This is a genomic window from Paenibacillus auburnensis, assembly GCF_927798115.1.
In the GTDB taxonomy this organism is placed as follows: Bacteria; Bacillota; Bacilli; order Paenibacillales; family Paenibacillaceae; genus Paenibacillus_AQ; species Paenibacillus_AQ auburnensis.
In genome coordinates this window covers 355,070-412,740 of record NZ_CAKMMG010000004.1, presented here as the reverse complement: position 1 = coordinate 412,740, position 57,671 = coordinate 355,070, and the positions used below count along the sequence as shown (strand labels likewise).

Below are 57,671 nucleotides of genomic sequence, written 5' to 3'. Positions count from 1 at the left end.
GGGCTCCAGCACAGGCGTCATTTTGCCGACCTCGAGCTTCGCCAGATCGAGAATCTCATCGATCAGCTGCAGCAGATCCTTGCCGGCCGAGAAGATGGTATGCACGTATTCAAGCTGTTTTACACCAAGATTGCCTTCCTTGTTCTCAGCTAGAATCTGTGACAGGATCAGCAGGCTGTTCAGTGGTGTACGCAGTTCATGCGAGACGTTGGCGAGAAACTCCGACTTGTATTGCGCGGCCATGAAGATCTCTTCCGCCTGTGATTTGATCTCGGCTTTCTGCTGTTCGGTAAGCATCATCTGCTGCTGCAGATGACTGTTGGAGACGGCTAATTCTTCGGTTTGCGCCAGCAGCTCCTGGGTCTGTGCCTGCAGCTCTTCCTTTTGGTCCTGGAGCTCATTCGTCTGGGCCAATAGCTCGTCGGCCTGCTCCTGGATCTCCTCTTTCTGCCGTGCGGTCAGCTCCATCTGCTGCTGCAGATTATTATTGGAGGTAGCCAATTCCTCGGTCTGTGCCTGCAGCTCCTCGGTTTGCGCCAGCAGTTCATCTGTCTGCGCCTCCAGCTCCTGGGTCTGGGCCTGCAGCTCCTCGGTCTGCGCCTCAAGTTCATCCTTCTGCAGTTGAGTTTCGCTGAGCAGTTCCTCAATACGGGCAACATCGGCCAGTGTGTTGATCAGAACCCCCATGTTCTGGCCGGTCCGCTCGATGAGTTGCAGCTCCTTGTCGGCCAGTTCTTTCATCAGGGCCAGCTCAACCACGGCGACTATCTCGGTCTCATAAAGTACCGGCAGCAAAATCAGTGTAGAGGGGGCTGCTTCGCCTAGTCCGGAGTGAACCCTGACGTAATTCTCCGGCAGATTGTGCATCACGATCATTTTCCCGTCAACTGCGCATTGACCAACCAGTCCGCTGCCCAGTCCGAACGGTTCACGGTTCACGGAGGCTTCATCAAAAGCATAGCCGGCCGTGAATTGCAGCTGGTTATGCTGCACCAGGTACACAGCTCCGTAGCTTCCGCCGACAGCGGACGCCAGCCTGCCGATGAAGATGCGCGCCGCCGTCTGCAAATGCACGGAGCCCTGAAGCATCAGGGCCATTTCCGACACCTCGGTATTGATCCAGGCCTGTTCTTCAGCCTTCAGCCGCAGGCCGCGTTCTTCTTCCGTCTTGTGGTGCAGATCAATTCCAAGGGTATAAAAGGACTGTGCCAGCTGTCCCAATTCATCACTACCGGCAGCGGCCTTTCCCGGGGAATCAAGTGTGCCTTGGGCAATATCCTGCGATATTGTAAGGATTCTGCCGATACCGCGGGTTAAGCTGCGGTGAATGCCAGCCAGGAAGAAAGAGCTAAGCAAAATACCTGCTGTACCCGCCCCTAAAGACAGGTAGAGCGGAACTCCTTCCAGATTGATAATAGCTATAGTAATCATACTGCCAAGCAGCAGTATAGAAGCGAGTGCCGCTAACCAAATCTGTTGTTTTATTTTCATGCTATTCCGCCTTTATGTCGCTAGTTTTACTAATTATACTTTTAATAGAGAAGCGGTGATAGGGCAAACAAGGGTAAAAGGCCAGTTTAACCATAAATTAGTATGGTTTTCAGGCATTAACAGCGATATTCTACTGCTTTATTATTGTCAGACCGCTGGTTCTGAAAGAAAATATATGTATCTCATGAAAAATTGTCATTAAATGCTGAAATTTTTCACGAAATTATGCTTGTAAGGAGTGTACAGAGCGTGTAAGATATACAAAGGTTTTAATCCGATTATTCATATAACAACTCATATAATCTTGGGAATATGGCCCATAAGTTTCTACCGGATAACCATCGTAATTGTCCGACTATGAGTGAAATAGCGCATCTAGGGTTCCGTTTTCTATGCCGTGCAGCGGCATAGGAAGGCTGGTCCGAGCGATGCGGACACTGCGATGTGTTACACCACTTAGGGACAAAAGCCCAGAAGGACAGATTCACTTGAGAGAAACGCTCAAGTGAATCTGTCCTTTTTTTGTTTCGCTAAAGAATTGGGCAGGAAGAACCTTGAAGGAGAGAAGCTGCTGTTATGAGAGTATTAGAGGAACGTATTAGAGAAGAAGGCCTAATCCTGTCAGAGACCGTACTGAAGGTGGACTCCTTTCTGAACCATCAAGTGGATACGGAGCTTGCCCTGCAAATCGGGCAGGAGTTCAAGACGGTCTTTGGTCATCTGCCGGTTACAAAAATCTTAACCGTGGAGGCCAGCGGAATCCAGTTCGCCATGGCAGCGGGGATTGCGCTGGGAGTTCCCTTTATTTATGCCAAGAAAAAGAAGGCTGTTACCTTGTCAGAAGGGGTCTATTCCGCACCGGTTCATTCGTTTACCCGTCAGGAAGACTACGTGATCAGCATTTCACAGAAATATCTGGGGCCGGAAGACAAGGTGCTGATCGTTGATGATTTCCTCGCTACCGGGGCTGCGCTGGTCGGACTGGCTGACATCGTTGAGGAATCAGGGGCACAGCTGCTGGGTGTGGGTTGTGTGATTGAGAAGAGCTTTCAGGAGGGGCGGAGCCTGCTGGAAAAGAGAGGCATTCCGGTGCATGCACTGGCACGCATCTCTTCCATGGCTCCGGGAGAAGTCCATTTTATCGCTAATGAAGAGCAGATTAAGGAGAGTGCAGGATGTTAAGTAAGCAAAAGGTATTTGCCCTGGGATTGCAGCATGTGCTGGCGATGTATGCAGGGGCGGTCATTGTACCGCTGGTTGTAGGGGGCGCACTGAATTTGAGCGCAGCGCAGATGGCTTATCTGATCGCCGCCGATTTATTCACCTGCGGATTGGCCACTTTGCTGCAGGTCATCGGCAGCAAGCACTTCGGCAGCGGCCTTCCGGTCGTGCTGGGCTGCACATTTACTGCGGTCAGCCCGATCATTGCCATTGCCTCGGGATCTAACCTGGCAACCGCTTATGGTGCGATTATTATATCCGGTCTTTTTGTAGTGCTGGCAGCCCCGGTTTACGGGAAGCTGCTGAAGTTCTTCCCTACGGTAGTCACCGGATCTGTGGTAACGATCATCGGCCTCTCGCTTATTCCGGTAGCGATGAACAATGTGGCTGGCGGTCAGGGCAGCCCCGATTTTGGACAGCCCCGCAATCTGCTGCTGGCCTTGATCACGCTGCTGGTTATCCTTGTGGTGAACCGGATGGCTACAGGCTTCCTGCGTTCTGTTTCGGTGCTGGTAGGCCTCGCTGCCGGTACGGCAATTGGCTACTTCTTCGGTCTGGTAGATTTCTCTGCCGTTGGTACGGCCTCTTACATCAGTATCGCCCAGCCTTTCTATTTCGGCTGGCCGCAGTTTAGTGTGACGGCAATTTTCACGATGATTATCGTCAATATCGTTTCAATGGTCGAATCGACAGGTGTGTATTTCGCGGTCGGCAAGGCTACGGATCAGAAGGTGGAGGAGAAGCAGATCGTAAACGGCCTGCGCTCTGAAGGGCTGGCGATTATGCTGGGCGGGCTGTTCAACGCTTTTCCGTATACGGCGTTCTCCCAGAATGTCGGCCTGTTGTCCCTGACCCGTGTCAAGACACGCAATGTGATCTTCGCAGCAGGCGGAATTATGGTTGTGCTGGGTCTGCTGCCTAAACTGGCTGCGCTGACAACCGTTGTGCCGAATGCGGTGCTGGGCGGGGCAATGATCGTGATGTTCGGGTCCGTTGCCGCTTCCGGGATGTCTATCCTGTCCGAGGTGGATCTGCGCAAGGACGGCAATCTGCTGATTGCCGCCTGCAGCATTGCCGTTGGCTTAGGCTCTGCAGTACTGCCTTCCATGTTTGACCAGCTGCCGGAATTCGCAAGAATGCTGCTGCAAAACGGTATCGTTTCGGGATCACTGACAGCGATTATTCTGAACATCTTCTTATCCAAGACTCAGGATCATACCGTTGCTGCAGCTTCTCCAGCGCCTGCCCAAGAGATGAAATAAAATCTTCCAAATTTAATCTATAATAAGTTTGACTGCCGATTCCGAAATAAGTGGAATCGGTTTTTTTCTTTATTTACGAAAGTATTCCAATGTATAATTTTCACAGCAGCCAGAAAGGGGCAGAGAATATGAAGAAATATTGGCTAAGCATAGTGTGCAGCGTGCTGCTGGTATGCATAGTGCCGTTGTTCTCCATCCTTCAGAACCTTGTGGTGAAACAGGATATGCCGGTTTCCAGGCAAGGCATGATCGATTTGCGGAATTGGGATTTCCAGCAGGACGGGGTCGTGAAGCTGAACGGGGAATGGGAGCTTTACCGTGACAGGCTGCTGACGCCGGAGGATTTTCATTCACGGGAGTCCGGCCGGGCGGCTCCGGCAGTGTCTACGATGATCAACGTGCCGGAGAAATGGAATACCTACATATCGCCTACAGGAAAAAGTCAGGCCAAGGGATACGCTACCTACCGTCTGCAGGCGAAGGTTACCGGCGGTCAGGATGTTGTATACGGCCTGCGGACGCTTAATATCCGGTCAGCAAGCCGGATATTTATGAACGGTCAGGAGATCGGGAGCAGCGGTTTCCCCGCGGCCACTTCATCCGGGGGCAAATCTAACAATATTCCATACATGGGATTCGCCGCAGTGGACGGCGATAAGCTGGAGATTATCGTACAGGTGTCGAACTATATTTATTCCTCCGGCGGCATTGTACAGCCGATCCTTATCGGCGGGCAGTCAGCTATTCTGAAGCACCGGGAATTTGCCCTGTTTGTGGACGGGGCATCGCTGTTCGGATTTTTCGCGCTTGCCTTGTTTCTGCTGATGTTCTCTAGAGTAAGGGTGAGCCGGGGGATTACGCTGTACCTGGGATTGTTCAGCCTCTCGGCACTTGTGTATATACTGACGCACGGGGAGAAGCTGATTTCCGCTGTGCTGCCCGGTCTGCCCTACGAAATTGTGCTGAAGCTGCAGCTCGCCTCTTCCACACTTGTTTACTACTACCTGCTCAGATACGTGGCTAACTCGATCAACTACCCGATGCCTGAAGCGGTTATGAAAGCCTCCAAAGCGATCACTTCAGTGCTGCTGCTGATCGCAGTCTTCGTTCCGGCGCAGTATTTCAGTTATCTGGAGGGGATGCTTTTAACCTGGGGCGTTGTGGCTATAAGCTTTGTGCTCTACTCTATGGTTGCCGGGACAAGGCAAAATCCGAAGAATATGTTCCTGATGATGGTCAGCATAGAAAGCCTTAGTGTAGTCATCATTTACTATCTGACCAGCGTCTGGAATCTGACCTTTCATTATTACGTGCTGTCCTATGAAATTATTCTGTTCGGATTCTTCCAGGCCATTGTGATGGCCCGCCAATATGCCGCTTCTTTCCTTGAAGTGGAGCAGCTCTCCCGCAGGCTGATCACGCTGGACGGGTTGAAGGATGACTTCATGGCTGCTACCTCCCGTGAATTGCGCAGTCCCTTGCAGGGGATTGTGAACATTGCGCAGACGCTGGCAGAGGGGGCAGCAGGCCCATTAAATGCTCAGCAGAACGGACAGCTGTCGATGGTTGCCTCCACCGGTAAACGATTGTCCGCCCTGATCAATGATATGTCCGATTTCGCTAAGCTGAACCATGGGGATCTGTTTCTGCAGCGGCAGGCTGTAGATCTCCGTAGCGTAGCTTCCTCTGTTGTCGAGGTTACCCGTCATGTCACCGGCAACCCCGGCCTGAGTTTCAGATTGAATCTGCCGGAGGAGCTGCCGTTGATTGAAACGGATGAGCAGCGGCTGGCCCAGATTCTGTTCAATTTATTGGAAAATGCCGTAAATAATACCCAAACGGGTGTGATAACCGTGTCGGCAGAGGTTAAAGAAGATTATGTGGCTGTTCAAGTGGCTGATACCGGAGCGGGACATGCACCAGAGCGTTTAAGGACGCTTTTTGATGCCTATGACCCGCAAGTCACAGGAGCCCAGAAACTGTACCGTGAAAACGGTCTGGGCCTCAGTATTACCCAGAAGCTGGTGGAGCTTAACGGCGGAAAGATTGAGGTGCACTCTAGGCTGGGACAAGGGACAGTGTTCCGCTTTACCTTGCCGGTTCTAAAAGAATGGAGGGCCGTCCCGGAGCAGCATCTGGAAAAAGAAGTCTGGGAAACTGCAGCCACGGCGCAGCTGGAAGAAGATCCGCTTGGACGGATTTTAGAAGGGGAATGCTGCACAATCCTTGTTGTTGATAATGATCCTGTTAATCTGCAGGTGCTTTCTAATTCGCTCCGGCTGGAGAAGCATCAGGTAATTACGGCTGTCAGCGGCCCTGAAGCACTAATGATTATGCAGGAGCAGCCTGACCTTGACCTGGTTGTCATGGATTGGGCTATACCGGGAATGCCGGCATTGGCCTTATGCCAGGCCATTCGTGAGCGGTTCATCTTATCGGAGCTGCCGATACTCGTTCTAACCGCCGGGAACCGCCCGGAGGATATTCAGGCCGTATTGGAGGCAGGCGCCAATGATTATTTGAGCCAACCTGTAGAGCTGAGAGAATTCAGGGCGCGTGCGCAGACCCTGCTTGATATGCGCAAATCGATCCGCATGTCTGTTGAGACGGAAATCGCTTTTTTGCAGGCGCAGATTAAGCCCCATTTTCTATATAATGCGCTTAATGCTATTATCTCGGTTTGTCCGGATGATCCGGAGAAGGCAACCGATCTGCTACTGGATCTCAGCCAATATCTGCGCAGCAGCTTTGACTTTCAGAACCGCGGACAAACCATACCGATCGGGAAGGAGCTGGAGCTGGTGCGCTCTTATCTCGCTCTGGAGAAGGCAAGGTTTGACGAACGGCTGAACATTGAAATCGATGTGCCCGAGGGAATCAGGGAGCTGGTCCCGCCGCTCAGCATTCAGCCGATAGTCGAAAATGCCGTAAATCATGGACTGATGCAAAAGGAAGCCGGAGGAACGGTCACGTTGACGATCAGGCTTCTGCCGCGCCAGCTGGTGGTTGCAGTCTCTGATGACGGAATCGGTATGTCCCATGAGCGGATTGGTGAGGTGCTGTCGGAAGAACGTACCGGAGGCGGCATTGGTCTGAGAAATATTCAGCGGCGGCTGCTCAAAATATATGGAACGGGTCTAATGATTGAGAGTGTTCCCGGCACGGGAACCCGTATTTCCTTCGCCATTCCCCGAACGGATGCAGCTTTAGAATGACAAATAAGAGGTGAACCCGGCCTATGAAGGCAATATTGATAGATGATGAAAAACCTGCGCTGCAGCACCTTGAACGCCTGCTGGCCAGAGACGGGCGGCTGCAAATTACCGGCAAATACACTTCGGGGAAAATGGGGCTCCAGCATCTGCAACAGGAGAAGGCCGATATCGTCTTTCTGGATATCGGAATGCCGGAGATGAATGGCCTGGAAGCAGCCGAGCATATTATGGGAGTGGACCGCAGTATCCGGATTGTTTACATTACGGCATACACTGACTATGCCATTGATGCGTTTGAACTAAATGCGGTAGATTATTTGTTAAAACCGGTTACTGCCCAGCGGCTGAACAAAACGCTGGAGCGGCTGGTGGGCCGCGAAGAACCGGCAGAGGAAGCTTCCGTATCCCCGGCAGCCGAAGACAATCCCTATATCCGCAGCTTCAAACGGCTTGAGTTCATGGATCAGAATGACCCCGGGCGGAAAACACAGTGGAGAACAAGCAAGGCGCAGGAGGTTTTCGCGTTAATGCTTCATTACCACGGGCAATGGATCCTGAAGGATATGATCGTGGATCTGGTCTGGCCGGATTTCCAGCCGGAGAAGGCGGTTACCAATCTGCACACAACGGTGTATCATATCCGCAAGCTCCTGAAGACTTGGGGGATGGACGTGGTTGTGGAGTTTTCGCAGGAACGCTACCGCCTGGTTCTAGGGAAGGTGGCGCTGGATGTGGAGCAATTCGTACGAGGCTGGCTGGGCGGCCCTGTGGAGAGCGAACAGGAATGGGAGCGCCGGGAGGCTGTGCTGGCCTTATACCGCGGGGATTATTTAGGCGAGCATCCTTATGACTGGGCCGAGACGAAGCGCAAGGAGCTGCGGGCCAAGTATCTCCAGATGGCACTCCGTTCGGCAGAGTATGAACTGGGCTCCCAGCGTCCGCAGCAGGCACTCACACGGCTGACTGCACTGCAGGAGGTAGATCCCTATTCGGAGGATATTTGCAGGCTGGTACTGCGCAGTTATGCGGATTTGGGTGATTTTCTTGGATTCAGAAACCACTACGAAAACTACAAAACGCTGTTGCAAAGCGAACTGGGTATTCATCCCGGCAGCATTATGGATAACTGGGTGCAAAAGGTCTTTTAGTACCCTTTCCCTTCCTTCTGTTCCTGTTCAGGATGAAACGAAAAGAGGATAATTGCGTATCAGAAGCGTAATAGTTAACAGGAAGGAAGTGTAATAAGTGGATAATGGAATGGGTGTCATTTTGCTGGAAAAGATGCCGGAGGGCGACCTTCGCGTCATTGAGGAGCGCACGTGGAGCATGAATATGATTACCGCGCTGGAGCATGTCAATTACATTGTGGTCGGCAACCGGGAGTTTGAAGCGGTTGAAGGGCGGCTGAATGTGGACCAGGGGAAGCTGGAGCTTCTGCTCATCCCGATGCGGACCGAAGACTAAATGTAGGTTTCAGGAAAGGAGGCAATAAGGTTGGAGAACGATGAGCAAAAACCGAAGGGACCGGACAGGGAATCAGTCGGTTCTAAATTGTTTAATGCGGAAGGCAAACCGCTGCGTGTATTGTCCACCTCGCTGGGCATTGCGCTGCTGGCCAATGCGATGTTCATTCCGGGAGGCGTTCATGCAACCGGGAGCGGCAGCGGAGAAGAACCGCAGTTGGTCTCCTGGTCGACCGAAGAGGTCAAAGCTTATTTTGACAAAAATGTAGACTGGAACATTCCCTATCCGGAAGAGAACGCTGGAGAGACGGTCCAGGAGGGGACGGGAGTGGTTACCTCAGGCGGAACGACAGTCATCAATAACTACGGCGGCTACAACTCCGGGTTTGGCTGGGACGATCTGCTGCTCTACCACATGCTGTTCAACAGCGGTTCCTTCTATTCGTCCAGAGGCTGGTACAATGACCGGCCAACCTATTACGGCGGTACACGGACTACCTATAGACCGCCGTCTTACAACAGCGGCAGCTTTCAGAATAAGCCGGTCGCCGGATCAGTGGTTAAGCCTAGGACATCCACCTCTTCCACGGGTTCCATCACCCGAAGAGGTTCTTCCAAGGCCGGCGGGGTCGGAGGCACATCAAGCGGCCTGGGCTCTTCCAAAAGTTCAAGCTCCAGCAAGTCCGGTTCGTCATCCCGATCCGGCTCCAGCAAGAGCGGTTTTGGCGGATGACCAAGGTAGAGAGTGTCTTTCAATTACTGGATCAGTCAGCGCTGGAACGGGCGCCCCGGGTAGAACAGCTGCGTGAGCTGGGCTTTACCTGGGCTGATCTTGGGGAGGAAGAGTACTGGCTGGATGCAATTGCGGTCATGCCGGGAGAGCTCTACCGGGAGCTGGAGGAGGCTTCCGGGAAGTTATGGATGATCCTCGACAAGGCGGTACGGTACGTCCACCGCAGGCATGATCTGTATGATCTACTTGGTATCCCTCCTGTACTGTGGCAGATGCTGGATGACATGCCGCTGCCGGAACCGGGCCTGATCAGCCGTTATGCCCGGTTTGATTTTGCCGTGGCGGATGACGGCACTATTAAGCTGCTGGAGCTGAATGCGGATACACCTACAGGTTATGTGGAAGCTTCCATCGCGACACCATGGATCTGCGGGCAGGCCGGAATATCCAGCCCGAATGCTGGGATGAAGGAGCAGCTGGCCGGAGCCTGGGGTGAGGAACGCCCGGACACGGCAGCCTGTGTGGCCTACGGCTCTCATCAGGAGGATTCCGGCACGATTGAGGCGCTGGTCCGCCATAGCGGCCAGGACATTAAATGTGTGGATTGTCTGGATTTATGGATTGATAACGGAACGGTGTATGACGGGGAGAACCGGAGAATTGAGCGGATGTTCGCCCTGTACCCGAAGGAATGGATGGCGGTTGACGAAGGCGGAGATGCCCTTGCTTATGCCATAGAGACCGGGCGCCTGCAGCTGTTCAACGGCCCGCACAGCATTCTGCTGCAGTCCAAGGGATTGATTGCCGCGGTATGGGGCATGTATGAACTGGGGCTGCTGTTTACCGAAGAAGAACGCGGGGCCATTTCCAGCTACATCCTGCCGACCTACAATAAGCCGGTATTCTCCGGAAGCTTTGTATCCAAATCGGTGTTCGGACGTGAAGGCGGTTCTGTACGCCTGTATGGCGACACCGGGGAACTTGAGCTTGAGGATGAGGAAGGCTTTGACAGCAGTGTATTATTTCCAACCGTGTACCAGAAGCGGGCGCAACTGGCCCGGATTCAAACGGCGGAGGGTGAGCTTCATCTGCTGACCGGCATGTTCGTGATCAACGGGAAGCCCTGCGGGCTGCTCGGGCGGGCAGGCGGGCCAATTACAGGCAATGCCAGTCATTTTATCGCGCTAGGAGTGAGGGAGCTTGAATAGGAACCAACGGATAGAGAAGCGGATCAACGGAAGGGCGAGGATCCGGCTGAGTGCAGTGTTGGGTATGCTGCTGCTTGCGGTGCTGCTGAGTGCATGCTCCAGCAACGAAGACAGCGTATTTCATACCGGGACTCCAGCAGAAACAACGGCCAGTGTATCGCGTGTACCCTGGGATTACCGGGTAGTGGAGAGTACAGTGGGCGATTTGGTCGGTAGCGACATGACTGTATTGCCTGATAATGAGCTTCTGCCCAATGACGGCAATTATGCTACGGGCGACAAGATTTGGACGCTGCAGTTCATGGATGCCGAGATGACTACAGATGCCGATCAGAAGAATGAGGTCCGCCTGTCTGCCTGGACTACGATCAAATCGTACGGGACGCAAGAAGCGGCAGCGGAAGATCTGAAGAATCTGAAAGTATCGATTACCACCGATGTTGACCTTGTCGGGGTATATAAGACCAAGTATCAGGAGAAGACGAGAAACTTCGCCGTGCTTGAGCTGCCCTCCGGCAACCGGATCAAGCAGCCGATAGACGATAAGCGCTACACGGCACTGGAGAAAGCAAAAACAGCCTCTGTAGTGCTGGAGGAAGTGCATGATTTCGCCGATTATGATTCGGCTTATGCGAAATTTCGGGGGTGGGCAAAATGACGATAGTTATTAATCTGGTAGTAAGTGTTTTAACGATCATTCTGCTGCAAGTGCTCGGCATGGTCGTCTTTACCCTGATGACTCCATTTAAGGATATGGACGAGATTAAGAAGGGCAATGTCGCTGTAGCATTGGCGCTCGGCGGAAAATTCCTGGCTACGGCGATTATCCTGGGGGTAGCGGCCTATACGAATACGTCGATCTGGCACATGATGCTGTGGTTCGCTGTAGGGTATGTCTGCCTGATCGCGGCGTACTGGATATTTGAGCTGTTTACCCCTGGCTTCAGAATATCCGAACAGCTGCAGAAGGGTAATGTAGCCGTGGGCACCATGCTCTGTCTGGTTTTCATCGGAACCTCCTTTGCCGTCAGCAGTCTGATCATTTAAGCTTCTGGGGCTGCCCCGCACGGTGTTATCCGTGCGGGGCACCATATTAATTAGGGAAGAGGGGCGGGCGGATGCATTTTCTCCTCAGGATATCAGGAAAGCTGATGGCTCTTAAGAAGAAGACCATTGCACTTATGATTCTTTGTTTTGTTGTTCTGAGCGCCACCATTGCCTACACACTGGAGCCCGGTACCTTTAACAACTGGTTCAACGCGTTCTACTGGGTAATGACAACGATGTCTACCGTCGGCTATGGCGACTTTTTTGCCAAGACGTTTTCCGGTAAGCTGTTCACTATTTTTCTATACATCTTTGGCATCGGTCTGTTAAGCTTGGTCATCGGTAAAGTGGTTGAGGCCATGGGGGAGATACAGAGGAGGAGAGGGGCTGGAACCTTGAGCTTTCACGGGAAAAATCATGTGCTGCTGATTAACTGGAGCCGGAAAACGCAGGCGGCCGTAGATGAGATTCTATGTTATGACCCGAAGTGCCGGATTGTCATCATTGACGAAATAGGTCAGCATCCGCTGGAGCAAATGGAGCAGGTGCATTTCATCAGCGGCGATGCCTCAAGCGATGATATTCTGCTGAAGGCCGGCATCGGGGAAGCAAGAGCGGCCATTGTATTTGGCGACAACCGCATAGACGAAGCCTCGCTGATTGACGGCAAATCGCTGCTGATCGTCTCAAGCATTGAGCGGATCGCCCCGCAGGTACATACTACAGTCGAGATTATGCAGGAGAAGAATATTAAGAACTTCCGGCATGTTCATGTGAATGAGTTCGTACTTTCGCATGATGCCATCTCCAGGCTGGCCGTGAGGTCGGCTCTGCAGGAAGGGAATTCTGAGGTGATCAGCCAGCTGCTCAGCCGCCAGCATGGCGACGACATCTATGAAGTGCCGCGGAACCCAGCTTGGCGAACCTACGGGGAAGCCTTTCAGGATCTGCTCCTTCAGGGGGCTACCCTAATTTCCGACCATAGCGATATGGGCATTAACCGTAAGCTAGACCAGCCGATCCCGGCCGATGCACGATTATATATTGTCACCGATGAAGAAACTTATCGCAGAATCAAAGGATAGGCACGGAATGATCTAATTTATTCTTCATACCAATAGAGCCAATAGAGCTGCCTAAGGTTGTTTTTGACCTGAGGGTAGCTCTTTTTGTGTTACAAGTCTGTTTTTTTACAAAAAATAGTAGGAAAAACGAATCATTTTGTTGCTTTGACACAAAATAATTGGTAAAACAGTCAACTTTGTGACTAATATTACCGTAATATAGTTATCGACAAAATACGCCCTTCATGGAGAGTGATGATTTGGGTAGAGGACGCAGCACAGTTCTTGCTTGTCTGATGTCTCTTGCCTTCTTGGCCGCCTACAGCAACGGGGCGCAGCCGGTACCTTCAGCAAGTGCAGTAGTCTCGCCCAGCTCATCAGCGGGACCGGGACAGCCGTCAGAAGAGCATGTAAAAGAAAAGCAGGAACTATATACTTTCATAAATACGAAACTTACCGGCCCCTTTGGGGTGTATACCAATTTACTGGATACGGATCAGTCGGCAGAAGCCGCCACCGGTCATGAGGTATTAAGCGAGTCAGCCTCCCTGATGATGTTAAGTGCTGTCCGCAGCGGTGATGCACAGCTTTTTGCCCGGCAATGGGCGCTCGGCAAACAGACCTTCGACGTGGAAGGCGGATTCAGCTACCGGTACAGCCCGAAGCTGCAGAAACAGTACACGGTTAATGCGGCGGTGGACGACCTGCGGATGATCGGTGCCTTATTTGCTGCGGGAGAGGTTTTCGGGAATCAGCAGTATACAGAGGAAGCTGAGCAATATTCCAGGAGATTCTATTCTAGTAATGTTAAAGACGGAAAAATGTATGATCTATATGACAATTTATACCAACAAAATAACGGGTTTATTACTTTGTGTTATATTAATCTGAGTGTGTTGCGAAAATTGTCGATTGATAGCGAATCTTTAGGTATTTTGTTGGATAATATGAGCAAAATTCTTGAGCAGGGCTATCTGTCAGACTCATTTCCTTTCTATGAAACGAGATTTGATTATAAGTCCGGAGCGTACGGATCAGAACATATCAATACAGTGGAATCGCTGCTGAGCATTCTGAATTTGGCAGAGGCGGGCCGCCAGCGTCCGGAGAGCATCCGCTTCATCAAGCAGCAGGTCGAGGCAGGTACGCTGTACGGACAATATACCCGTGAAGGAAAACCCGCGAATGATGTCCGCTCCACGGCAATCTATGCGCTGACGGCGATGATCGGTGCGGTGGCCGGTGATGCTGCCCTCTATGAAGCAGGTATCGGGCGGATGAACGAGTTCAGAATTACAGATCCTGCAAGTCCGCTGTACGGCGGGTTTGGTGATCCGAATACCGGCCAGGCGTACTCTTTTGACAATCTGATGGCTTTATTAGCCTATTCCTATCAGCCCAAAAACGAACAATAACGAAGGTGAATCCGCATGATCTACAACACTGTGAAAACAACCCTGCGGCAGGGCGTCATGCTTGCCGGCTTCCGTGCATCCCCCGCCTTTATTGCGGCCTTCGGAGTACTGCTGATTACGGTGGTCGCCCTGTTTACGGCTCCTTATATCGGGATGGCTGATAACGGCGACTTTTTCCGCAATATTTACAGCAATGGACTCTATTTCAGCCAGCCGGATTATGACAGCCAGTATTTTGGCTATTTCGTGAAGCATTTTGGAATCTATCAATACTATAACGAGAATGGGGCGACCCTTGATTCTTCCCAGTCTCTGTTCATCAAGCTGGCTATAGGCCTGAATAAACTGCTGTTCAACAGCACGGTGTTCGATATCCGGTTCCAGGCGGCCGTCTATACGATTCTTTATGTAGCCGCTATTTATTTGCTGGTGGAAGCGATCACGTGCCGGATGACCCGGAAGCAGGGGATGATCGTGGCGGTGCTTGCGGTTTTCATTTTTGGCGATACGGGATACACCGCGTATTTCAATTCTTTTTACAGTGAGAGCCTTGTGCTGATCATGATGCTGTTCATCTTTGCCGCATGGCTGCTCCTGTACCGCAAGCAGTACAATGATTATTTTTTGCTGGTGCTGTTTGTAATCAGCGGGCTGATTCTGACGACCTCCAAACAACAGAATGCTCCTGTAGGTATTATTTTATCCGTGCTGGGTATCTCGCTTCTGTGGGTAAGGAGAGACCGGATTTTCCGCAGTCTTACGGTGGTCTCGCTGCTTCTGTTGCTGGCTGCCGGAATTGGAACCTATCTTAATATCTCCAAGGAATTCGTAAACATCAACCAGTATCATGCGATGACCCGCGGCGTACTGCAGGATTCTGCCAATCCGGAGACTTCGCTGGAATCCTTCGGGATCAATGGGCAGTATGCGATTCTAAAAAGCAATATTTACTATGAGCAATACGGGACGGTCGATGTGAATTCGCCGCTTCTGGAGAAGGATTTCTACAGCAAATACGGTTTTGTCTCTATTCTAAAATATTATGTCAGTAACCCTAGCCAGCTCAGCTCGATGCTCAATGTGGCTGCCCAGAGCGCTTTTTCGATCAAGCCGGCGGCTATGGGCAATTATGAGGAAGCGGCGGGTAAGGAATTCCGGGCCCAGAGCCATTTTTTTACACTCTATAGTCTGTTGAAGGGGATTCTGGCCCCCAAAACCTTCGGGTTCATCCTGCTCTGGATGGTGCTGGTTATCGGTTTATATATGCCCTCCTTTGTAAAAGCGTTGAAGGCACGGGATCCCAGAGGCATGCAGCGGATGGTGCTGATTGTGGCCAGCATGGCGATAGGATTGTCCGGGATTCTGGTTTCCGTCATCGGAGCGGGGGATGCGGACATCTCGAAGCATGAATTTTTGTTCACCCTGGCCTTTGATCTGGTCTCACTTCTGGCAGTATCCGGTGTGGTCGGGCGGAGAGTCTCGGGCAGCCGCGAACCGGCAGCGGACAGAGCCGGCAAAATTCCGAATGTGCAGGAGGGCGTCAGCGCATGAGCCGGCATAAGGATGCCGGGCTCACGCTGCTGGTGGCGCTGCTGCTGATTATAGCTGTATTCGTCCAGCCGGCTGTCCCGGCTCACGCTGCCGCCGAAGCGCAGTCCGCCGTGCAGCAGCCCAAGGTTCTGCTGCTGTATGACAGCCTGGCAGCGGGAACCCCGCGGGAAGGCAATGTGCGGGAAGTGCAGCGCCAGCTGGCCGCGTATCATGTGCAGGTCACAGTGGCCGCGCTGGACCGCTATGAGCAGGGAATGATGACAGTGTTCCCAAGCGTCATAACCGTTATCAATGCGCCTGATCTGATGCTGTCTCAGAATAAGCCGTATATGGAAGACTTAGAGCAGTACAACGGACAATATTTGCATATTGGCTATCAGCCTCCGGCCAGGCTGGAGCAGGCCTTGCAGCTGTCCACCGGACTGGCGGAGGAGGAGAGTGCAACGCTTACGGCCGGGGCGTTCCGCTCTGAGGATCTTAAGCTGCTTCAGGTGCCTTATATTACTTCCAGTAAGGCAGAGCGGGAATATGGCAGCCTGTTCTTGAAGAGCAGCGGCCGCGTGGTTCCGTATGCTGTTAGCTCCGGCAACTTCACATATATTCCTTACCTGGAGGAAGGCAATGTTAGTAGGCTGGCGGCAGCTGCTGTGCTGAAGGATTGGCTGAGGGCTGCTCCCGCAGCCGGACCTTTTCTCGTTATTAAGGAAATTTATCCGTTCTCCGATCTGGCGCTGCTGGAAGAACTGGCCGGCCGTCTGTATGAGGCGGGTATCCCCTTCACCGCCAGTGTGCGTCCGGTATTCAGCAACACGGATTTTCCAGCCATGCAGCGGTATTTGAAGGCGCTCAAGGTGGTTCAGGCGAAGAACGGAAGCATTCTGGTCAATGCTCCGGCCCTGATGCCCTCCATTAACAGCAGTGATCATACGCTCGGCGGCAAGATGAGCGGGTTCATTAATCTGCTGGCCGAGAACGGCGTAGCACCGCTCGGCATGGGTGCGGAAGCCTTCTGGACCTACGACAAGGAATATGCTGCAGCTGGCATGGGTTATTTTGACTCCGTGGTGCTGTTTCCGGACGAGAACGTTATTCATATGGAAGAGACCAACGTCTCCGCAAGCTTTGCCTCCTCGCTGTACAGCATAACGCCGGAGTTTCTGCAGAGCCTGAAGCACGAGGGGAAGGCCATGCCGCAGCTGCCGATGGATGCTGCGGTGACAGTGAATCTTCCGGAGGATGAGGCTGGACTTTCGCTATTGCTGCAGACTTTGGACGACTTATGGATTACCTTTGCCGATTATAAGCAGGCTGGCCATACGGTAGCTACGGATACGAACACTGTAAGCTCCGCGGATGGCGTTGTTAAAGTGAACGGCAGCACGCTCAATATTGACTATGTACCGGAAATTGTCAGCAGTGATTATCAATACAAAGAAGAGCAGTTCAAAAGCTTCAAGACATTGTTCAGTGTGCAAAGCAAATTTTTCATCGTAGTGATTACCGTCGCGCTTCTGCTCTTCGGGGGACTGCTCACGGTCGGCTACAGGCTGTACCGGAAGAAATACCTGAAATGAACAATTTTTACGCATAAGGAGAACAACATGACGATCTCAGACGTGCTGATGGTGATTGCGGTGATCTGTATCTGGTCGCTGCTGCTGGTAAATGTGGCCCTGATTATAGCCGGATATTTGTATTACATTCAAACGGAGAATGAGGGTGTCCCTGAGATTAAGGGCGAGTATCCGTTCGTGACCATCATGGTTCCCGCGCACAATGAGGGTGTGGTCATCAGCAAAACCGTGGAATCCCTGCTGGCGCTTGATTACCCGCATGACCGTTATGAGATCATCGTCATTAATGATAACTCTTCGGATAACAGCGCCCAGCTGCTGGGAAATATACAGGAACGGAACCCTCAGCGTAATCTGCTGGTCATCAACACCGATTCTGTCACTGGCGGCAAAGGAAAGTCCAATGCGCTCAACATCGGATTTGCCCGCAGCAGAGGCGAGCTGATTGCCATTTATGATGCCGATAATACGCCGGAGCGGACGGCACTGAAATATCTGGTTGCTGAGATTGTGTCAGATTCAAGCCTCGGCGCCGTTATCGGCAAGTTCAGAACCCGCAATCGTGATGCCAGTCTGCTCACACGGTTTATTAATATAGAGACGCTCTCGTTTCAATGGATGGCGCAGGCGGGGCGGTGGAAGCTGTTCAAGCTATGCACGATTCCCGGAACGAACTTTATTATGCGCAGATCGATTGTGGAAGCCATCGGCGGCTGGGACGTCAAAGCAATTGCCGAGGATACCGAAATCAGCTTCCGGATCTATATGATGGGCTACCGGATCAAGTTCCAGCCGAAGTCAGTCACCTGGGAGCAGGAGCCGCAGACCGTGAAGGTCTGGTTCAAGCAGCGGACCCGCTGGGCGAAGGGGAATGTCTATGTCATTGTCAAAAACCTGCCGCTGCTGTTCGACCGGACGGCGTCCAAGATCCGGTTTGATATTCTTTATTACGTGTCGATCTACTTCCTGCTGCTAATCTCGCTGATCACCTCCGATCTGCTGCTTGTGCTGCATGCGATGGGATATGTTCATACGACGATTGCCGGACTAAGCAGTTTTCTATGGCTGCTGGCCATTGTGCTGTTCGTAGTGGGGATCTTCGTCACGCTTACCACAGAGAAGGGCGAGATGAGCCTGTCGAACTTTTGGATCATTCTGCTGATGTATGTCTCGTACTGCCAGCTGTGGATGGTTGTCGCCGCCTATGGAATGTACAACTACCTCAAGGATGTCATCTTCAAACGGGAAGCGAAATGGTATAAAACCGAGCGCTATTAAAGGCCGGAGGAAGAGAAATAAGACATACAGGAGATACAGAAGATGATAAAAAAACAGATGATGATATGGGCGCTCTGCCTCTCCCTTGTCCTGATTCAGCTTCCGGCAGCCGCTGCCGCCGCTGCACCTCCCGGAGCTGGCAAACTGACGTATGAGACCTCCTTTACAGGCACCGACACTTCGCTCTCGGGCGGAGAGGTGCAGCAGCAGTATTTTTCGGTAATGGATTACTGGAATGTGAACAGTGTGAAGATCAATCTGCATTTTCAAGTCTCGCAGATTACGAAGGACCAGCAGTCAAGTATAACCCTGTCGCTAAACGGCACGCCCTTTTACTCGTTCCGTCCTTCTCCAAGCAATAACGGGGAGCAGATATTGAGTATTCCTGCGCCTAAGGCTTTTCTGAAAGAAGACAGCAACACACTCACCCTGCAGGGCGATCTCAAGACGGCCGGGGACAATAATCAGGTGTGTTATGTGGACAACTCGCCAGATAACTGGCTGCACTTTTTCAATACTTCGGGTATTGCCGTGACCTATACTTCCAAAGCACTGACCGGGGGCATCCGTGATTTCAGTGAACGGTTCTCCGGAATAGATACCGTAAAGAGCAATAAGAGTCTGATGACGGTGCCGGAGAATGCCAGCAGTGCTGAGCTGGAATCAGCCACCTATGCCCTGTCGGGATTTGCCAAAGAGAATGCCCTGACGGATAAGACGATCGGAATGCTGCCTTACCGGGAGGATTCCGTGCAAGACAAGAATGCGGTGGTGCTGGTCGCCATGTACGACCATGTGCCGGGTGAACTGAAGCAGCTGCTAAGCGGGACGGAGGATCTGGCGACACATGCGCTGATCCAGCTGGTGAACAAGGATACCCTGCCTACGCTGGTAGTAACCTCGAAGGACGAGAATCTGCTCATCAAGGCTGGGAGAATGGCTGCAAGCACCGGACTGATGAGTCAGATGAATAGTGATTTGAAGGTGATTGATGATGCCACAGAAGTGAACGAGCCGGCTTATGTCATCAGTTCGGATGTGGCGCTCACGGAGACCGGCGATAAGTTATCTGGGCCGAACCACCGGGAGCAGACGTATTTTGTCTCTTTGCCGTCCAACCGTTCGATTGCCGATTCCGGGAAAATCAGTCTCGATTTCCGCTATGCGGAGAATCTAGATTTTGCCCGTTCACTCGTTACGGTAAGCATCAATGATACGCCGATCGGCAGCAAAAAGCTGACGAAGGAGCTGGCGAATGGCGACACACTAACCTTGACGGTGCCGCAGAACCTGGGGATTTCCGGGAACTTCTCGGTGAAGGTAGCCTTTGATCTGGAAATGCAGAGTGCAGTCTGCACGCCGAATACAGAGCAGATGCCCTGGGCGTATATCGGCAAGGAATCGCTGCTGCATCTGAATACTAAGGATCGTACGGATCTGCTGTTTAACAATTACCCGTACCCGTTCCTGCGTGATGGAATCTATAACCATGTAGCCGTAGTTCTTCCGCAGGAGATGGATGACTATACGTATCAGAGTCTGGCGAATGTTTTTAATCTGCTGGGTCAATATACGAGTGGGAATACCGGAGACATTCATTATTACACGGATGAGGTCAGCGCGGACAATCTGAAGAACAACAATATCCTGGCCATCGGCTCTTATAAGAACAACAAGGTCATCCGGGACAGCAACGACAAGCTGTATTTCAGGTACAGCAAGGATGGAGCAACGCTAGTTTCCAATGAAAAAATGAGCATTGAAGAGCAGTACGGGGCAGAGATTGGAACTTTGCAGCTGGTGGATTCCCCCTACGAAAGCGGCCGCGGACTTATGGCGGTAACAGCGGTGAACTCCGGGGATTATTACCTGGCTTCCAAGCTGATTGCCAGCGAAAAGGACAAGTGGAAGGTCTATGGTGACGGTGTGGTAGCGGATAAGGACGGAAACGTCAGCGCGTACCGGTTCAAGAAAGTTACGGGGGCAGAACCAGACTCCGCACTATCGCAAATCGTGGAGCGTAGTGATGTGCTTGGTTTCGTCATTGCCGTGGTGCTTGTGGTTGCCCTCGTTCTTGTAGCGCTGCTTCTGCTACTCCGCAAACATATGAAGAAACGTGGTGATAGACATGAGACGTAACCGCAGCAGTCTGGTCTCCGATCTGGGGTTCCTTGGATTTCTTGTGCTGGTGTTCATCTGTATTGTGTTTATCGCCGGCTCGGGCAATGATTATATCCAGAATATTATCATTCTGAATATCGCGTTTATTCTGGCGCTCGTAACCTATTTCACCACGGTGACTGCCGGTCTGGCGCTGAATCTCGCCTTTATCTTCGGTTATGGCTTCTTCATCGTCTATCAGACCGTGTCGCGGGGAGAGACGATTGGCATCAGCACGTATTTCTGGCTGATCATGGTTCCGCTGATTACGGTGGTGCTGTGGATCTTCACGTCCAGCTCACGGGAGCTGGAGGCCGAGAATGAACGTCTGAAGAAGACGACGGCTAATCTCGCTACCGTTGATGAGAACACCGACCTGCGGAACAGCATTTCTTTTCAGAAGGATGCCAGCCTGTTTACGGGGATTTCCACCCGCTACGGGATTCCCCTCACACTGCTCGTCATCAAGGTGAAGTATTGGAGCGAGATCCGCCGTCTGATTCCAGAGGATCAGCTGTCTGACGCGATTTATGACGTCTCCCAGCTCAGCCAGTCCAGCATCCGCACTAATGATGCGCTGTACTTGCTGGATAAGGAGGAGGCTACCTGGGGGCTGCTGCTCTTTACGGACCGTGAGGGAGCCAAAATCGTGATCGAACGGATTAAATACAAGCTCCAGGAATTGAATGAGCATGAATTCTCCGGCAAATACAAGGTGAATCTGGGGCTGAAGATCGGAGCTGTACAGTATGAGGCCGAGACGATCGAGAATCCGCTGGATTTCATTGTGCAGACTAAAAAACAATTGGAGTATGATGTGTAAGCTGCCCTAGTGAATAGGAGCAGATTTATTAGTAAAGAATATACGCATTCCCTAAAATCGGGCTTAGGTTGACTCCCGGGAGGAGAGCGCGTATGATGAAGAGGTGTGGAAAATCGTAAGATTTACGCATTTCCCTTCGTCTAAAGCTTAGTATCAATAGACCTAGAGATGGCTTCATATGAATATAGACAATGTTTTCGGGAAGGAGGTTATCACTATGAAAGAAGGAATACACCCAAGAGTGAACCAGGTCATTTTCCTGGATGCCAGCGTGGGCTTCAAGTTCTTGAGCTCATCCACTAAGTCATCCGGCGAAACAATGGAATGGGAAGACGGCAACACGTATCCGGTGATCCGTGTGGACGCAAGCTCCGCATCGCACCCTTTCTATACAGGCAAACAGAGAGATGCAGAAACTGGCGGCCGTGTGGACAAGTTCAAACAACGGTTGGCCCAGAAGAAATAAGGGATCCAGTCAGCAGAAAAGGGATACTTGCGCAGTCATGTGATGACGGTGCAGTATCCTTTTTTTTTGTTTAAGCAATGTATTTTACGGGTAATAATAAGCAGGTGGGAAGTGGAATTATCAATTAACGGATGGAACGGCATGTAATGTGTATTCCGAAAGGTAGTTGATTCACCCATGTACTATCTGAAATGGAAACGAAACCGAGGGTGGCGACGGTTGTTTTCAGGAAAAGCCCCCTAGCAATTGGAAACTGGCATAACTAAATAAACACTTCTCACCTTTTTGAAGACTCTACAGGCTGCCTGTAGGGTCTTCGTGTGTATCCCTGGCATATTCTAGACATTTTCTGCTTCCAAAATAAGACACATTTGTTCTGAATGGTTCAATTGTGCAAAAGAGTAGGATATAATAAGGCAGGGCTATCACAAAAATAGGAGAAATATGACATGCCGTGGATGCAGGGTTATCCCTATTATTTAATTATGGGCAGTGTTCTAAGTCTCTACATGGGCGTCAACTCTTATAAGCATCACAACACACCAGGAAGACGCTATTTATGGATCTTAATGCTGCTGGTCAGCGTAATATTTGCGGCTACGGCCGGAGAGATCCTCTCCGCTTCCTTTCAGGCCAAGCTGTGGTTTAGAAACATTCAGCAGGTCCCGCTGCTGCTCAGCACCATATTTACTTATGCTGTTATCAAAGATTACGTATCGCGTTCTTCGGCGGGGCTGAACAGGCGGCTTGCAGTGATTTGTATTCCTGTAGTTTTGGATGTGCTGCTGATCTTTACAGACTCTTACCATCATCTGATGCGTAGCAGCGTGGGCATGAATACAGTGGCGGGCGTGAGCGGAATCGTAGTGCACCCGACCGTGCTGAACATGGCCTTGATTGCCTATGACCAGCTTTTTGGCGTGTATGCTGTTTTTCTGCTTGCGGTTTCCCTGCAGAGCTCATCGAAATATTATTTCAAATGGAATGTGCTGCTGCTGGCCAGTCTCTTCATTCCAGTCGCCTCTATCTTTTTACTTCCGCTGCTCAAGATAACCGTTGTCGGATTTACCGCATTTACCTATTTGCCGCCTGTATTCATAACCTATTTCTCTTTGTTTAGGGATCCAGAGCTCTCCTTATACCCCCGGGCGAAGAAGCAAATTGTCGAGAAAATGAAGGATGGCATCGTGCTGACAGACCGCTACAACAATATTATTGATGTGAACGAAGCGGGGGAGCTTATGCTCTCGGCCTTGGCAGAGCGGCAGGTCAGCTCATGGGTGGGCAAAAATATCTTCATGCTGCTGGAGCAGTACGGGGAAGTGGCGGTGTATTACTACCAGCAGATTGAAGGGCAGTTCGAAATTGAGGTTCCCGGCACGGCCGACGTCTGTTACGGGCTGTCTCTGATTGCCACCGAGAACAATTACGGGCAGGCTGTAGGCATGCTGATCGTGATCCGTGATCTCAGTGAGAAAAAGCGGTATGAGCGCGAGCTGCTGTACCAGGCGACTGTAGATGATCTCACGGGCCTCTACAACCGGAGGCACTTCATGCGTCTGGTGCAGAACTATGCCATGCAGGACGGGTCAGGAAAGGCGCTGCTGCTGTTTGACATTGATGATTTCAAGTTAATAAATGATACATACGGTCATATGGCCGGAGACCAGGCACTGGTCGATTTCTCCAAAAAGGTACTTAAGCTATACGGGAATAACGGAATCGCCGGCAGGATTGGAGGCGAGGAGTTCGCTGTATGCTTCTTTGCAGACAGCGAAGAGGCCGCGCTCAGGGAAGCGGAGACCTTTCGTGCCGAGGTGCAGAAACATATCGTCAGGCTGGAAGGCGGACTTCAGATCAGGCTTACGGTCAGCATCGGCATTGCGTTCACGGAGCGCTGTGATGCAACCTTTGAGGATTTTTACCGTGAGGCCGACGAGGCCCTGTATATATCCAAGACCGCCGGCAAAAACAGGGTTACGCTGGGACGGCGGCCGGTTCTGATGCAGGTCCGCAAATAAAAAACGAACCCGGCTGTCCACATCCCTGCGGTGTGGAAAGTGGTTCGTTTTTTTATTATTAGGACTGCGGGGTTACAACAACCACTTTCCAGGCCGTTCCGATTGCCGGCAGGCTCTTGGTCAGCATCGGGCCATAGAAGCCGATCACTTTCGCACCTTGTACGATAGCTGCGGCATCCACTGCCTCTCCGGTTTCCTTAACCAGCGCAGTATTGGCGGATAAGCGGAGTACAATCTCGCTTTGTGACGTTTCGCTAAGGCCGGTACCCTTAATGCGGATCATGCGGGTGCCGTCTTCGGAGGTGGTTACACTCTCAATAGTCCCTTCCGTACCGAGCAGCATGGCTGGCTTCTCCGTGTCCTGCACCGTTATCTGATAAACTGGTGTCTGCGGCGGAAGGCTTCTGGTTGAGAACAGGGCATGTTCTGCTTCAACGGTCATACCGATTTGCAGGTCAGCCAGTGTCAGCATGCTACCGTCAGCCATCTGGAAGAGGGTATCTTCGCCTACATTTAGTACGATGCCGGAGGTGCCTGTACCTTTTATCTGCACGGATGGATATTTCCCGTCAGTGTTGATGGCGGTGATGACGCCGCTCTCCTTCATATGTTCTGCGGCCGGGGCAATCACGATTTGCTGTCCCTCCACGGAAATGGTCTGGCGCAGCACCTTACTTACAAAAGAAGCCGGCACATACAGCTTGTTCTCCTTCGTCAGCGGTGCTGTACTGAGTGTAGTGTTCATTTTGTTGACGGCATAACGGTTCTCACCGCTCTTAACCGTTGTAAAGATATTCCCTTTGTTCAAATCAACGGCTTTGGTAGCTGTATTCCAGGTGACGGTGAAGCCCAGGGCCTCTGCGACGATGCGTAGCGGAATCAGAGGCTCTTTGGCACCAGAAGGCTGGAAGCCCTTCCCGGAAATGGCCGAGCCGTTCAGCTCAATAGTGAATGTGTTAGAGGTAGTAGTGCTGGCTGCCTGCGGCGCTGTGTCCGCATTCAATGAAGTGACCATAGGAGCGGCGGAAACGGCTCCGGTAGAAAGGGCCAGGGATAAGGTTAGGAGGACTGCGCTTGTTTTCAGGGATGGTCTCATGTGTGTAAGCTCCTTTAGGTGAGTTAGTCAGGTGTGTATCGTTTACTAAACGCCGGGGAGCTCAATTTTGTTGCAATATCTCTATGGTGTATTATTTAGCTGTGAATAATAAACCAAATAAAGGGATTTATTCCAATTTAACGTGACCGATGTCATCACTTTAGAAAAATAATTCATATAAAATAAATCTGGCAGCAACTTTTTCCAAATAAATACTTAAATGATTAAAAATATATTTTGGATTTACTATACGTCAAGAAAAATTCTATGATTCTGCTATGGGGGTTAACTTATGAAAAAAATGCTCTGCTTGACGCTGGCTTTATTAACCATGATGATAACGGCATCATCTGTATCAGCAAATTCATTGGGCAAGAATGGACTCTTATTAAAACTAAATGATGCGTATCTAATTTACTCCAAGGGAGAAATGCCTTACGTTGATGCCAACTACAGAACGCTGATTCCATTAAGGGTTATTTCTGATGCAATAAATGGAAGGATCACTTGGGACCAAAAGACAAAAGTTGTTCAGATTGAAGCTGAAAACTTCAAATTAAGTGCTGCTCTTAATGAAAAAGGAGCAACTATTAATAATAAAAAGATAAATTCTGATACATCCATGATAAATAAAAATGGTACTGTTTTGGTACCCGCTAAATGGATTGCTGAAGGCTTGGGGGTTTCTTTGATATGGGATGCTAATAGCAAAGTACTGTCGATGGACGGGGAACAATTTTTTCAAAAAGGGCCATTAGAACGGATGAATAATGAGGAGCATAAAGTAACCTCTTTTGATCCGCAAATTGTACCGATTGAAATTGGATATGGTGCTAACGAAGGCGAAGAACAGCTGAAAATCTCATTTAAAAATATTTCTAAGAATACGTATACCAATAGAGAAATCCAAGATCACCTACTAGTCTATATTTCTCCTGATAGTTTTATTGAAGAAGGGATAAATGGCATAACAAATAGCGATCGATCTGGTATTCGGTTAATTGATAAACTTGAACCTAATAAAACATATTCCTATTTCCTTCCTGTTGGAAGGCTAGATCAAAAACAATTGCAAGTCGATACGCCTCAATATGTGTTTATACGTTATTTTAAATATCAATAATTAGTTCATCTTGAAGTTTGCGAAAAAATATCGATGCTGTTAATCTTGATCTGTTTAAAAAGGATCTAAAGAATCATAACTATTATTAAACGTGAAAAAGGACTTTTAAATTTCGGCTGCAAACAGGATCTATGGAACCCCTTCTTTTTGTCGTAAATGGTATATAGGGCTTTGGATTAATTATTATCGGCAACGCTTGATATCGGAATAATATGTTATAAGAGGCCACTCGTTTCAAATGTTTGTAAGATTACAAACATCCGAAGCGAAGCGGCCTTTTTCTTGTGTTCTATGGTTTAGAATAGTTAAGTATTGGTTGACTACTAGCATTGTCCCTTTGGCAATTGCTTTATTTAGTTTGAACTTGAAGTTATGAAGTTCCATCGCTAACACTGTTATGAATTCAAGGGGTTTTTAGACAACAGTGACTGGGTGTCTTAAAACATTTTCTGTAGTCACAGCCATTGAATATACTGAAATAACTATAGTAGTATGAAAATATTTACAAACGATTCGTCAAGAACGGGGAGGAAAAATAAATGTATGATACGTATATCTTTGATTTGTACGGCACGCTGATCGATATTGAGACGGATGAAGAGCAGGCTGAGGTCTGGGAACGTCTGTCGCTGCATTTCAGTTATCATGGTCTGAATATTACAGGGGAAGAGCTGCAGAAGCGGTTCCTCGCCGAACGGGACCGGCAGCTGGAGGCTGCTGCCCGCCACTGCCAGTTTCCTGATTTCGTAATGGAAGAGGTGTTCCGGGAAGTGGCCCGTGATCTGGGCGGTGAACCCGGACAGGCCTGGCTCCATGAAACAGTTAGGTGGCTGCGGACCTTATCTATGATTCATATTTCCCTGTATGACGGTGTGGCCGAGATACTCGGCCGGTTAAGAAGCGGCGGCAAAAAGGTCTTCCTGCTCTCCAACGGCCAGAAAACCTTCATTGAGGCAGAGCTGACCATGCTGGGCATCCTGCATTTATTCGACGGGATCGCCATTTCCTCGGAGGCTGGTGTGAGCAAGCCTGATCCGTTGTTTTACCGCTATTTGACGGAAAATTACGGCGCAAATCTGAGCTCGGCGATCATGATCGGCAATGATCCGCGTACAGACATCGCCGGTGCAAATGCAGCCGGGATTGCTTCCTGCTATATTCAGACGGCCTCGTCACCCCGGGGTGTCCCGGTCAACAGCACGGTGCAGATCTGGGATGGAGACTTGCGGCAAATCCCCGGCTGGAACCTTTAGCCGTAGGGGACAGGCAGAAAGTTTGCCCGGCCCAATGCAGCGCCTTATAATATGTCCATGATCTTAATTTGGCAGGAGAGAAGGACGACTGTATGACCTTTATTCTTATCGCGGCGGTGATCCTGGCGCTGATTGCCGCTGTTTATTTCGTAATGACCTTATACCCCGCATTTGGCGCACGGGCCTCCAAGGCAGAGCGGGCGGCGATCAGCCGCTCACCTCAATACCAGCAGGGCAAATTTGTTTATCCCTTTCCGGTGGCGGATATAGAGAGCCCTCTGGGAGGCGGCCTTTCGATCCTGAAGGATTTCGTCAAAGGCAACCCGAACTCCAGGCCTAAGACACCGCTGCTGCCCCAGCCGCTGCTTACCAGTTCTATTCAGCAGAACAGGGAAACTAAGGCGACCTGGTTCGGACATTCGGCAGTATTGCTGGAGATCGAAGGAGTCACCCTGTTTCTGGATCCGATGCTGGGGCGTACGCCTTCCCCTTTTCCAGCCATCGGCGGCAAGCGCTACAGCAGGCAGCTGCCGATAGAGCTGGCTGATCTTCCGCCTATTGATGCCGTGCTGCTCTCTCATGATCATTATGACCATCTCGATTATGGAACGATCAGACAGCTGCAGCAAAAAGCCTCCATGTTCATCGTACCGCTCGGTGTCGGCGCCCACTTGAAGCGGTGGGGCATCAGCGGGGAGCGTATCCGTGAGTTTGACTGGTGGGATGAAATCACCTTTAACGGATTGACGCTCACAAGCGCACCCGCGCGGCATTTCTCGGGACGCAGCCTGCTGGACCGTAACACCACGCTGTGGTGCTCCTGGATCATCCAGGGAGCGAATGCCAAGATCTTCTTCAGCGGGGATAGCGGCTATGGGCCGCATTTTGCAGAAATCGGGCAGAAATACGGCCCGTTTGATCTGACGCTGATGGAATGCGGGCAGTATGACCTGCGCTGGTCAGATATTCATATGATGCCGGAACAGACGATCCAGGCCCAGATTGATCTGCAGGGCAAGCTGATGATCCCGATTCATTGGGGGGCCTTTACATTAGCCATGCATGACTGGACTGATCCTGTGGAGCGGGTGCTGCGTGCGGCGAAAGAGCATGGCTTGCGGCTGGCTACACCGAGAATCGGCGAGCCGGTTCATGTGGGTGCCGAGACGTATCCATCGTCACCGTGGTGGAGATGATGAAGAAAGGGTGGTGCAGGCCGGACCTATGCTACAATAGTTGTGCAGTAACGGGAGAGGAGTGAATAACAATTATGAGCGATAAAGTAAACGAGCAGGAGCTGCTGGCCGTATTGGCTGCAAAGACTAAGGTGGATCCCGAGCTGATTAAGCGGGTCCTTAAGCATGAGCAGACCTTCATCAACAATGCCAAAGCGGACAGCAAAGGCGACGTTGATATTGATAATGATGATCTGGTTGATTATGTAACAGGCCAGCGTGATGTGAAGCTGGACGAGCTGACAGTGGAAACCATTCTCGATGCGGAAATGGATTATCTTATGGATAAGGGCCTGGCCGGATATATTGATTAAGGCCTGCTGCGAAGCGGTTTATGATCTGTAAGGGAGCATAAACCGCTCCAGTCTATCTTAGTTCCCTGAAATTAATTTCTTAAATTCTTTGCTTTCGGTCTTTGTGTGTGCTACAATGAAATTAATCATAAATTTAACCCTTAATTCACATATTGTAAAAGGTTATCATTTGTGCGTATGAATCCTTTTCCAATGTGTGAATTTTTATTTGTTCGTACAATACGTAGGAATAAAAGGACATGTGTTAAATAATCTATTGGAGGTAATACAAATGCAAACAGGTACAGTTAAATGGTTCAATGCAGACAAAGGTTTCGGTTTTATCGAGGTTGAAGGTGGAAGCGACGTATTCGTACACTTCTCCGCAATCACTGGCGAAGGCTTCAAATCTTTGGACGAAGGCCAACGCGTTGAGTTCAACGTAACTCAAGGCGCTCGTGGACCACAAGCCGAAAACGTTGTAAAACTGTAGTATGAAAACTAAGCTGCCCTTAACATCAGTTGAGGGCAGCTTTTTTTATGTAGAGAGAGCCGCCTGTCCTAAGTTCCTGTAGAGGTTATACCAATCGTCAGATTTGAACTAGAGGGAGGGGTACTTATGTATTTTCGTAAAAAAGCACTGGAGGATCTTCCACAGGAGGATACTGCCATTTGGTCCTGCACCAAAGAGGGCTGCACCGGATGGATGCGTGACAATTTCGCGTTTCAATATGTACCTACCTGCTGGCAGTGCAATTCGCCGATGACCCGAAGCATGAAGATCCTGCCCATGCTCGTGAACACGAATCATGAGATGAAGGAAATGAAAAAAGGGATTTCGATCCGATAAGCAGCTTGAAGCAGACCCGCCGGTTCCCTCTGAGGAACGGGCTTTTTGCTGTGTTGGCAGATGAATGTCCTTGACAATCAGGCTGACTTCTGGAAAATAGAGTTGGAAACGCTGTCAGTGAGGGGGAGGCTATGTGTTCAGCAGATTTAGAGAAATGAATACACTGCGTAATCAAATATTCCTGGGATTTCTGGGTGTCATGCTGGTTATTATCGCAGTTTCAGGTGCGTTCGTGTATGACAGGGTTTCTTCGCTCCTTAAAGATAATGCAGAACGGCACATTCAGCAGACCGCAGTTCAGGCTAACGGCAGGCTGGATGCGCTGATCGGCCAGATAGACAGCCTGATGGAGCAGGTGGCCAACCACCCGACGGTCCAGCAGCTGCTGCTGGAGGAGCTTAACGGTAAAGAGGTGTCCTTCAACCAGCGCCAATCGCTGCTGCAGATCGTATCCAGCTATCAGGCCTACATGCCGAGTGTCGGCTCACTGGAGTTGTATACTGCCGATTACCGGCTGCTGTTCCCAATTAAAGACGGCACCCTCAGCACCCGCATCGACAACCGTTATATCGCTGAAGCCAATAAGCAGAAAGGCCGGCTGGTCTGGATCGGCGTCGATCCGAATGATGACCAGAGTCTGCTGGCCATCCGTCAGGTCAGTCTGATGGACCGCTGGTTCTCGCGGGGCGGCTACCTGATGGCCAAGATCCAGCGCAGCTACTTTCAGCTGAATGATCCGCTATCCGGCAGTGACAGCGGAGAATCGATCCTGCTGGTCAGTGATGAGGGGCATCTGCTTGGCAGCAGTGAAACGCCGGAGCCTAATCTCCTGCCGCTCCTTTGGACTGACGATCAGACCGTGAGCTTCCGGGGCAAGGAGTATGTGCAGGTCAAGCAGCGTTCGGACAAGGCAAACTGGACGCTTTTGGTGCTTACACCTGTCAGCTATGTTACTAAAGGCATCTCCGTACTCAGGACAGTGCTGCTGTTCTCCGGCGGAATTGGAACACTGCTGTTTCTGTCACTCTCGTTCCTGCTCTCTACGATGATTACCAGGCCGATCATTCATCTGATCCGGGCGATGCGCAAGACGAGGCTTGGGGTGCTGACCCCTAATCCGGAGCCGGTCTCCACGATGGAGCTCCGGGAGCTGAATAACACGTACAACGGAATGATTGCAAATATGAATGATCTGATCCGGGTAGTCTATGAAAAAGAAATGCTGCAAAGCCGTACGGAGTTGAAGGCACTGCAGGCGCAAATCAATCCCCATTTTTTGTTCAATACCCTGGAGGCGTTCAATTGGTCGCTGGAGGAGAAGGGGGAAGAAGAGCTGGCAGGGCTGGTAGTTGTCATGTCGCGGTTGTTCCGCTATATTATCGGAAGTCCGAATATGGATGAATGGGTTACCCTCGGGGAAGAGCTGGAGCAGGTGCGGCGGTATCTGCAGATCATGGAGATGCGTATGGGCGAGCGGCTGACCTGGACGATTGAACTGGAACAGCCGGAAGCTGCTGTGCCGGTACCGAAGCTGCTGATTCAGCCGATTGTCGAAAATGCCATTCTGCATGGAGTGGAGAGCCGTGTCGGCAGCGGCACTGTCAGTATCCTGATCACGCCTTCCGGGCGTTCAGGATGGACACGGGTTACAGTGTCCGATAATGGACCCGGAATGGATGCAGAGAGGTTAAGTGCACTTCGCAGTGCACTGGAGGGCGGCCCGTCTATCTCCTCTAAGGGGACAGGGGTAGGTCTTGTGAATGTCCTGCGGCGGCTTAAGCTTTATTATGGCGGGAAAGACGCAGAGCATGAAGGACTGGTTATCGGCAGTGAGCCGTCTGTAGGGACGGTTATTACTTTTGAAATACCGAATCATGGGGGGGATATGTATGAGCCTGGGCAGCAAAAAAATTCTGATCGTGGATGATGAGCCGCGGACGCGGCAGGGCATTAAGCAGACACTGGAGGTATGGGCCGGTGGCAGATACGTGGTGGAAACCGCCGATAACGGGGTTGAGGCCCGTGAGCGGCTGCTGCACGAGCAGGTGCATCTGCTGATTACTGATGTGCGGATGCCGGAGGTCAGCGGAATTGATCTGATCCGCTCATTGAAGGAGCGGCCCCGCCAGCCGGTCGTTATCGTGATTTCAGGGTATGCCGAGTTTGATTATGTGCAGCAGGCCATGCGGCTTGGGGCTTTTAATTATCTGCTGAAGCCTCTGGATAAGGCGGAGCTGCTTCAGGTGGTGGAGGCTGCCCTGAAGCAGGAGGAAGAGGTGCAGCGGCGCGAGAAGCTGGAGAAGCTCGTCGATCCGAAGCTGTTCCAGATTGATCCGGACGGAAGCGGAATGGGGGAGCCGGTAAGGGAGGCGATCGCTTATGTGGAACAGCATCTGCATGAGCAGCTGACGATGGCTGAGGTTGCCGCGCGCATTCACTTGAATGCCAGCTACTTCAGTGTCCTGTTCAAGGAACAGGCCGGGGTGCCCTTCAGTGAATATCTGTCGCGCCTGAGGATTCAGCGGGCTAAAGAGATGCTGCTGCAGTCACGGCTGTCCATCGGCGAGATTGGTGAACGTGTAGGCTATAAGACAGACAAATATTTTATCAAGGTGTTTAAGTCCCTGGAGGGCATCAGTCCGAGCCGTTACCGGAACCAGCACATAGAGGACAATCAGACGGAAATCCAATAAAAGTGGAAGTTTTGCCAATATATTTGGTCTTATAAGCCTCCAAGCAGAATGCTAGAATTTAATTGATAACGTTTACAGATGGCGCAGCCGAAAACAATGGAGGTTAGAGCAATGCCAAGGGACAAGTTGACTATAGGCCTGATTTGGTGTCTCCTGCTTGCGCTCGTGCTTGCTGGCTGCGGCGGTAAGAGCAATAACGGAAGTAAGGATACAGTCAATGGCGCTCCTGAACCAAAAGTTACGCTCACTATGATGCACTTATGGCCGGCGGCCAGCTCGGCACAGCAGAATAAGCTGGTAGAGCAGATTATAGATGAATACGAGAACGAGCATCCGAACATTACCGTTAAACAGGAAGTGCTCGAGAATGAACAGTATAAGAATAAGCTCAAGGTGCTCTCCGCTTCCAACGAGCTTCCGGATGTAGGAATTACTTGGGCTGCAGGCTTCATGGAGCCTTATGTCAAAGGCGGATTGTTCGCCCCGCTGGATGATATTCTGAGCGGTGACCAGCTGAAGGATAAATTTGTTGCCGGTACGACGGAAGCCTACATGGTGGGCGGCAAAACCTATGCGCTGCCCATCGAGCTGAACATCTCGCCGATCTACTACAACAAGGATATTTTTGCAAAATATAATTTACAGGTTCCGACCACCTATGAACAATTGAAGCAGGTTATACAAACACTGGCCGATAACGGTGTAGCTCCGATTGCGCTTGGGAACAAGGACCGCTGGACCGGATCCCTGTGGTACATGTATCTGGCTGACCGGATTGCCGGCAGCGATACCCTCAAGAAGGCCACCAATGGCACAGGCTCCTTCGAAGATCCTGGCCTGATCCGGGCGGCTGCCGAAGTGCAGACGCTGGTCGATATGGACGCCTTTAACAAAGGCTTTAACGGCTTGTCCAACGATGAAGGCAAGTCCGAATTTGTAGACGAAAAGGCGGCCCTATACCTGACGGGAACCTGGGAGCTGCCGAATTTCACGACCAACCCGGATATTCCGCAGGAGTTCAAGGACAAGGTCGGCTTCTTCAAATTCCCGACTGTTGCTGGCGGCAAAGGTAATATTAACAGCTGGGTTGGCGGCCCCGGTGTCGGGCTGTTCGTTTCCGAAGCGTCCAAGGTGAAGGAAGAAGCCAAAGCATTCGTGGAATACTTCGTATCGAAGTGGGGCGAGGATTCCGTGACTACTGCCGGTGTGATACCGGCAACCAAGGTGGATACGGCGAACAGCAGTCTGCCCCAGCTCTATGTGGATCTGCTCAATGAACTGAATAATGCCAGCAGCATTACTTTGTTCGCCGATGTGCAAATGAAGCCGGGTGCCGCCCAGGTTCATCTGGATATGATCCAGGCGCTGTTTGCCAAGGCGATAACGCCCGAAGAATTCGCTACGAAGCATAAGGAAGCTGCTGAGAAGGGCATTTGAAGGTGGACATCCCGGTGTATAGACAATGTTATAGAGTAAAAAGCGGTCCGTCAGGTCTATAGACCTGACGGACCGCTTTTTGGTTTTGGTGTACAAGTTTAATGCGCTGCGGCAGCAGAAGAATTCACCGGCTGCGCCTCGGTGTCGTGCTGGATCAGACCATGCTTCTCCCAGGCTCTGCTCTTCCAGCGGAAATACATAATAACAGCCCTCACCCATTCGTCAAAGGCGGTGGCGATCCATACGCCGGCAAGGCCAAGGTGAAGCTGGAATACTAGTACATAGCCGAGCGGCAGGCTCATGCATACCATCGAGATCAGGCCCATGTATACCGGGAACTTGGCATCGCCCGAGGCCCGCAGGGAGTTGATAATTACAAGATTGCAGGTGCGGCCCGTTTCCAGGAAGAAGCTGAGCAGAATCACCTGCGCACCCATCATAATAATCGACTCATTATCGGTAAACAGTCCGAACAGGGGGACGCGGAACAGTATGACAACAGCATCCATAATTATGGTGACGAGCAGTGCCCACTTCACACTTGTAAATACTCGCGAGTAGGCTTCCTGCGGCCGTTTGGCACCGACAAGATGGCCGACAATAATGGAAGTTCCCATCGACACCGCTACGCTGAACAGGAAAATATAGCTGGAGATATTCAGGGCATATTGGCGGGTAGCCATGGCTTCAGCACCAAGGTAAGTAATGTACAGAGTAAATACAAGCTGGCAGGACTGGTAGGTAATCGATTCAAAAGCGGACGGAATGCCGATTTTGAGAATTTGCAGCACATACTTTTTGGACAGGCGGGTGTAATACGCCCATTTGACTTTTACGTCCATAATCCGGTAGAGCAGCAGGAAGAATAGCACTAGGCAGATAAGCCGGCTTGTTACTGTGGAGATTGCAGCTCCTTGCACACCGAGTGCAGGCAAGCCGAAATGTCCGAAGATCAGGAGGTAGTTGCCGACCACATGGATCACATTCATCAGCAGGGAGACCATCATCGTCTGCTTGGTGAAGCCGTGTGTACGGATAGTGGTCGCCAGGGCATTAAGCAGTGCCTGCACGAAGATCCCGCCCCCGACGATATTCATATACACTTTGGCATGCACAAGGATATCACCTGTTACATTTAGGGCAGCCAGCAGATTGCCGCCGAACAGCAGCAGGATTGTGCTGAGGACAAGTCCTACCGCAAGATTCAGCGTGATGGCATTCCCGGTCACATTGGCCGCTTCCTGGGGCTTCCGGGAGCCGAGATACTGGGAGACGACGATAGCCGCGCCATTGCCGATTACACTGAGGACAAGTATAGCCATAGCAATAATCTGATTTGCTGCCCCGACACCGGAAACGGCATCGTCTGATACCGAGCTGATCATGAACGTATCCACGCTGCCCATCAGCATGAACAGGAATAATTCCAGGAATATCGGCCAGGTCAGCTTCATCAGATTGAACTCTTGCGCTTTCGTTTCTTTCATCTATGCACCTCTTTGAATGATTGCTGGTCATTAAGCTTTATTTCGAATCCAGTGTATGTTAGCACAGCTTTTATGAAATTGCAGTATTTTTACGAAAATAGTGAAAAATTTATGCGTTTTTCTTTCAGAGCTGCCACTGTTCGTAGCCCTATAGAGTCCAATAGTATCCTCCGGGTAACTACAATACGGGAAAGTGCCTACTTCCTTTTTGGGATACATGAACTTACACTTAGTGCAGCACTTACAAAAATATATTGAAAAGGAGCATTTATATATGAAATTGCAGTTAGCGCTCGATCTTGTCGATATCGCCGGAGCCAAGGAAATTGTCTCGGAGGTGGCAGAATTTATTGATGTGGTGGAAATCGGTACGCCGATTGTCATTAATGAAGGATTGCATGCAGTTAAAGCGATTAAGGACGCTTTTCCTACACTGACTGTGCTTGCGGATCTGAAAATCATGGATGCAGGCGGGTATGAAGTCATGAAGGCGGCTGAAGCGGGAGCGGACATCGTGACTGTACTTGGCGTTTCGGATGACTCCACTATTAAAGGCGCTGTTGAGGAAGCGAAAAAAAGCGGACGTGAAATTCTGGTCGACCTGATCAATGTGAAGGATATTGCCGGCCGGGCTGCTGAGGTAGACGCTCTTGGTGTAGATTATGTCTGTGTTCACTCCGGTTATGACCATCAGGCTGAGGGCAAAAATTCCTTTGCTGATTTGCAGGCGATTAAGGGTGTCGTCAAACAGGCGAAGACGGCGATTGCCGGCGGCATCAAGCTGAGCACACTGCCGGAAGTCATTGCAGCCGGTCCTGATCTTGTCATTGTCGGCGGGGGCATTACTGGTGAAAGCGATCAAAGGTCAGCGGCAGCCGAAATGAAGCGTCTCGTCAGCCAGGCCTAATCCTCTTATGGATACAGTGAGCTACGCGCAGGAGATCGTGAAGGAGCTGGAGCGTTCGGCTGGGCAGCTGGATGCCGACGCGGCAGAGGCGTTCGCCGGGCTGCTGCAGCGTTCCGGTAAGATTTTTGTGGCTGGCGCAGGCCGCTCCGGGCTGATGGGCCGGGCGTTCGCCATGCGGCTGATGCATGCTGGCCGGGCGGCTTATGTGGTCGGTGAAACTGTGACCCCGGGTATTGAGGCCGGAGATGTACTGGTCCTCGGCTCCGGCTCCGGGGAAACGAAAAGCCTGATCGCCATGGCAGAGAAAGCCCGGGCGCTCGGCGCTGCGGTTGTCCTGGTAACGATAGCGCCGGAATCTGCTCTCGGCAGTCTGGCCAATTACACGGTGAAGCTGCCGGGTGTTGCCAAGGAGGCCGGCGGGGAGCGGGCCACCATCCAGCCCATGGCGTCCCTGTTCGAACAGACACTGCTGCTGTTCTATGATGCAGTCATTCTGCGGCTGATGGAATGGACCGGCCAGACAACCAGCCAGATGCTCGGCAAGCATGCTAATCTGGAATAACATAACGAAACAGCCTGTCCGGGTTTCCGGGCAGGCTGTTTTACGATGCGGGGAATGGCTCAAGTGAGGGTAATTTTACAAGTGTATGGCTCCCCGCACCAGGTACGATTGGGGGTGATGGCTATCAACCGGCTTAACGCCTATCGCTTAAGCAAATCCTCACGGATGGGAGTAAAGGCATCCAGCAGTGCTGAATCAGCCTCAAGAGCCGTGACCCCGTGTTTGGCATTGGGCGGAATGGCAATGCTCTCGCCAGCCGATACGGCATACTCCTTGCCGTCGATGCGGAATACGAAGCTTCCGCGCAGGCAATAGCTCATCTGCTCATGCGGGTGGCTGTGCTCATAACCCTCGGCACCTTCCTCGAAATGAACCTCCATCATCATCAGGCTCGCTGCCGCGTTCAGAATGCAGCGTTTGACCCCAGGCTCTGCAGGTTCCCATACTCCAAGATTACTCATATGCTATTTCCTCCTTGTATTAACTGCATTTGTTAGCTGTGCTGCTATTCGGGTGTCCCAGCATTCCGGTCGAAAAGTAACTGTACTTGGTGCGGTAGCGGGATTTTCTCCATCTAATTATTTCCGTACTTGGTGAAGAGTAGTGTTAGCGGGATTTCCTCCGTCTAAATGCTCCCGATGTGCTTGAAATGAGCGTTTTCTTGGAAATTAGCGGGACGTTTTCCCGCTATATCTGGGTGTCAGGCGAAAACTGGTGAATTAGCGGGAACTTTTCCCGCTCCAGTTCATTTGATGCTCCCAGGTTTTCATACCGGGAATCGGATAACCGGCGCTGCCATCGCTTAGAGATCTGTCTCAAACACGCTTATAACGGCACGGCAATTTGAATGGTTCCAGGTTCAAGGTTCAGGATACCGGAAGCTGCATTCCCGCGAATGACTGGTTCAGATTCCACATTCCCGCGAATCTCGGATCCCGGCTCCGTAGTCCCGGCTTTCCTTGCTCGGTCTTCAGTGAAGTCGGCCATAGCCGTCTCTGCTGTGCCCAGCAGCCGGAGCGGGGTGCCGCCGGGGATGCGGACACGGCGGGCCTGTCCGGAGCCGTTGAGGGCGGCGACACACCAGGAACCGTCCGCGCGGCAAAGCTTATACAGGCGGACGCCATCACCGGCGTCTTCGCACTCCAGCTGCTCCAGCAGGAGCGCAGGCGCCCCTGCTGCCCGCGGATGCAGCAGCACCACGTAGTCTTCTCCGGCGTGGGCATGCACGCGGAAATGCTGCTGCGCAGCCAGCGGGTAAGCCCCGCCTGCCGCACCCTTTCCGGTCGTGATGACCGGAAGGGCGGGTTCGGCGATATGGATGCCCAGCCGCATGCCGCCTAAGCAGGCAGCATCAATGGTCTGCGCCGCGACTTCGGCTTCGGTACTCAGCGTATGCAGATTCCAGACGCTGTCAGCCCCGTCCCCGATCCGGTCCCAGACCAGGTAAGCGTCAAATCCTGCTTTGATATACAGGAAATGCCGCTCATATTCCCCGGCGCGGACATCCGGAATAAGGCTTCTGGCATAATCAAGCTCCTCTGAGAAGCGGACTTCCCGGCAGACGCTTTGCAGCGGTCCGTCGGCGAAGCCCCCGGCTTCATCTTTGAACTGGACGGTATTATGTGCCGCCCCTGACACATACCAGTGCCGGTCCCCGTTGTAATAGCCGCCGGTTCCGGCGTCCAGCGTCAGGGGAACCCCGTCTGCCCAGATGGAGAAATGGCCTTCATCATGATGGGCGTGATAGGTCAGCGGTGAAGCCTCGAAAATAGCGTAGTTCTGCAGGTTCTCAGCCCCGCTGCGGAAGATGACATAGCCGATGCCGGGATAATGCGCAGAGCGGAGAGCGGGCTGCCGCTCCGGAAGCTCCGGCTGCGGATACAGCAGCGGGACCAGCGGCAGCGGAAATGCTCCGGTATCCTGGACCGGCGCGCCGCCGTTTCTCCAGGTCCAGATCATTTCTCCCGCCAGCTGCGGATCTTCCCCGGCATAGAACAGAGCCGCGTAGCCGAGCAGGCGGAACCATTGCTCCTGCACATTGGCATCACCGACGGCCGGGGTGAGCAGAACAGATGCGCCGGCCGGGCCGCTTTGAATCCGGTCCTTCGCGGTCACGATTCCCATCAGGAAACGGTACATCGCCTTGACCTTGGGATGCCGGAAATAATCGACGCCCTTCAGCCGCTTAAGCAGGGCAAAGAACAGAAAATAACGGTGCAGCACAGCGCCGTGATAACGCACATTCTCCGGCCAGGCGCCATCCGGATCAACCACTTCCGCCAGCTGCCAGTCGATTACGGAGCAGGCGTGCTCCAGATAATCTCCGCTCTCAGGTTCGTGCGGGAAGAGCAGGGCATACACCCCTAGCCCGGTCGCCCGGTCGGCATTCCAGTTGCTGCGTTTGCCGCCCTTCTCATCCGGGAAGGTCGTAAGGTCGAACCGGTAGTAGGCAGTATCCATCATCATTGCCGCGATATAGCGGAAATCGGCCAGCAGTGCCGCCGTTTCCCGATCAGCGAACACTCCGCTGCCTGCAATCTGGTCATAGATGACCGAGACGGCAGCCAGTCCGCGGCCGATATGCACAGCACCATACGTATCATCATCATGCCAGCCGTCCCGGCGGAAAATATCCATGCCCTGCCGCATATCAGCCAGTATGTACTGCAGCTTGCGCTTCGCCAGTCCGGCATACAGATCTTCGCCTGAGACCATATACAGGTTGGCATCGGTACCGGCAGCCTCCAGCAGATACGCCCAGTTGGTCAACGTACGCCGGTTGAAGAGCGGCGAGAGCTGAACCGGTCCGAGCAGCCGGCCTGCGGCATCCAGGAAGATAACCCCGGTGCATACGCCGCCGCCGGCAAGCGGAGCTTCCAGGCTGAGTTCGGTCTGGATGCCGTAATAATCGCCTGCTTGTACCGGCAGGTGCTCCTCATAACCTAGAGTCGTCCGTACCTCCTCCGTGGGATTACTGATCCGCACGCACTGCACATTCTCCTTCGCTGCACCTCCGGATGGCGTCACACCGGAAGGCTGCAGTCCGCTCCCGCCACCGGCCAGTTGCTCCAGCTGGATCGTACTGCCGCTTCCCGGCTCTTGGGCCCAGCCGGCCAGCCCCTGCCCGAATCCGCCGTTCAGCAGCACCACCGGCAGCCCAAGCTGGGAGTGCGTCAGCCGTACGCCGCCGATCCGGGCAATGCCCCTGCCCTGGACCTGTATAGCCAGCTTCAGGTAGGCAGCCCCGGCAGGAACCTTGAAGACGAACGGTTCTACCCGGAATACACCAAGCCGGTGAAGCGGAGCGGCTGCCTCCCGGGCGGCGAATTCCCCGGACAGCTGCCGCTGTCTCGCGTACTCCTGCGCAACCGCAGGAATCTGCTCTATTCTGCTGCGGATTTCCCCCAGCTGCTCCCGGTCATAACAGCCGAAGGGACGGGCCCCGGCCGCGCCGTTGTATGCTGAATTCATTGGTAAGTTCAAGCCTCCCTGTGAAGATATATTCCTGCTGCGTTACCTGCTTTCTTCTATAAGTATAGCTGCCCCGTGAATGGGACCGGGATGGATAAACTCAGGAAGGAGAGGGGACAAAGCGACTTATTTTCGATGAAAAAGTGAAATTCTCCCCCTTACCGCAGTCGCTTTCTCCCTAACTGTGTATGTGCCTGGGGACTTATGATTAAGGCAAGAAGCGTAAGCCGAATAGACAGGAGGAACAATCAATGAATGGAACGAAACGTCAAATAAACGCCTGGACCTTTGTAGCGCCCAGCCTCATTCTGACGCTGATTTTTGGGGTGTACCCCGTCTTCTGGGCTTTGAAGTACATGTTCTATGATTATCAGGGCTTCGGCACGCCGCTCTTCGTCGGCCTCGATAATTTCGAGCGGCTGCTGCGGGATAAGGATTTCTGGAAGTCCGTGGTCAACACCTTCATCTATGCAGGCGGCAAGCTGGTGATCACCATCCCGCTCTCGTTTGTATTGGCTGTGGTGCTCAACCGCGCCCTGAAAGGACGCCAGCTGCTGCGGGCGATCTATTTCATGCCTACCGTAATCAGTGCTTCGGTCATGGCGATCGTGTTCTACGTTATTTTCAACTCTTACAACGGAATGGTGAATCAGCTGCTGATGGGCGCCGGAATTGTATCCGCTCCCATAGACTGGCTGGGCGCCAAGCATGCTTTAGTAACGGCAATTATCATCGCGATCTGGGGTGCGGTCGGCAACTATATGCTGCTCTTTATTGCCGGGCTGCAGAATATTCCGGAGGATCTTTATGAAGCCGCTTCCCTGGACGGGGCGGGGCCGCTGCGGAAGATGTGGAGTATTACCGTTCCGATGCTGGGGCCTGTGCTGCAGATGATCATCATGCTGGCGATCACCGTCTCTCTGAAGGGCTACGAGAGCATTATGGTACTGACCGAAGGCGGGCCTTACGGCAAAACGGAAGTTATGTATCTCTATCTCTATAAACTGTTCTTCCCGGTATCGAGCGGAGGATCGAGCATCCAGCAGTTCGGTTACGGCAGTGCGGTCGGATTCACAACGGCAGTTATCGTCGGCCTGATCACACTGATTTACTTCTATGTATCCAAGAAACTGAATGACATCTATTAAAAGAGAGGAGAATGAACAGTGAGCACATTACACGCGGAAACGAAAATAGCCTCGGCGCAGACCGCCGGTTCGATAAAGACGAAGGCACTGCTGTCCCGGATACTGCTGTGGATTTTCCTGCTCCTGGTAGCGGCGTTGGCGTTATTCCCGCTTATATTGGCTTTTTTCGGGTCGCTGAAATCGAATCTGGAGCTGACCACCGGCACGTCGCTGCTGCCGAAGGAATGGAAGTTCTCAAACTACGCGCAGGCCTGGACGTCGGCCAATTTCGCACGCTTTACCTGGAACAGCGTATTTATCAGTACCTTTACAACGATAGGAACTCTATTGATAGGAACAATGGCCGCGTATGCGGTTGCGCGGGTTGATTTCTACGGGAAACGGCTGTACGTGGTCATCCAGTCCTGTACCCTGTTCATCTCGATCGGTGCGGTTGTCCTGCGTCCCCAGTTCGACCTTATGGTCGCCCTTCATCTGCAAAAATCGCTCTGGGGCGTCATCATCATCCTGATCAGCGCCCATGCGACTGCATTCTTCATGCTGATCGGCTTTGTAAGAGCCATTTCGAAGGAACTGGACGAAGCGGCCTTTATTGACGGCTGCAACTTCTATAGCGTATACTTTCGTGTTATCTTGCCGCTTCTGACGCCCGCACTGGGAGTCACAGCGCTTTGGACCTTCCGCGGTGCATGGAATGAATATATTCTGCCGCTGGTATTTACGATGACACAGCCTGCCCTGCAGACACTTACCGTGGGTCTCGCCGGGCTGAAATACGGCGTGGGGGATGCGGCCCAGCCGCAATTAATGCTTGCCGGTGCATGTGTGTCTATGCTGCCGATGATCATTGTCTACATTTTTGCCAATAAAACATTCATGCAGATGACAGCTGGCTCCGTGAAGGGCTAAGCGAATAGCGCGGCAGTTTTTCCGGCAGCCAGTCAACGAAGGATGTGGAATCATGCTGAAGGCCTGGCTGTACCGGACCTCGCTTAAGAAAAGAATATGGCTGTCTTTTACCGCACTAACTATCTTTTGTATCTCAATTACCGGCTCCTGGGCCTACTCGATTGCTTCGCGGGCGATGGAACGGAACTCGGTTGACCTGAACCGCAATGTGCTGAACCAGTCCGTCAACGTGCTGGACCAGAAGCTCAAGCAGATCATTGTGGCATCCTCCACCATGATGCTGAGCGAAGCGTATAAACAGACGATAAGGGATATACAAGCGCATAATACAGACCGGTTCTTTGCAAACTTCTCCCAGCTGCAGGTCCCCTTTACACAGGCCGAGCTGACGGAGAACTCCATCGAATCGATTCTGATCAGTACGCCGGACGGGGATTTCTACTCCGCCGGCAATCTGCGCAGAACACCGACTCCATTTATGGAGTCTTTGCTGTATCAGCGGATCAAGGCCAATCCCGAATCCAGCTGGGTGGAGAGCCATGAGGATGAGCTGTTCGCAGGGAACCATCAGGTAATATCGCTGCTGCTGCAGCCGCTGACGGAGAATTATGTGCCGGATGTTTTTCTGGCCGTTAATGTAAAAGAGGATATTCTGGAGGATACCGTCAGCGGAGGGGCAAGCCTTGGCAGCGCCAAGTTTCTGCTGATCAACAAGGCCGGAGTAAGTGTCTTCGGAGACAAGACCCGGCCGGACTGGTCGCGGTCTGCAGTATTTATGGACAGGCTGCTTGAAGCAGACAGCGGAAATTTTGAATATTCGGCCGGTGGCGGGACGATGCTGGTCAGCTATGCCGAATCCAGATATGCCGGTGACTGGCTGCTCGTCAGCTACCAGTCGAAGAAGGAGCTGCTCCAGCCTGTACGCAGTATTCAGTGGCTGGTGCTGATGATCATTGCCGTGTGTATCGTAATTGCGCTGCTGCTGGCGAGATTCCTGTCGGCCCTATTGCTCGGGCCGCTGCTGAAGCTGCAGAAGACGATGTCGCGGGTGGAGCACGAGGATCTGGATGCCCGTTTCCAGAGCCCGTTCCAGGATGAAATCGGAGAAGCGGGACGCAAATTCAACCAGATGCTGGACCGGATCGGCGAACTGATTCTTGAGGTCCGGGATACGGAGAAAGAAAAACGGAAAGCGGAGATCAAAGCGCTGCAGGCGCAGATTGAGCCCCATTTTTTATATAACACACTGAATACAATCCTCTGGAAATGTGAAATGGATGAATATGAAGATGTGAAGCAGATGGTCATTTCGCTGTCCGCGCTGTTCCGGCTCGGCCTGAACAACGGGCAGGAGATTACGACCCTGGGTAAGGAGCTGGAGCATGTCCGCCAGTACCTGAACCTTCAGCAGCAATGTTACGAGGGGCTGTTCGAGTATACGATAACGGCCGGACAGGAGCTGCTGGAGCTGCCTGTGCTGAAGATTATTATCCAGCCGCTTGTGGAAAATTCCATTCTGCACGGGCTGAAGGAGATGCGGGGCGGCGGAAGGATCACGATCTCTGTGACACTCGAAGCGCAGCAGCTAGTGATCCGTGCGGCCGACAACGGGTCGGGTATGGACGCGGAGAAGCTGAATGCAAGCCTGAGGGAGCCTGTCTCCAGCGGAGGCTATGCGCTGTCCAATATCTGCAGCCGTCTGCAGCTGTATTACGGCAAGGAGGCGGCATTATCCTTCCGCAGCCGCCCATATATCGAAACAGAAGCCATACTCTCAATACCGATGGAAGGTGGAGTTTATCCTGAGCCACGCTGAGCCTATTAAAATATGCATTGTTGACGATATTCCGGCCGTTGTGCGCGGCTTGTCGCAGAGGATTCCCTGGGAGGAGCATGGTATTGTAGTTGCGGCAACGGCGGGCAACGGGGAAGAAGGGCTGATGCAGATCCGCAGGCACCGGCCGGATATTGTACTCACCGACATCCGCATGCCCTTTACCGACGGGCTGGAGATGATGCGGATCATTCAGTCCGAGCAGCCGGATATCAAGCTGATCTTTCTTACCGGCTATTCCGATTTCACCTATGCCCAGGAGGCAGTGAAGCTCGGGGCCTTTGACCTAATCGTCAAGCCCTTTACCAAGCCGCAGGTGCTTGAATCCGTGCTGAAGGCGAAAGAAGTACTGGAGCGGGAGCGCTCGCAGGCCGAGCAGATGCGGGGGATGGAGCAGAAGCTGCGGGAGAGCATGCCGTATCTGCGCCAGGAGTATATGCGTCTGCTCATCCGTTACGGCAGCAGGCAGCAGCATCTCAGCCAGCAGTGGGATTTCTATGCGATTACGATGAAAAGCAGCGGCTTTTGCGTGATGGCGGCGGAAATTGACTTTTTTGCCGAGCGCACAGCGGCCATGCCGGTGTCTGAGGTGGAGCTGATCCGCTTTGCGGTGCAGAACATTCTGGAGGAGACGATTGACGGGTATACGCAGGGGATTGTCTTCCGCGAGCACGTTAATCAGTTTGTTATCGTGATGAATCCCCCTTCGGAGCTGGATGCGGAGCAGATTGCCGAGAAATGCCGGGAGAACGTCTGCCGGCATACGTACCAGACCGTTTCCATCGGACTCGGCGGGGAGGTGGAGGAGGCCGGGCAGCTTTCGGTATCCTATGCCCAGGCGCTATCTGCACTGACCAATACGTTTCTGACCGGCGGGAACAGCGTGTACCGCTATGCCGATTCGCCGGAGAGAGAGGCTGTGCTGCCCAGATACTCTTTTGATAAAGAGAAGGAACTGCTCTACTGCCTGCGTTCGGCTAATCTGGCCAAGGCGGAGGAAGAGCTGGATCATATATGGAGTGAGTGGCTGAATGCTCCCGCCCTGCCTGACCCGGCCATCGTCAAGACGATGTGTCTGGAGCTGGCCCATTCGATTCACCGTGTGTTCTCTGACAAGGCCTCGGATACGGAGGTCAAAATGCTGGAGAAGAAGCTGGCCGACATGAACGGGGCGGCTTCCTTTGAGGAGCTGCGCAGGCAGATCCGTGAGTTTTGCCGCCAGGGCTGTACCTATGTGCAGATCCGCCAGTCCAGTGATGCGCGGGTGCTGGTGGAGCGGGCTATCGCCCATATCAACGGAAATCTGCACCGCAACCTTTCTGTGGCCGATTGTGCCAGAGAGGTGCATCTCAGCCCGAGTTATTTCTCGAATCTGTTCAAAAAAGAGATGGGCATGACGCTGGCCCAATATATTATCAGCCGCCGGATGGAGAAGGCCAAGGAAATGGTGCTGGAGGGTATGCAGGTGCAGGATATCGCTGTCTCCCTGGGCTATGAGGACCGTCCTTATTTCACTGAGCTGTTCAAAAAATATACCGGTATGACGCCGACGGACTTCCGTTCCAAGTACACTGCAGCCGGCCCGCGCGGAAACAGTGATTTCGTCTCCCCTGAATAGTTGTTTTCTCCTTCACTTACAACCCGGCAGGCATTCTATAATTTTTATATCAAATGAATGCGATTACAAAAAGAAAAGGGAGGGTTTTTAGATGAAAAAAAATCAATGGATGCTGGCTGGAGCTTCGCTGCTGCTGGCAGGATCACTGGCTGCATGCTCTTCGAACAATAATGCAACAACAGAGGCAGAGGGCGGCAGTGATAAACCCGCTGAGCAAACAAAGCTGGTCTACTGGTCGATTGACCGTCATGATTCTGATTTCATTGAGCAAAAGATAAGTGAATACGAAGGGCTTAATCCGGGTGTGGATATTGAATTTAAGGTGATGGCCGATAACTATGCCCAGTCCGTGGACATCGCCTTCTCCAGTAAACAGGCGCCGGACATTCTGCGGGTGGATACAGGAAACGTGCCGACTTGGGTGAAGAAGGGTTATCTGGAATCTTTTGATGAATACATTACGCCGGAAATGAAGAGCCGGTTCGAGAACGTACTTATTAATGAGAAGAATACCATTGACGGCAAAATCTACACCCTGCCGAATATCGGCCAGTTCTGGCGCCTGATCTATAACGTCGACCTGTTCGAGAAGGCCGGTATTGCCGCGCCGCCGACCACACTGGCTGAAATGGTGGAGGATGCCAAGAAGATTACCGCAGCGGGTAAAGACATCGGCGCTTATGGCCTGGCCGGTAACTTCAAGAGCGGAAGCGGGTTTGAGCGTATTGCCCATCCGATTACGACTCTAAGCAAGACAGTAGGGACGGAAGGCTTCAACTTCCAGACCGGCCAGTTTGACTTCGGTATGTATAAAGAGACGCTTGAGGCGCTGCGCCAGATTGTGGAGGACGGCAGCATGATGCCGGGTTCGGAATCGCTCGATATTGACCCGCTGCGGGCACAGTTCGCCCAAGGCAAAATCGGGATGTACTTCAACCACTCTGTTGAACCTAGCGTATACAAAACCCAATTTCCGACGGATATCCGCTGGGCTGCAGCGCTGCCTCCAACCGTGGACGGCAAGCAGAACGGTGCCAGCCAGGTTATTTCCGGCAGCTATCTGGCGATGAGCAAGGATTCCGGGCAGAAGGAAGCAGCCTGGAAATTCATCGAGTGGATGTACAGCGATGAGGTGCAGACTGCATACCAGGAAGGCGGATACGGCGTTTCGGTTATTCCTTCTGTTGCTGCTGCAGCGAAAGCTCCGGATATCCCGGGAATCGAATACTTCCTGCCGACGAAATTTGACGGAATCTATCCGGCCACTCCATTCGGGGCTACGGAAGGACGCCTGGAGGGAACCAAGAAGATGGACGTATTCAACAGATATATCTTTACCGGCGGAGATCTGGACAAGGAGATTCAGGATCTGAATACCCGTTATAATGCCGCACTCGAAAAAGCCAAAGCTGCAGGGGATACTACAATTGAAGCACAGCCGGACTTCAGTGCAGCTAATCTGCAGGGAAGCTTAGTCAGCGAATAAACCGCACCTGTAAGTAAACCAATATTTCTATAAAGACCGCAGGCCGAGCCTGCGGTTCTTTATGTGTAATAGATTCTCTGGTCCGGCGCTCCCGCCGGCGATGTGCGGCCCCCGGGTGTTTTGTAGTATGATGGTGGAGAACGAAAGGAGGACGCATATCTTGGCAACGGATATTAAAGACCGTATTAATTTGCAGGAAATTAATTGTGAGAAGGAGCTTACACTCGCCGTCATCGGCGGGAAATGGAAGCTGATTATCCTGTGGCATCTTGGCCTGGAAGGAACCAAACGTTTCAGTGAGCTGAAGAAGCTGATTCCCCATATTACGCAAAAAATGCTGACCAATCAGCTTCGTGAGCTGGAGGAAGACCAGCTTGTGCTGAGAAAGGTGTATGCCGAGGTCCCTCCGAGAGTAGAATATTCTTTGACAGAATACGGGCAGAGCCTGCTGCCTGTCCTGCGCATGATGTATGACTGGGGCAAAAATTACGGAAACAAAGTGATCTGGAAGGATACGGCTAAGGCTAAGGCGGAGGGATAGCGGTATTCTGTGATGTGTTCACCGCTGATCACCGCCTGCCGTGATACTTATATAGATTATATTAATGGAGGGAATAAGACATGACGCAAACCAATTACAGTCAGCTGCTGGACGACTACGGCTTCAAAAATGGAATTACACTGAAAAACCGGGTGGTTATGGCCCCGATGACCAACTTCTCCTCCAATGAGGATGGCACGGTTTCCAAGCCGGAAATCGATTATTATATTCGCCGCTCCAAAGGCGTTGGCATGGTCATCACGGCCTGTGTGTATGTGAGCCGGAGCGGGAAAGGCTTCCCCGGTGAATTCGGTGCCGACAGTGACGAGTTGATTCCAAGCCTGCGCGAGCTGGCGGATGCTATTAAGGGCCAGGGAGCCAAGGCTGTGCTGCAGATTTTCCACGGCGGACGCCAGTGCCCGCCGGATCTGCTGCCGGATGGCCAGACCGTCAGTGCAAGCAGTGTTCCAGCGGAGCTGCCGGGCGGCGGGCAAGGACCGGTGCCGCGTACGCTGACCGATGAAGAAATTCAAGTCATCATCGCCGATTTCGGGGCGGCTACCCGCCGGGCGATTACCGCTGGCTTCGATGGTGTGGAAATTCATGGAGCAAACGGTTATCTGGTTCAGCAGTTCTTCTCCCCACATTCCAATCTCCGCGAAGACCGCTGGGGCGGAAGCCTGGAGAAACGCCTGACCTTCCCGCTCGCCGTTCTGCGCGAAGTGAAACGGGTCGTGAGTGAATATGCGTCCTCCCCGTTTCTAGTTGGCTACCGCTTCTCCCCGGAGGAACCGGAAACACCGGGAATTACGATGGCTGAGACCTTTGCGCTGATTGATGCGCTCAAAGGGGAAGGACTGGATTATCTGCATGCATCGCTCATGGAGCTGTGGTCGCTGCCGCGCCGCGGCACGGAAGACAGCCGGCCGAGAATTGAGCAGATTGTTGATCGTGCCGGTGCCGTACCGGTCATCGGCGTCGGTTCACTGTACACGGCGGAAGATGCGCTGAAGAGTCTGGACACCGGCATTGACCTGGTGGCTCTGGGCCGCCCGCTGCTGATGGAACCGGACTGGGTGCAGAAGGTGGCGGAAGGACGCGCCAGTGAAATTAAGACGGAACTGGACCCTGCAGCGCAAGGTGAGCTTGTGATCCCTGACCCGCTTTGGGGCGCGATCACCAATACACCGGGCTGGGTGCCGGTTAAGGCTTAAGTTGGCTTCAATTGAGCGTTCTATAGCACAACCCGGCTACGGACAGTATTGCAGTTATGGCCATCCGGCAGCCGTTTCATAATATACAAACAAATCCCCTCTATCCTTCCGCTGCTTCGCAGGAGGATAGAGGGGATTTGTCATTTTCTAAACAGTTGGCATTGTACCATTTCTGCTGCGAGAAGAAGCCTTCAGCTAGGCTCTTTGCTCAAACAGTCTGGCAATTTCAATAATGACGTTTACGGCCTTCAGCATCACATCGACTGAGGCGTATTCAAACTTGCCGTGGAAGTTTTCTCCCCCGGTAAAAATGTTCGGCGTCGGCAGCCCCATATAGGACAGCTGTGAACCATCTGTACCGCCGCGGATCGGGAGGATCACCGGGGAGATGCCGAGGTTCACCATCGCTTCGTGGGCGATGTCGACGATATGGCGGACCGGCTCGATTTTTTCACGCATATTATAGTACTGATCATTCATTTCCAGCACAACATTGTCATCGCCGTAGGTGGATTTGAATTCATCGACGATAGCGGCGATATTCGCTTTGCGTTTCTCGAAGTTCGCGCGGTCAAAGTCACGGATAATATATGCCAGCTTGCTGTGCTCCGCCGAGCCCTGCATGGAGATCAGATGGTAGAAGCCCTCATAACCATCTGTAAATTCAGGTGCTTCACCCGTAGGCAGTCTGAGATGGAAGGCCATGGCGATTTTCGAGGAATGGACCATTTTACCTTTGGCGGTTCCGGGGTGAACGTTCACGCCCTTGAAGCTGATTTTGGCGGCAGCAGCATTGAAGCTCTCGTATTCCAGCTCACCGAGCGGCCCGCCGTCTACAGTGTAGGCATAAGAGGCGCCGAAGGCGGCAACATCGAACTTATGCGGCCCGCGTCCAATTTCCTCATCGGGAGTAAAGGCGACTCTGATTTTGCCGTGTTTGATTTCAGGGTGGGCCTGCAGATAGGCCATGGCAGTCATGATCTCGGCGATTCCGGCTTTGTTGTCTGCGCCCAGAAGTGTGGTGCCATCGGTTGTAATCAGCGTATGCCCTTTGTATTCAGGCAGCTCCGGGAAGCTGTCCGTTGACAGGACGATATTTAGCTCCGGGTTCAGCACAATATCCCCGCCGTCATAGTTCTCAATGATTTGCGGCTTCACATTCGCTCCGGTGAAATCAGTCGCCGTATCCAGGTGGGCTAGGAAACCGATGGTTGGAACATCCTTGTCACTGTTCGCAGGCAGGGTAGCCATAACATAGGCATGCTCGTCCACCGTTACTTCCGTAAGACCCAGCTCCTGCAATTCAGAAACCAGCTTGCGGGCCAGCTCCATCTGACCGGGGGTGGAGGGGCAGGTATCGCTCTCTTCATTAGACTGGGTATCTATTACCGCATACGAAACGAACCGCTTAATCAGTTCATCCTTCAATTCAAGTCATCTCCTCTTCATCTAACAACATCTAAGTATAGAATTCTCTATCCGTAAGCCAGAACCTTCCCGCAGAAACAGGCCGTCCGGCTGATAGCCGGTACAGCCGCTTCTTTGTGCCGCAGTTCTATATTAGCATGTTCTGTGCGGGGACTCATCTTTTGCAGGTCCATCTGCTTAAGAAAAATCTCAATGCTGTTCCTGAAGCAGCGGCTCCCGGCCGATCAGCGAGGCGGAGAGCAAATAGCGTTCCGGCGCTGAGCCGACATAGCTGAACGGATAGCAGGTGATCAGCGTAAGGATGGGGGTATCGCTCTCTTTAATCGCCCCCCGCTCTTCGCCATCTACAATCGTACTGCCTGTAACCTCATATACGAACTTGCCGTCTACCGTCTCTACCTCGATAAGATCATGTTTTTTGAGGCTGCCGAGACTGCGGAATACTGTATCGCGATGACCGGCCAGCACGCTGTTGCCGCTTGTGCCCACTACTGCGCTTCCCGTGTAGTGCCCGGCCCCTCTTTTCAGCTGCGGACGCTGTGTTCCTTCGAGGATGGCCACTCTTTTGTTCAGCGATGGAAAATAGATCTCTCCGATGACCTCGCCCTCCGTGTAGGTGGTGCCGGATTGGCTGATGCTGGTGTTGGTGCTGGCGCTGGAATCATCCGGTTGTGCGGGAAGGTTGATCATACCGGCGGGAAGCGGAGTTTCGTCTTCCGGGACGGTAAGCCGGGGAGCTTCCTCCCTCTTTTTCGCCCAATCCTCCAGGGCATGACGGGCTTCCACGGGCGCTTTGAAGATTTGCACGGCAGAATACACCAGTACACAGAGAGAGAGCAGGAAGATCAGCTTCACGGCAAAAGCTACCCCGGAACGTATCCTCATACTCTCTCCTCCAACCTTCGGCCCTTAGGCTTATTTCTTCGAATTCAGTCTGCGCAGCACGATGATGCTGAGGATCGCTACCGCCATACTGATTAAGATCAGGTTATACCACGGTTCTGCCGTATCAGGCAGTTTATCGCCGCCATCCTGCGGGGAGAGCGGGAGCTCGTCATCGTCCACCGTCACCCCGGGATCGGCAGACGGAGTAGGCGAACTGCCGGTAGCTATGCTTCCTGAGTCCGGAGAAGGTGTTGCTTGAGCATTGTCGCCGCCACCGAGTGGAACAGGTGCATCAGTTACAGTAACTTCATCTGTCCCCGGTGTAGCTGTCACAGCCGAAGTTGCTGACGGAGCAGGCGATGATGACGGTGGTTGCGAACCCCCAGGGATGGAGGTGAATGTCGGTGCAGGGCTAGGGCTGCTTGACGGATTCGGTGAAACAGTACTGGAAGGCGTAGGGCTGGCTCCATCAGATGGCCCCGGTGAAGCAGAAGCCGAAGGTGTAGGGCTAGGTTCCGTTGACGGCTGCGGTGAAGCGGAGGCGGTGAAGTTAAAGGCAACGCCAACCTTTTTCCCCTGAAACTCATTGCCTGCCTCAGCGGGAAAAACCACATCCATTTGAATTGCTTCCGTTCCGCCACCGGGGAGTGATCCTATGGCGACACGGCCCTCCGCCTGGCTCATCACTCCGGAATAGAGAATTACTCCCTCTTTTTGCAGGGTCATTTGCAGAATATTGTACAAATCCACGTCTCCGGAGAGAAATTCGAAATCTACAAAGTAATCAAACGGCTCTGACCCTTCGTTAATAACCGTATATTCTGAGGCACTCTTGTCCCCCGGCTGCATATTACTCATAATGGCGGTACTTTTAGTATGCGAATTGACCGTGAGTTTAATCGTGTCCTCTGCACTTACACCTCCGGCATGCCAGATAACACCGATCAGCACAATTAGAATGTAGGCGCCAATTATGGTCATATGGTATCTTTTCTTCACTTTCCTCCGCCCCTTTCTACTGGAAAGCAACGCTGCCCCCGCACAGCCCGACAAGAATCCGCCGGATCTGTGCTGTTTCCCCACCGCTTGTCGATATAAGTGGTATTTTGGAGGACTACTATGTTTGAGGTACTACAGCCTATTGAAACAGTACTTATAGATAGTATGGTCATATGTATGTTCGTTATAACGAATAATTACAGTATAATCAATAATTTAAATAAACAAAAACGATAGGAGCGCCTTAATTCATTGAAAATGAGTAATATATAGATAATTTATGGTCAATATCAGGTAATAGCTTCAGTTTTCTAACTATTTCTTTGGTTATATCGAAAACCAAGGTTTTTTATTAAGAACAAAACACAAAAAAACAAGGAGATCAACCGGAAGGAAGTGGTAGTTCCCTATCCCCGGGTAATCTCCTTGCTAATGATTCAAACGGAAATTCGTTTTTAATTGTCCTTGATTAGCTCCGCTACCAGCTCGTAGGAACGTAACCGTGCTGTATGATCATAAATCTGCGAGGCAATAATCCATTCATCCGCCCCGGTTTCCTCCAGCACCTGCAGAAGACGCTCCTTGATATATGCTTTGTCTCCGGCAATGGAATATTTCTGCTTATCGAGCAGGAGCGCTTTTTCCTGGGGAGACCATAGGCTCTCCATGTCATCAACCGGTGGCTGGAGCTTGCCGGTGCGGCCGCGGATAATGTTCAGGAACTGCTGCTGCTGCGAAGTGGCCAGCCAGCGTGCTGCTCCAGTGGTGTCGGCGGCGGTAATGCCGAGGCCAACCATGACATGCGGCTTGTCGAGTGAAGCTGACGGCTTGAAGCTGCTGCGGTATAGATGGAGTGCAGGCAGCAGATAATCCGGTGCAAAGTGGCTGGCAAAAGCAAACGGCAAGCCCAGCTGACCCGCAAGCTGGGCGCTGAACCCGCTTGATCCGAGCAGCCAGATCGGTACGTTCAAGCCTTCGCCCGGTGTAGCGCGCACTCCGAGCGGACGTGAACCCGCGCCGTTCGGATCGAAGTAGGCTCTGAGTTCGCTCAGCTGCTCAGGAAATTCGCTGCCGTCACTGCCGAGGCCGCGCCGCAGTGCTCTTGCAGCCGCCTGGTCGGAGCCGGGTGCCCGGCCAAGACCGAGATCAATGCGTCCCGGAAACAGGGACTCCAGGGTTCCGAACTGCTCAGCAATCATGAGCGGCGCATGGTTGCTGAGCATGATGCCCCCGGAACCTACACGAATGCTCTTGGTTCCGGCAGCCACATGCCCGATAACGACAGAGGTAGCCGAGCTGGCAATACCGGTCATATTATGATGTTCCGCCAGCCAATAGCGGTGATACCCCCAACCTTCGGCATGGCGTGCTAAATCTAATGTGTTATGCAGTGAATCCGCAGCTGTTCCGCCCTCCACAATCGGAGCGAGATCCAGCACGGAAATGGGAATGTCCCGCAGTTGTTTCACAATAATCCCTCCAAGTTATAGGCTTAACATCTTACAGCAGTATTTGCAGCTATGAATTGATCTACCCGGTAATTATAACATGAAATAATACTATTTACACACTTTAAGTAAGTTTGTGTCTGTGGGGAAGTGAGTAAGGAATGAGAAGCGAGGAGGCGAGGAGGATGGAGGTCTATAATACTGTTTTGGTTACGGCGTATGCTCTATGGATGGTCCACCGCCTGATGGACTGACTTATCAGTATGACTGGACTTACCCGCAAAAACCTAGTGGGAAAACCTCCAACTAATTCATCCATTTTCGCCTAAAAGCAGAATATAGGTGGAATTCCTCCAGCTAAATGCCTGTAATCTGCTGACTTTGATCCATAGAGAAGAAAATAGTTGGAGAAAATCCAATTAAGTCTTGCCCGGGGCCCGACGAGAGAAAAGTAGATGGAGAAATTCCAACTACTGAGATCAAGGAAAGGTTAGCTAAGCATCAGCCAGCTCATCCAAGCAAGCCACGGCACGCCAAACCGATCTTTCAGCCAGTCGCACTGCTCAGCCTCAGGAACTGCAGAAAGCTTCCCCCAATAAGGGACTTTTTCGTCCAGAAGGGGTTAGAACAGCGCAGATGCTACTATTGAGAAGCTTTTCAGAGATGATGGACTTGGCCCATAAAGTTGTAGCTCTACTCAATAGAATGGGTACTGAAATAGCTTTAATAGCCTCAAAAAAATAAAATGTAAGCGGTTAATTAAATCTGTTGTCAATTTACGGAGGCCTTGCTATAATCGTTTTGAAAAGCTTTTCTAAAAAAGGAAGTTACGTCTATGAAACCAACAATTAAAGATGTCGCCAGATTAGCGGAGGTGTCGATCAGTACCGTTTCCCGGGTTATGAATGCACCGGAGACGGTAGTACCAGGCAAGCGCAACAGGGTCATTGAGGCCATTAAGGAACTGAAGTATCAGCCCAATGCGTTTGCGCGCGGGTTAATTTACAAGAAGTCTTTTACACTTGGCCTGCTCATTCCCGATATTGAGAACCTGTATTTTGCAGGAGTGATCCGCGGGATGCAGGATGCCTGCATTAAGCTCGGTTACAGTCTCATGATCTGCAATACCGACCGTGACAAGGAGCGAATGCTGTCCTATATCGATACTTTCCATGAGAAGCAGGTGGATGGGATCGTGTTCGCCAGTGATGTGCTCTATCCAGAGTATTATGAGAAGCTGGTGGATTGCAGAATTCCTTTTGTGCTGGTGTCTTCGCATTCTGATGAATACGAGGTTCCATCTGTAGAGGTTGATGATGAGCTGGCGGCTTACGAGGCTGTGAAGTTCCTTATCGAGCTGGGACACAAGGAAATCGGCATGATCGGCTTTAATCACGATAATTCGGTATCCGGGCCGCCGCGTGTTGCCGGGTTTGTCAGAGCGCTTACGGAATCTGGGCTGGAGCGGAATGTGGAGAAGATCAAGTACGCCAACCACCGTTTTGAGCATGCCTATCAGGCATCGCATGAGCTGTTCAGCGATTACCCGGAGCTCACTGCTGTCTTCTGTGTGGCTGATGAGTTCGCCATGGGGACGATCTCGTATCTCAAAGACCGTAATATCCTGGTGCCGGGGCAGGTATCCGTAATCGGATTTGATAATTTGCGGATGTCCGGCATGTTTATTCCCAAACTGACAACCATCGCCCAACCAATCTACCAGCTGGGTTACCGTGCCGCGGAGAAGCTGCATGAATTGCTGACTACCGGCAGTGTTGCTGTAATGAAAGAAAAAATGGAGCATAAGCTAATTGTGAGAGAATCCTCCCGGGAGAAATAAGCTGATGCCGGTCTGTATGATGAAACGCCCCTGTCTTTGCATAAGGATAGCAAGGACGTTTCTATTCTATTATGAAAAGCTTTTCAGATGTCCCACCCGTAAGGATTACCGCAATAAAGCCTGATTTAACAGTATTTAATGCCGGTTTGTTTCGACACCTTAAGGGGATTTTCTACAGTTCACTACTAAATTTAAATATTGAAATAAAAAAAAGGGAAAATTATGCGGGGTGATAGTTGGAAACGCATACATTATATGATAATATGGAAATGTAAGCGTTATATTGTAGTCTCGGTGAAGATCATATTTAGGTGTAAACCAGGTTATGAACCCGTTTTTGAAAAGCTTTGCAAGGAGGTGGTTCAGCGGGCGGACGAGGGAGATTCCCGGAAACAGCAGACAAAATGCAGTCTCTAATACAATTATAAGGGGATGTATGAAAACATGAAGAAAGCTCCAGGACGTAAACTGTCACTCGCTATGGTGCTGTGTTTATCCTTCACCATGATGCTGAGCGGATGCGGCGGAAATAACAACAATAATGCTGCCGCACCAACCGATCCGCAGGCCGCAACGGAAGCACCATCTACTGATAACAACCAGACATCGACAAATAATGCAGGAGGCACAGCAACCGGAAGCCCGCTGGAATTAGCGATGAAGGGTGAATATAAAGGAACCAAAGTAACGATGTTCGGGCCATTCGTGGACGCCGACCAAGTGAAGTTTGAGAGCAGTATCAAAGAATTCGAAGAAAAAACCGGTATTGATATTCAATATGAAGGCTCGAAAGAGTTTGAAGCTACAATCAACATCCGGGTTGATGGCGGCAACGCGCCGGATATCGCCGATTTCCCGCAGCCGGGCCTGCTCGCCTCCATTGCCAAAACCGGCAAGGTGGTTGACCTGAACGGTGTGCTTGATCAGGAGAAGCTCAAGGGCAATTACAATCAGAGCTGGCTTGATATGTCCACTATGGACGGCAAAGACGGCAAGATCATGGCCGGGATCTGGAACCGCAGCAATGTGAAGAGTCTGGTCTGGTATCCGAAGAAGCAATTTGATGAAGCGGGTTATACTGTTCCACAGACCTGGGATGAGCTGATGGCGCTCACGGAGCAGATTGCCAAGGATGGCGATCCGGCATGGGCGATCGGTATTGAGAGCGGTGCAGCTACAGGCTGGCCGGCAACGGACTGGATCGAAAATATCATGCTGCGTACGACAACACCGGAGAATTATGACAAGTGGGTCAGCGGCGAGCTGCCGTTTACTTCTCCAGAAGTGAAAAACGCTGTGGAAATTATGTCTAAGATCTGGCTTAACAAAGATTATGTATACGGCGGCACCAAATCGATTGTAACTACAGCCTTCGGTGACGCGCCGAAGCCAATGTTCGAGAATCCGCCAAAGGCCTGGTTCAACCTGATCGGAAACTTTATTACGAGCTTCTTCCCGGAAACAGCCAAGGTTGATGAAGACTACGACTGGTTCTACCTGCCGCCGATTGATGAGCAGTACGGCAAACCGGTCCTCGTAGCCGGTGACATCTATGCAATGTTCAATGACCGTCCGGAAGTGCGTGCGGTTATGGAATTCTTCACCACAGGCGAATCGATCAAGAGCTGGGTACAATCAGGCGGCGTAATCGCTCCAATGAATGACGCTTCGCTCGACTGGTACCAATCCGAGTCCGACCGCCGGATGGCGAAGCTGGTACAGGATGCTTCGACCCTGCGGTTCGACGGCTCCGACCTCATGCCGGGTAAGGTGGGCGCGGGAACGTTCTGGAAAGGCATGACGGATTACGTGAGCGGTACAGCTACGCTGGATCAGGCGCTGGAACAGATTCAGTCCGGCTGGAACAACTAAGAGTAAGAGGTAAAGCAGGCAAATCTCAGGAACACCATGGATTGGAAGAG

Annotated in this window: 47 protein-coding genes and 1 riboswitch (1 of these 48 cut by a window edge); of the genes, 38 read left to right on the top strand and 9 right to left on the bottom strand. The window is 51.9% G+C overall.

The annotated features are described in order from the left end of the window. On the bottom strand, positions 1-1,491 hold the beginning of the coding sequence (locus L6H70_RS17395; protein ID WP_236335164.1) for a response regulator. 1,821 nt of this gene lie to the left of the window's left edge; the window shows 1,491 of its 3,312 coding nt (coding positions 1-1,491); it begins with the start codon at positions 1,489-1,491; its stop codon lies off the left edge, out of view. A gap of 274 nt (positions 1,492-1,765) precedes the next feature. Continuing rightward, positions 1,766-1,869, top strand: a riboswitch (purine riboswitch). Between the two features lie 198 nt (positions 1,870-2,067). Between L6H70_RS17395 and L6H70_RS17390 the strand changes: the two genes are divergently transcribed. The 18 genes from L6H70_RS17390 (at position 2,068) to L6H70_RS17305 (ending at position 23,992) form a co-directional block, all read left to right on the top strand. Further along, complete coding sequence (locus L6H70_RS17390) at positions 2,068-2,673, top strand: xanthine phosphoribosyltransferase (RefSeq protein ID WP_236335163.1); 606 nt, start codon at positions 2,068-2,070, stop codon at positions 2,671-2,673. Beyond that, the gene (locus L6H70_RS17385) at positions 2,667-3,974 is read left to right on the top strand and encodes a nucleobase:cation symporter-2 family protein (protein ID WP_236335162.1); all 1,308 of its coding nucleotides are present in this window, start codon (positions 2,667-2,669) and stop codon (positions 3,972-3,974) included. The genes L6H70_RS17390 and L6H70_RS17385 overlap by 7 nt, the downstream gene beginning before the upstream one ends. 128 nt (positions 3,975-4,102) lie before the next feature. Continuing rightward, the gene (locus L6H70_RS17380) at positions 4,103-7,189 is read left to right on the top strand and encodes an ATP-binding protein (protein WP_236335160.1); all 3,087 of its coding nucleotides are present in this window, start codon (positions 4,103-4,105) and stop codon (positions 7,187-7,189) included. A 23-nt stretch (positions 7,190-7,212) separates the two neighbouring features. Further along, entirely contained in the window at positions 7,213-8,337 is a 1,125-nt protein-coding gene (locus tag L6H70_RS17375; protein ID WP_236335159.1) for a response regulator, read from the top strand. Between the two features lie 109 nt (positions 8,338-8,446). Beyond that, positions 8,447-8,653, top strand: a complete 207-nt coding sequence (locus L6H70_RS17370) for a hypothetical protein (protein ID WP_423802849.1) — start codon at positions 8,447-8,449, stop codon at positions 8,651-8,653. Positions 8,654-8,683: 30 nt separating this feature from the next. Beyond that, a complete protein-coding gene (locus L6H70_RS17365; protein WP_423802844.1) occupies positions 8,684-9,385 on the top strand; it encodes a hypothetical protein in 702 nt (233 codons plus the stop codon). After that, positions 9,382-10,593 (top strand): glutathionylspermidine synthase family protein, encoded by a 1,212-nt coding sequence (locus L6H70_RS17360; RefSeq protein WP_236335157.1) that lies wholly within the window; start codon positions 9,382-9,384, stop codon positions 10,591-10,593. The genes L6H70_RS17365 and L6H70_RS17360 overlap by 4 nt, the downstream gene beginning before the upstream one ends. A gap of 64 nt (positions 10,594-10,657) precedes the next feature. Continuing rightward, positions 10,658-11,251 (top strand): hypothetical protein, encoded by a 594-nt coding sequence (locus tag L6H70_RS17355; RefSeq protein ID WP_236335220.1) that lies wholly within the window; start codon positions 10,658-10,660, stop codon positions 11,249-11,251. Then, on the top strand, positions 11,248-11,640 hold the full coding sequence (locus L6H70_RS17350; RefSeq protein ID WP_206102451.1) for a DUF350 domain-containing protein: 393 nt from the start codon (positions 11,248-11,250) through the stop codon (positions 11,638-11,640). The genes L6H70_RS17355 and L6H70_RS17350 overlap by 4 nt, the downstream gene beginning before the upstream one ends. A gap of 104 nt (positions 11,641-11,744) precedes the next feature. After that, the gene (locus tag L6H70_RS17345) at positions 11,745-12,725 is read left to right on the top strand and encodes a potassium channel family protein (RefSeq protein WP_341482751.1); all 981 of its coding nucleotides are present in this window, start codon (positions 11,745-11,747) and stop codon (positions 12,723-12,725) included. A gap of 224 nt (positions 12,726-12,949) precedes the next feature. Then, complete coding sequence (locus tag L6H70_RS17340; protein ID WP_236335154.1) at positions 12,950-14,119, top strand: glycosyl hydrolase family 8; 1,170 nt, start codon at positions 12,950-12,952, stop codon at positions 14,117-14,119. Between the two features lie 15 nt (positions 14,120-14,134). Beyond that, positions 14,135-15,670: a glycan biosynthesis hexose transferase WsfD gene (wsfD, locus tag L6H70_RS17335; RefSeq protein ID WP_236335153.1), complete on the top strand. Its 1,536-nt coding sequence runs from the start codon at positions 14,135-14,137 to the stop codon at positions 15,668-15,670. Continuing rightward, a complete protein-coding gene (locus L6H70_RS17330) occupies positions 15,667-17,244 on the top strand; it encodes a hypothetical protein (RefSeq protein WP_236335150.1) in 1,578 nt (525 codons plus the stop codon). Before wsfD ends, L6H70_RS17330 begins: the two co-directional genes overlap by 4 nt. A gap of 27 nt (positions 17,245-17,271) precedes the next feature. Continuing rightward, positions 17,272-18,522 (top strand): glycosyltransferase family 2 protein, encoded by a 1,251-nt coding sequence (locus L6H70_RS17325; protein WP_236335148.1) that lies wholly within the window; start codon positions 17,272-17,274, stop codon positions 18,520-18,522. 42 nt (positions 18,523-18,564) lie between these two features. Next, positions 18,565-20,661 carry a cellulose biosynthesis cyclic di-GMP-binding regulatory protein BcsB gene (locus L6H70_RS17320; RefSeq protein ID WP_236335145.1) on the top strand — a complete coding sequence of 699 codons (2,097 nt, stop codon included), beginning with the start codon at positions 18,565-18,567 and terminating at the stop codon, positions 20,659-20,661. Next, positions 20,651-21,505, top strand: a complete 855-nt coding sequence (locus tag L6H70_RS17315; protein ID WP_236335218.1) for a diguanylate cyclase domain-containing protein — start codon at positions 20,651-20,653, stop codon at positions 21,503-21,505. Before L6H70_RS17320 ends, L6H70_RS17315 begins: the two co-directional genes overlap by 11 nt. A 217-nt stretch (positions 21,506-21,722) precedes the next feature. Next, positions 21,723-21,971 carry a type B 50S ribosomal protein L31 gene (locus L6H70_RS17310; protein ID WP_054942444.1) on the top strand — a complete coding sequence of 83 codons (249 nt, stop codon included), beginning with the start codon at positions 21,723-21,725 and terminating at the stop codon, positions 21,969-21,971. Between the two features lie 449 nt (positions 21,972-22,420). Continuing rightward, positions 22,421-23,992, top strand: a complete 1,572-nt coding sequence (locus L6H70_RS17305; protein WP_236335143.1) for a diguanylate cyclase — start codon at positions 22,421-22,423, stop codon at positions 23,990-23,992. Between the two features lie 58 nt (positions 23,993-24,050). On the opposite strand, the gene L6H70_RS17300 is transcribed toward L6H70_RS17305, so the two are convergent. Further along, on the bottom strand, positions 24,051-25,088 hold the full coding sequence (locus L6H70_RS17300; RefSeq protein WP_236335141.1) for a copper amine oxidase N-terminal domain-containing protein: 1,038 nt from the start codon (positions 25,086-25,088) through the stop codon (positions 24,051-24,053). 292 nt (positions 25,089-25,380) lie between these two features. Between L6H70_RS17300 and L6H70_RS17295 the strand changes: the two genes are divergently transcribed. The 9 genes from L6H70_RS17295 to L6H70_RS17255 all read left to right on the top strand — a co-directional run bounded on the left by L6H70_RS17295 (position 25,381) and on the right by L6H70_RS17255 (position 33,972). Continuing rightward, complete coding sequence (locus L6H70_RS17295; protein WP_236335138.1) at positions 25,381-26,211, top strand: copper amine oxidase N-terminal domain-containing protein; 831 nt, start codon at positions 25,381-25,383, stop codon at positions 26,209-26,211. A 539-nt stretch (positions 26,212-26,750) separates the two neighbouring features. Then, a complete protein-coding gene (locus L6H70_RS17290; protein ID WP_236335137.1) occupies positions 26,751-27,464 on the top strand; it encodes an HAD family hydrolase in 714 nt (237 codons plus the stop codon). A gap of 92 nt (positions 27,465-27,556) precedes the next feature. After that, entirely contained in the window at positions 27,557-28,660 is a 1,104-nt protein-coding gene (locus L6H70_RS17285; protein ID WP_236335136.1) for an MBL fold metallo-hydrolase, read from the top strand. 74 nt (positions 28,661-28,734) lie between these two features. After that, positions 28,735-29,013, top strand: coding sequence for a hypothetical protein (locus L6H70_RS17280; protein WP_054942439.1), 279 nt, complete (start codon positions 28,735-28,737; stop codon positions 29,011-29,013). Between the two features lie 271 nt (positions 29,014-29,284). Further along, positions 29,285-29,485 carry a cold-shock protein gene (locus L6H70_RS17275; RefSeq protein WP_036722718.1) on the top strand — a complete coding sequence of 67 codons (201 nt, stop codon included), beginning with the start codon at positions 29,285-29,287 and terminating at the stop codon, positions 29,483-29,485. Positions 29,486-29,611: 126 nt separating this feature from the next. Then, on the top strand, positions 29,612-29,842 hold the full coding sequence (locus tag L6H70_RS17270) for a cold-shock protein (protein WP_054942438.1): 231 nt from the start codon (positions 29,612-29,614) through the stop codon (positions 29,840-29,842). Positions 29,843-29,996: 154 nt separating this feature from the next. Next, positions 29,997-31,769, top strand: coding sequence for a sensor histidine kinase (locus tag L6H70_RS17265; RefSeq protein ID WP_423802848.1), 1,773 nt, complete (start codon positions 29,997-29,999; stop codon positions 31,767-31,769). After that, the gene (locus L6H70_RS17260) at positions 31,732-32,535 is read left to right on the top strand and encodes a response regulator (protein WP_236335133.1); all 804 of its coding nucleotides are present in this window, start codon (positions 31,732-31,734) and stop codon (positions 32,533-32,535) included. The genes L6H70_RS17265 and L6H70_RS17260 overlap by 38 nt, the downstream gene beginning before the upstream one ends. Positions 32,536-32,646: 111 nt before the next feature. Then, positions 32,647-33,972: an extracellular solute-binding protein gene (locus L6H70_RS17255; RefSeq protein ID WP_236335129.1), complete on the top strand. Its 1,326-nt coding sequence runs from the start codon at positions 32,647-32,649 to the stop codon at positions 33,970-33,972. Between the two features lie 98 nt (positions 33,973-34,070). Here L6H70_RS17255 and L6H70_RS17250 read toward each other — a convergent pair whose 3' ends face one another. Then, the gene (locus L6H70_RS17250) at positions 34,071-35,459 is read right to left on the bottom strand and encodes an MATE family efflux transporter (RefSeq protein WP_236335128.1); all 1,389 of its coding nucleotides are present in this window, start codon (positions 35,457-35,459) and stop codon (positions 34,071-34,073) included. A gap of 274 nt (positions 35,460-35,733) precedes the next feature. Between L6H70_RS17250 and hxlA the strand changes: the two genes are divergently transcribed. Both hxlA and hxlB read left to right on the top strand, forming a co-directional pair. After that, entirely contained in the window at positions 35,734-36,366 is a 633-nt protein-coding gene (gene hxlA, locus L6H70_RS17245; protein WP_236335127.1) for a 3-hexulose-6-phosphate synthase, read from the top strand. 7 nt (positions 36,367-36,373) lie between these two features. Further along, on the top strand, positions 36,374-36,928 hold the full coding sequence (hxlB, locus tag L6H70_RS17240; RefSeq protein WP_236335126.1) for a 6-phospho-3-hexuloisomerase: 555 nt from the start codon (positions 36,374-36,376) through the stop codon (positions 36,926-36,928). Between the two features lie 140 nt (positions 36,929-37,068). Here the strand turns inward: hxlB and L6H70_RS17235 are convergent, their stop codons facing one another. Together L6H70_RS17235 and L6H70_RS17230 are read right to left on the bottom strand one after the other, a co-directional pair. Continuing rightward, complete coding sequence (locus L6H70_RS17235) at positions 37,069-37,389, bottom strand: cupin domain-containing protein (protein WP_236335125.1); 321 nt, start codon at positions 37,387-37,389, stop codon at positions 37,069-37,071. 364 nt (positions 37,390-37,753) lie between these two features. Then, positions 37,754-40,399 (bottom strand): heparinase II/III domain-containing protein, encoded by a 2,646-nt coding sequence (locus L6H70_RS17230; protein WP_236335123.1) that lies wholly within the window; start codon positions 40,397-40,399, stop codon positions 37,754-37,756. Between the two features lie 251 nt (positions 40,400-40,650). Between L6H70_RS17230 and L6H70_RS17225 the strand changes: the two genes are divergently transcribed. The 7 genes from L6H70_RS17225 (at position 40,651) to L6H70_RS17195 (ending at position 49,149) form a co-directional block, all read left to right on the top strand. Further along, on the top strand, positions 40,651-41,547 hold the full coding sequence (locus tag L6H70_RS17225) for a carbohydrate ABC transporter permease (protein WP_054942429.1): 897 nt from the start codon (positions 40,651-40,653) through the stop codon (positions 41,545-41,547). A gap of 90 nt (positions 41,548-41,637) precedes the next feature. Then, positions 41,638-42,456, top strand: a complete 819-nt coding sequence (locus L6H70_RS17220) for a carbohydrate ABC transporter permease (RefSeq protein ID WP_423802847.1) — start codon at positions 41,638-41,640, stop codon at positions 42,454-42,456. Between the two features lie 52 nt (positions 42,457-42,508). After that, a complete protein-coding gene (locus L6H70_RS17215) occupies positions 42,509-44,272 on the top strand; it encodes a sensor histidine kinase (RefSeq protein WP_236335121.1) in 1,764 nt (587 codons plus the stop codon). After that, complete coding sequence (locus tag L6H70_RS17210) at positions 44,247-45,908, top strand: response regulator (RefSeq protein ID WP_236335120.1); 1,662 nt, start codon at positions 44,247-44,249, stop codon at positions 45,906-45,908. Before L6H70_RS17215 ends, L6H70_RS17210 begins: the two co-directional genes overlap by 26 nt. 91 nt (positions 45,909-45,999) lie before the next feature. Continuing rightward, positions 46,000-47,394 carry an ABC transporter substrate-binding protein gene (locus L6H70_RS17205; protein WP_236335118.1) on the top strand — a complete coding sequence of 465 codons (1,395 nt, stop codon included), beginning with the start codon at positions 46,000-46,002 and terminating at the stop codon, positions 47,392-47,394. 160 nt (positions 47,395-47,554) lie between these two features. Next, a complete protein-coding gene (locus L6H70_RS17200) occupies positions 47,555-47,935 on the top strand; it encodes a winged helix-turn-helix transcriptional regulator (RefSeq protein WP_236335117.1) in 381 nt (126 codons plus the stop codon). 80 nt (positions 47,936-48,015) lie between these two features. After that, the gene (locus tag L6H70_RS17195; protein WP_236335116.1) at positions 48,016-49,149 is read left to right on the top strand and encodes an NADH-dependent flavin oxidoreductase; all 1,134 of its coding nucleotides are present in this window, start codon (positions 48,016-48,018) and stop codon (positions 49,147-49,149) included. A 195-nt stretch (positions 49,150-49,344) separates the two neighbouring features. Here the strand turns inward: L6H70_RS17195 and pepT are convergent, their stop codons facing one another. The 4 genes from pepT to L6H70_RS17175 all read right to left on the bottom strand — a co-directional run bounded on the left by pepT (position 49,345) and on the right by L6H70_RS17175 (position 53,930). Beyond that, positions 49,345-50,577, bottom strand: a complete 1,233-nt coding sequence (gene pepT, locus L6H70_RS17190; RefSeq protein WP_236335115.1) for a peptidase T — start codon at positions 50,575-50,577, stop codon at positions 49,345-49,347. 189 nt (positions 50,578-50,766) lie between these two features. Next, complete coding sequence (locus L6H70_RS17185) at positions 50,767-51,462, bottom strand: sortase (RefSeq protein ID WP_236335114.1); 696 nt, start codon at positions 51,460-51,462, stop codon at positions 50,767-50,769. Positions 51,463-51,492: 30 nt separating this feature from the next. Next, on the bottom strand, positions 51,493-52,461 hold the full coding sequence (locus L6H70_RS17180) for a hypothetical protein (RefSeq protein ID WP_236335113.1): 969 nt from the start codon (positions 52,459-52,461) through the stop codon (positions 51,493-51,495). Between the two features lie 455 nt (positions 52,462-52,916). Continuing rightward, entirely contained in the window at positions 52,917-53,930 is a 1,014-nt protein-coding gene (locus L6H70_RS17175) for an LLM class flavin-dependent oxidoreductase (protein ID WP_236335112.1), read from the bottom strand. Positions 53,931-54,744: 814 nt separating this feature from the next. On the opposite strand from L6H70_RS17175, the gene L6H70_RS17165 reads away from it, so the two are divergent. Then, positions 54,745-55,749: a LacI family DNA-binding transcriptional regulator gene (locus L6H70_RS17165; protein ID WP_054942422.1), complete on the top strand. Its 1,005-nt coding sequence runs from the start codon at positions 54,745-54,747 to the stop codon at positions 55,747-55,749. Between the two features lie 444 nt (positions 55,750-56,193). Continuing rightward, positions 56,194-57,621, top strand: a complete 1,428-nt coding sequence (locus L6H70_RS17160) for an ABC transporter substrate-binding protein (RefSeq protein ID WP_236335111.1) — start codon at positions 56,194-56,196, stop codon at positions 57,619-57,621. The last annotated feature ends 50 nt before the right edge of the window (positions 57,622-57,671 follow it).

Excerpts from the sequence above, each read along its gene's own strand:
- L6H70_RS17355 (WP_236335220.1), top strand. The coding sequence starts at position 10,658 with ATGCTGCTGCTTGCGGTGCTGCTGAGTGCATGCTCCAGCAACGAAGAC.
- L6H70_RS17390 (WP_236335163.1), top strand. The coding sequence starts at position 2,068 with ATGAGAGTATTAGAGGAACGTATTAGAGAAGAAGGCCTAATCCTGTCA.
- L6H70_RS17295 (WP_236335138.1), top strand. The coding sequence starts at position 25,381 with ATGAAAAAAATGCTCTGCTTGACGCTGGCTTTATTAACCATGATGATA.
- L6H70_RS17370 (WP_423802849.1), top strand. The coding sequence starts at position 8,447 with ATGGGTGTCATTTTGCTGGAAAAGATGCCGGAGGGCGACCTTCGCGTC.
- L6H70_RS17270 (WP_054942438.1), top strand. The coding sequence starts at position 29,612 with ATGTATTTTCGTAAAAAAGCACTGGAGGATCTTCCACAGGAGGATACT.
- hxlB (WP_236335126.1), top strand. The coding sequence starts at position 36,374 with ATGGATACAGTGAGCTACGCGCAGGAGATCGTGAAGGAGCTGGAGCGT.
- L6H70_RS17360 (WP_236335157.1), top strand. The coding sequence starts at position 9,382 with ATGACCAAGGTAGAGAGTGTCTTTCAATTACTGGATCAGTCAGCGCTG.
- wsfD (WP_236335153.1), top strand. The coding sequence starts at position 14,135 with ATGATCTACAACACTGTGAAAACAACCCTGCGGCAGGGCGTCATGCTT.
- L6H70_RS17380 (WP_236335160.1), top strand. The coding sequence starts at position 4,103 with ATGAAGAAATATTGGCTAAGCATAGTGTGCAGCGTGCTGCTGGTATGC.
- L6H70_RS17160 (WP_236335111.1), top strand. The coding sequence starts at position 56,194 with ATGAAGAAAGCTCCAGGACGTAAACTGTCACTCGCTATGGTGCTGTGT.
- L6H70_RS17250 (WP_236335128.1), bottom strand. The coding sequence starts at position 35,459 with ATGAAAGAAACGAAAGCGCAAGAGTTCAATCTGATGAAGCTGACCTGG.
- L6H70_RS17315 (WP_236335218.1), top strand. The coding sequence starts at position 20,651 with ATGAGACGTAACCGCAGCAGTCTGGTCTCCGATCTGGGGTTCCTTGGA.
- L6H70_RS17230 (WP_236335123.1), bottom strand. The coding sequence starts at position 40,399 with ATGAATTCAGCATACAACGGCGCGGCCGGGGCCCGTCCCTTCGGCTGT.
- L6H70_RS17165 (WP_054942422.1), top strand. The coding sequence starts at position 54,745 with ATGAAACCAACAATTAAAGATGTCGCCAGATTAGCGGAGGTGTCGATC.
- L6H70_RS17215 (WP_236335121.1), top strand. The coding sequence starts at position 42,509 with ATGCTGAAGGCCTGGCTGTACCGGACCTCGCTTAAGAAAAGAATATGG.
- L6H70_RS17340 (WP_236335154.1), top strand. The coding sequence starts at position 12,950 with ATGGAGAGTGATGATTTGGGTAGAGGACGCAGCACAGTTCTTGCTTGT.
- L6H70_RS17305 (WP_236335143.1), top strand. The coding sequence starts at position 22,421 with ATGCCGTGGATGCAGGGTTATCCCTATTATTTAATTATGGGCAGTGTT.
- L6H70_RS17310 (WP_054942444.1), top strand. The coding sequence starts at position 21,723 with ATGAAAGAAGGAATACACCCAAGAGTGAACCAGGTCATTTTCCTGGAT.
- L6H70_RS17345 (WP_341482751.1), top strand. The coding sequence starts at position 11,745 with ATGGCTCTTAAGAAGAAGACCATTGCACTTATGATTCTTTGTTTTGTT.
- L6H70_RS17375 (WP_236335159.1), top strand. The coding sequence starts at position 7,213 with ATGAAGGCAATATTGATAGATGATGAAAAACCTGCGCTGCAGCACCTT.
- L6H70_RS17330 (WP_236335150.1), top strand. The coding sequence starts at position 15,667 with ATGAGCCGGCATAAGGATGCCGGGCTCACGCTGCTGGTGGCGCTGCTG.
- L6H70_RS17265 (WP_423802848.1), top strand. The coding sequence starts at position 29,997 with ATGAATACACTGCGTAATCAAATATTCCTGGGATTTCTGGGTGTCATG.
- L6H70_RS17235 (WP_236335125.1), bottom strand. The coding sequence starts at position 37,389 with ATGAGTAATCTTGGAGTATGGGAACCTGCAGAGCCTGGGGTCAAACGC.
- L6H70_RS17275 (WP_036722718.1), top strand. The coding sequence starts at position 29,285 with ATGCAAACAGGTACAGTTAAATGGTTCAATGCAGACAAAGGTTTCGGT.
- L6H70_RS17280 (WP_054942439.1), top strand. The coding sequence starts at position 28,735 with ATGAGCGATAAAGTAAACGAGCAGGAGCTGCTGGCCGTATTGGCTGCA.
- L6H70_RS17325 (WP_236335148.1), top strand. The coding sequence starts at position 17,272 with ATGACGATCTCAGACGTGCTGATGGTGATTGCGGTGATCTGTATCTGG.
- L6H70_RS17385 (WP_236335162.1), top strand. The coding sequence starts at position 2,667 with ATGTTAAGTAAGCAAAAGGTATTTGCCCTGGGATTGCAGCATGTGCTG.
- L6H70_RS17320 (WP_236335145.1), top strand. The coding sequence starts at position 18,565 with ATGATAAAAAAACAGATGATGATATGGGCGCTCTGCCTCTCCCTTGTC.
- L6H70_RS17195 (WP_236335116.1), top strand. The coding sequence starts at position 48,016 with ATGACGCAAACCAATTACAGTCAGCTGCTGGACGACTACGGCTTCAAA.
- L6H70_RS17285 (WP_236335136.1), top strand. The coding sequence starts at position 27,557 with ATGACCTTTATTCTTATCGCGGCGGTGATCCTGGCGCTGATTGCCGCT.
- L6H70_RS17185 (WP_236335114.1), bottom strand. The coding sequence starts at position 51,462 with ATGAGGATACGTTCCGGGGTAGCTTTTGCCGTGAAGCTGATCTTCCTG.
- L6H70_RS17300 (WP_236335141.1), bottom strand. The coding sequence starts at position 25,088 with ATGAGACCATCCCTGAAAACAAGCGCAGTCCTCCTAACCTTATCCCTG.
- L6H70_RS17255 (WP_236335129.1), top strand. The coding sequence starts at position 32,647 with ATGCCAAGGGACAAGTTGACTATAGGCCTGATTTGGTGTCTCCTGCTT.
- L6H70_RS17290 (WP_236335137.1), top strand. The coding sequence starts at position 26,751 with ATGTATGATACGTATATCTTTGATTTGTACGGCACGCTGATCGATATT.
- L6H70_RS17350 (WP_206102451.1), top strand. The coding sequence starts at position 11,248 with ATGACGATAGTTATTAATCTGGTAGTAAGTGTTTTAACGATCATTCTG.
- L6H70_RS17225 (WP_054942429.1), top strand. The coding sequence starts at position 40,651 with ATGAATGGAACGAAACGTCAAATAAACGCCTGGACCTTTGTAGCGCCC.
- L6H70_RS17260 (WP_236335133.1), top strand. The coding sequence starts at position 31,732 with ATGAGCCTGGGCAGCAAAAAAATTCTGATCGTGGATGATGAGCCGCGG.
- L6H70_RS17205 (WP_236335118.1), top strand. The coding sequence starts at position 46,000 with ATGAAAAAAAATCAATGGATGCTGGCTGGAGCTTCGCTGCTGCTGGCA.
- hxlA (WP_236335127.1), top strand. The coding sequence starts at position 35,734 with ATGAAATTGCAGTTAGCGCTCGATCTTGTCGATATCGCCGGAGCCAAG.